Annotated in this window: 53 protein-coding genes and 1 riboswitch (2 of these 54 cut by a window edge); of the genes, 24 read left to right on the top strand and 29 right to left on the bottom strand. The window is 59.3% G+C overall.

All coding sequences use genetic code 11. The features are described from left to right. Positions 1 to 640: the 3' portion of an ADP-ribosylglycohydrolase family protein gene (locus AFK63_RS02215; RefSeq protein ID WP_038867943.1), read on the top strand. 497 nt of this gene lie to the left of the window's left edge; only the last 640 of its 1137 coding nucleotides appear in the window; its start codon lies beyond the left edge, outside the window; it ends in the stop codon at positions 638 to 640. 56 nt (positions 641 to 696) lie between these two features. Here the strand turns inward: AFK63_RS02215 and tkt are convergent, their stop codons facing one another. Beyond that, the gene (tkt, locus tag AFK63_RS02210; protein ID WP_038867941.1) at positions 697 to 2688 is read right to left on the bottom strand and encodes a transketolase; all 1992 of its coding nucleotides are present in this window, start codon (positions 2686 to 2688) and stop codon (positions 697 to 699) included. A gap of 277 nt (positions 2689 to 2965) precedes the next feature. On the opposite strand from tkt, the gene loiP reads away from it, so the two are divergent. Further along, complete coding sequence (loiP, locus tag AFK63_RS02205) at positions 2966 to 3724, top strand: metalloprotease LoiP (protein ID WP_038868366.1); 759 nt, start codon at positions 2966 to 2968, stop codon at positions 3722 to 3724. Positions 3725 to 3833: 109 nt separating this feature from the next. Here the strand turns inward: loiP and speB are convergent, their stop codons facing one another. The 4 genes from speB to AFK63_RS21820 form a co-directional block, all read right to left on the bottom strand. After that, positions 3834 to 4754 carry an agmatinase gene (gene speB, locus AFK63_RS02200; protein WP_038867938.1) on the bottom strand — a complete coding sequence of 307 codons (921 nt, stop codon included), beginning with the start codon at positions 4752 to 4754 and terminating at the stop codon, positions 3834 to 3836. Between the two features lie 225 nt (positions 4755 to 4979). Further along, a complete protein-coding gene (speA, locus tag AFK63_RS02195; RefSeq protein ID WP_038867936.1) occupies positions 4980 to 6956 on the bottom strand; it encodes a biosynthetic arginine decarboxylase in 1977 nt (658 codons plus the stop codon). A gap of 8 nt (positions 6957 to 6964) precedes the next feature. Continuing rightward, entirely contained in the window at positions 6965 to 7096 is a 132-nt protein-coding gene (yqgB, locus tag AFK63_RS21090) for an acid stress response protein YqgB (RefSeq protein WP_144420915.1), read from the bottom strand. Positions 7097 to 7183: 87 nt separating this feature from the next. Next, a complete protein-coding gene (locus tag AFK63_RS21820) occupies positions 7184 to 7330 on the bottom strand; it encodes a hypothetical protein (protein ID WP_438504257.1) in 147 nt (48 codons plus the stop codon). A gap of 421 nt (positions 7331 to 7751) precedes the next feature. Here AFK63_RS21820 and metK point away from each other — a divergent pair, with 421 nt between their 5' ends. Together metK and AFK63_RS02185 are read left to right on the top strand one after the other, a co-directional pair. Next, complete coding sequence (metK, locus tag AFK63_RS02190; RefSeq protein ID WP_038867935.1) at positions 7752 to 8906, top strand: methionine adenosyltransferase; 1155 nt, start codon at positions 7752 to 7754, stop codon at positions 8904 to 8906. Between the two features lie 415 nt (positions 8907 to 9321). Next, entirely contained in the window at positions 9322 to 10716 is a 1395-nt protein-coding gene (locus tag AFK63_RS02185) for a sugar porter family MFS transporter (protein WP_038867933.1), read from the top strand. Between the two features lie 60 nt (positions 10717 to 10776). Here the strand turns inward: AFK63_RS02185 and AFK63_RS02180 are convergent, their stop codons facing one another. Further along, a complete protein-coding gene (locus tag AFK63_RS02180) occupies positions 10777 to 11595 on the bottom strand; it encodes a nucleoside-specific channel-forming protein Tsx (RefSeq protein WP_321572189.1) in 819 nt (272 codons plus the stop codon). A gap of 369 nt (positions 11596 to 11964) precedes the next feature. Between AFK63_RS02180 and AFK63_RS02175 the strand changes: the two genes are divergently transcribed. The 6 genes from AFK63_RS02175 to ruvX all read left to right on the top strand — a co-directional run bounded on the left by AFK63_RS02175 (position 11965) and on the right by ruvX (position 16117). Beyond that, complete coding sequence (locus tag AFK63_RS02175) at positions 11965 to 12465, top strand: SprT family zinc-dependent metalloprotease (protein ID WP_038867929.1); 501 nt, start codon at positions 11965 to 11967, stop codon at positions 12463 to 12465. Positions 12466 to 12553: 88 nt separating this feature from the next. After that, a complete protein-coding gene (endA, locus tag AFK63_RS02170) occupies positions 12554 to 13261 on the top strand; it encodes a deoxyribonuclease I (protein ID WP_038867927.1) in 708 nt (235 codons plus the stop codon). A gap of 73 nt (positions 13262 to 13334) precedes the next feature. Beyond that, positions 13335 to 14066, top strand: coding sequence for a 16S rRNA (uracil(1498)-N(3))-methyltransferase (gene rsmE / locus AFK63_RS02165; RefSeq protein ID WP_038867925.1), 732 nt, complete (start codon positions 13335 to 13337; stop codon positions 14064 to 14066). Between the two features lie 12 nt (positions 14067 to 14078). Then, positions 14079 to 15026, top strand: coding sequence for a glutathione synthase (gshB, locus tag AFK63_RS02160; protein WP_038867923.1), 948 nt, complete (start codon positions 14079 to 14081; stop codon positions 15024 to 15026). Positions 15027 to 15137: 111 nt separating this feature from the next. Further along, positions 15138 to 15701: a YqgE/AlgH family protein gene (locus AFK63_RS02155; protein ID WP_038867921.1), complete on the top strand. Its 564-nt coding sequence runs from the start codon at positions 15138 to 15140 to the stop codon at positions 15699 to 15701. After that, positions 15701 to 16117: a Holliday junction resolvase RuvX gene (gene ruvX, locus AFK63_RS02150; RefSeq protein WP_038867918.1), complete on the top strand. Its 417-nt coding sequence runs from the start codon at positions 15701 to 15703 to the stop codon at positions 16115 to 16117. The genes AFK63_RS02155 and ruvX overlap by 1 nt, the downstream gene beginning before the upstream one ends. Positions 16118 to 16271: 154 nt before the next feature. Here ruvX and AFK63_RS02145 read toward each other — a convergent pair whose 3' ends face one another. Then, the gene (locus tag AFK63_RS02145) at positions 16272 to 16964 is read right to left on the bottom strand and encodes an IclR family transcriptional regulator domain-containing protein (RefSeq protein WP_038867917.1); all 693 of its coding nucleotides are present in this window, start codon (positions 16962 to 16964) and stop codon (positions 16272 to 16274) included. 62 nt (positions 16965 to 17026) lie between these two features. Between AFK63_RS02145 and AFK63_RS02140 the strand changes: the two genes are divergently transcribed. Then, the gene (locus AFK63_RS02140) at positions 17027 to 19285 is read left to right on the top strand and encodes an FAD-dependent oxidoreductase (protein ID WP_038867914.1); all 2259 of its coding nucleotides are present in this window, start codon (positions 17027 to 17029) and stop codon (positions 19283 to 19285) included. On the opposite strand, the gene AFK63_RS02135 is transcribed toward AFK63_RS02140, so the two are convergent. Continuing rightward, positions 19282 to 20298 (bottom strand): type IV pilus twitching motility protein PilT, encoded by a 1017-nt coding sequence (locus tag AFK63_RS02135; protein WP_038867912.1) that lies wholly within the window; start codon positions 20296 to 20298, stop codon positions 19282 to 19284. The two genes, AFK63_RS02140 and AFK63_RS02135, sit on opposite strands and share 4 nt — an antisense overlap. A 15-nt stretch (positions 20299 to 20313) precedes the next feature. On the opposite strand from AFK63_RS02135, the gene AFK63_RS02130 reads away from it, so the two are divergent. From AFK63_RS02130 to hemW, 5 genes are read left to right on the top strand one after another with little or no spacing between them, the layout of a single operon-like run. Next, positions 20314 to 21027: a YggS family pyridoxal phosphate-dependent enzyme gene (locus AFK63_RS02130; RefSeq protein ID WP_038867910.1), complete on the top strand. Its 714-nt coding sequence runs from the start codon at positions 20314 to 20316 to the stop codon at positions 21025 to 21027. A 15-nt stretch (positions 21028 to 21042) separates the two neighbouring features. Next, positions 21043 to 21597: a YggT family protein gene (locus tag AFK63_RS02125; RefSeq protein ID WP_038867909.1), complete on the top strand. Its 555-nt coding sequence runs from the start codon at positions 21043 to 21045 to the stop codon at positions 21595 to 21597. Continuing rightward, positions 21594 to 21896 carry a DUF167 family protein YggU gene (yggU, locus tag AFK63_RS02120; RefSeq protein WP_038867907.1) on the top strand — a complete coding sequence of 101 codons (303 nt, stop codon included), beginning with the start codon at positions 21594 to 21596 and terminating at the stop codon, positions 21894 to 21896. The genes AFK63_RS02125 and yggU overlap by 4 nt, the downstream gene beginning before the upstream one ends. Before the next feature lie 3 nt (positions 21897 to 21899). After that, positions 21900 to 22493 carry an XTP/dITP diphosphatase gene (locus AFK63_RS02115; RefSeq protein ID WP_038867905.1) on the top strand — a complete coding sequence of 198 codons (594 nt, stop codon included), beginning with the start codon at positions 21900 to 21902 and terminating at the stop codon, positions 22491 to 22493. Beyond that, positions 22486 to 23622, top strand: coding sequence for a radical SAM family heme chaperone HemW (hemW, locus tag AFK63_RS02110; protein WP_038867902.1), 1137 nt, complete (start codon positions 22486 to 22488; stop codon positions 23620 to 23622). Before AFK63_RS02115 ends, hemW begins: the two co-directional genes overlap by 8 nt. 172 nt (positions 23623 to 23794) lie before the next feature. On the opposite strand, the gene ftsP is transcribed toward hemW, so the two are convergent. From ftsP to parC, 3 genes are all read right to left on the bottom strand, one after another. Beyond that, positions 23795 to 25207, bottom strand: coding sequence for a cell division protein FtsP (gene ftsP, locus AFK63_RS02105; RefSeq protein WP_038867900.1), 1413 nt, complete (start codon positions 25205 to 25207; stop codon positions 23795 to 23797). A 49-nt stretch (positions 25208 to 25256) separates the two neighbouring features. Continuing rightward, a complete protein-coding gene (locus AFK63_RS02100) occupies positions 25257 to 25994 on the bottom strand; it encodes a 1-acylglycerol-3-phosphate O-acyltransferase (RefSeq protein ID WP_038867897.1) in 738 nt (245 codons plus the stop codon). A 248-nt stretch (positions 25995 to 26242) separates the two neighbouring features. Then, positions 26243 to 28513: a DNA topoisomerase IV subunit A gene (gene parC, locus AFK63_RS02095; protein ID WP_038867895.1), complete on the bottom strand. Its 2271-nt coding sequence runs from the start codon at positions 28511 to 28513 to the stop codon at positions 26243 to 26245. Positions 28514 to 28895: 382 nt separating this feature from the next. On the opposite strand from parC, the gene AFK63_RS02090 reads away from it, so the two are divergent. After that, positions 28896 to 29477, top strand: a complete 582-nt coding sequence (locus tag AFK63_RS02090) for an NAD(P)H-dependent oxidoreductase (protein WP_038867893.1) — start codon at positions 28896 to 28898, stop codon at positions 29475 to 29477. A 31-nt stretch (positions 29478 to 29508) separates the two neighbouring features. Further along, complete coding sequence (locus AFK63_RS02085; protein WP_038867890.1) at positions 29509 to 29823, top strand: putative quinol monooxygenase; 315 nt, start codon at positions 29509 to 29511, stop codon at positions 29821 to 29823. Positions 29824 to 29921: 98 nt separating this feature from the next. Here AFK63_RS02085 and katG read toward each other — a convergent pair whose 3' ends face one another. Further along, positions 29922 to 32102 carry a catalase/peroxidase HPI gene (gene katG, locus AFK63_RS02080; RefSeq protein WP_038867888.1) on the bottom strand — a complete coding sequence of 727 codons (2181 nt, stop codon included), beginning with the start codon at positions 32100 to 32102 and terminating at the stop codon, positions 29922 to 29924. A 182-nt stretch (positions 32103 to 32284) separates the two neighbouring features. On the opposite strand from katG, the gene AFK63_RS02075 reads away from it, so the two are divergent. Continuing rightward, positions 32285 to 33214 carry a LysR family transcriptional regulator gene (locus AFK63_RS02075; protein ID WP_038867886.1) on the top strand — a complete coding sequence of 310 codons (930 nt, stop codon included), beginning with the start codon at positions 32285 to 32287 and terminating at the stop codon, positions 33212 to 33214. Here AFK63_RS02075 and mdcH read toward each other — a convergent pair. From mdcH to nudF, 13 genes are all read right to left on the bottom strand, one after another. Further along, positions 33211 to 34113, bottom strand: coding sequence for a malonate decarboxylase subunit epsilon (mdcH, locus tag AFK63_RS02070; RefSeq protein ID WP_038867884.1), 903 nt, complete (start codon positions 34111 to 34113; stop codon positions 33211 to 33213). The two genes, AFK63_RS02075 and mdcH, sit on opposite strands and share 4 nt — an antisense overlap. After that, the gene (locus AFK63_RS02065; protein ID WP_038867882.1) at positions 34110 to 34727 is read right to left on the bottom strand and encodes a malonate decarboxylase holo-ACP synthase; all 618 of its coding nucleotides are present in this window, start codon (positions 34725 to 34727) and stop codon (positions 34110 to 34112) included. Before AFK63_RS02065 ends, mdcH begins: the two co-directional genes overlap by 4 nt. A 3-nt stretch (positions 34728 to 34730) precedes the next feature. Beyond that, positions 34731 to 35690, bottom strand: a complete 960-nt coding sequence (locus tag AFK63_RS02060) for an AEC family transporter (RefSeq protein WP_038867880.1) — start codon at positions 35688 to 35690, stop codon at positions 34731 to 34733. A 175-nt stretch (positions 35691 to 35865) separates the two neighbouring features. Next, positions 35866 to 36666 (bottom strand): biotin-independent malonate decarboxylase subunit gamma, encoded by an 801-nt coding sequence (mdcE, locus tag AFK63_RS02055; RefSeq protein WP_038867877.1) that lies wholly within the window; start codon positions 36664 to 36666, stop codon positions 35866 to 35868. Then, positions 36666 to 37499 (bottom strand): biotin-independent malonate decarboxylase subunit beta, encoded by an 834-nt coding sequence (locus tag AFK63_RS02050; RefSeq protein WP_038867875.1) that lies wholly within the window; start codon positions 37497 to 37499, stop codon positions 36666 to 36668. Before AFK63_RS02050 ends, mdcE begins: the two co-directional genes overlap by 1 nt. After that, complete coding sequence (gene mdcC, locus AFK63_RS02045; RefSeq protein WP_038867872.1) at positions 37492 to 37791, bottom strand: malonate decarboxylase acyl carrier protein; 300 nt, start codon at positions 37789 to 37791, stop codon at positions 37492 to 37494. Before mdcC ends, AFK63_RS02050 begins: the two co-directional genes overlap by 8 nt. Positions 37792 to 37800: 9 nt before the next feature. Further along, the gene (locus AFK63_RS02040) at positions 37801 to 38661 is read right to left on the bottom strand and encodes a triphosphoribosyl-dephospho-CoA synthase (RefSeq protein WP_038867869.1); all 861 of its coding nucleotides are present in this window, start codon (positions 38659 to 38661) and stop codon (positions 37801 to 37803) included. Continuing rightward, complete coding sequence (gene mdcA / locus AFK63_RS02035) at positions 38661 to 40316, bottom strand: malonate decarboxylase subunit alpha (protein WP_038867866.1); 1656 nt, start codon at positions 40314 to 40316, stop codon at positions 38661 to 38663. The genes AFK63_RS02040 and mdcA overlap by 1 nt, the downstream gene beginning before the upstream one ends. A 258-nt stretch (positions 40317 to 40574) precedes the next feature. Continuing rightward, a complete protein-coding gene (parE, locus tag AFK63_RS02030; protein WP_038867863.1) occupies positions 40575 to 42467 on the bottom strand; it encodes a DNA topoisomerase IV subunit B in 1893 nt (630 codons plus the stop codon). Between the two features lie 42 nt (positions 42468 to 42509). After that, on the bottom strand, positions 42510 to 43085 hold the full coding sequence (gene yqiA / locus AFK63_RS02025) for an esterase YqiA (protein ID WP_038867861.1): 576 nt from the start codon (positions 43083 to 43085) through the stop codon (positions 42510 to 42512). Continuing rightward, on the bottom strand, positions 43085 to 43912 hold the full coding sequence (gene cpdA / locus AFK63_RS02020) for a 3',5'-cyclic-AMP phosphodiesterase (RefSeq protein ID WP_038867859.1): 828 nt from the start codon (positions 43910 to 43912) through the stop codon (positions 43085 to 43087). The genes yqiA and cpdA overlap by 1 nt, the downstream gene beginning before the upstream one ends. 24 nt (positions 43913 to 43936) lie before the next feature. Continuing rightward, the gene (locus AFK63_RS02015; protein ID WP_004385612.1) at positions 43937 to 44359 is read right to left on the bottom strand and encodes a DUF1249 family protein; all 423 of its coding nucleotides are present in this window, start codon (positions 44357 to 44359) and stop codon (positions 43937 to 43939) included. 2 nt (positions 44360 to 44361) lie between these two features. Next, positions 44362 to 44994 carry an ADP-ribose diphosphatase gene (gene nudF, locus AFK63_RS02010; RefSeq protein WP_038867857.1) on the bottom strand — a complete coding sequence of 211 codons (633 nt, stop codon included), beginning with the start codon at positions 44992 to 44994 and terminating at the stop codon, positions 44362 to 44364. A 213-nt stretch (positions 44995 to 45207) separates the two neighbouring features. Between nudF and tolC the strand changes: the two genes are divergently transcribed. From tolC to AFK63_RS01995, 3 genes are all read left to right on the top strand, one after another. Then, positions 45208 to 46698 (top strand): outer membrane channel protein TolC, encoded by a 1491-nt coding sequence (gene tolC / locus AFK63_RS02005; protein ID WP_038867854.1) that lies wholly within the window; start codon positions 45208 to 45210, stop codon positions 46696 to 46698. Positions 46699 to 46850: 152 nt separating this feature from the next. Then, positions 46851 to 47504, top strand: coding sequence for a DUF1190 family protein (locus tag AFK63_RS02000; protein ID WP_038867852.1), 654 nt, complete (start codon positions 46851 to 46853; stop codon positions 47502 to 47504). 3 nt (positions 47505 to 47507) lie between these two features. Then, positions 47508 to 48668 (top strand): glutathionylspermidine synthase family protein, encoded by a 1161-nt coding sequence (locus AFK63_RS01995; RefSeq protein WP_038867850.1) that lies wholly within the window; start codon positions 47508 to 47510, stop codon positions 48666 to 48668. A gap of 27 nt (positions 48669 to 48695) precedes the next feature. Here AFK63_RS01995 and ygiD read toward each other — a convergent pair whose 3' ends face one another. Continuing rightward, entirely contained in the window at positions 48696 to 49484 is a 789-nt protein-coding gene (gene ygiD / locus AFK63_RS01990; protein ID WP_038868363.1) for a 4,5-DOPA-extradiol-dioxygenase, read from the bottom strand. Between the two features lie 195 nt (positions 49485 to 49679). Here ygiD and zupT point away from each other — a divergent pair, with 195 nt between their 5' ends. Further along, positions 49680 to 50462: a zinc transporter ZupT gene (zupT, locus tag AFK63_RS01985; RefSeq protein ID WP_038867848.1), complete on the top strand. Its 783-nt coding sequence runs from the start codon at positions 49680 to 49682 to the stop codon at positions 50460 to 50462. 67 nt (positions 50463 to 50529) lie between these two features. Here the strand turns inward: zupT and ribB are convergent, their stop codons facing one another. Continuing rightward, a complete protein-coding gene (gene ribB / locus AFK63_RS01980) occupies positions 50530 to 51183 on the bottom strand; it encodes a 3,4-dihydroxy-2-butanone-4-phosphate synthase (RefSeq protein WP_038867846.1) in 654 nt (217 codons plus the stop codon). Positions 51184 to 51290: 107 nt separating this feature from the next. Further along, positions 51291 to 51474: riboswitch (FMN riboswitch) on the bottom strand. A gap of 123 nt (positions 51475 to 51597) precedes the next feature. Between ribB and ubiK the strand changes: the two genes are divergently transcribed. After that, on the top strand, positions 51598 to 51963 hold the full coding sequence (gene ubiK / locus AFK63_RS01975) for a ubiquinone biosynthesis accessory factor UbiK (RefSeq protein ID WP_038867844.1): 366 nt from the start codon (positions 51598 to 51600) through the stop codon (positions 51961 to 51963). A 53-nt stretch (positions 51964 to 52016) separates the two neighbouring features. Here ubiK and hldE read toward each other — a convergent pair whose 3' ends face one another. Together hldE and glnE are read right to left on the bottom strand one after the other, a co-directional pair. Beyond that, positions 52017 to 53444, bottom strand: a complete 1428-nt coding sequence (gene hldE, locus AFK63_RS01970; protein ID WP_038867842.1) for a bifunctional D-glycero-beta-D-manno-heptose-7-phosphate kinase/D-glycero-beta-D-manno-heptose 1-phosphate adenylyltransferase HldE — start codon at positions 53442 to 53444, stop codon at positions 52017 to 52019. 67 nt (positions 53445 to 53511) lie between these two features. Next, positions 53512 to 56177: the 3' portion of a bifunctional [glutamate--ammonia ligase]-adenylyl-L-tyrosine phosphorylase/[glutamate--ammonia-ligase] adenylyltransferase gene (glnE, locus tag AFK63_RS01965; protein WP_038867840.1), read on the bottom strand. The gene runs 172 nt beyond the window's last position; 2666 of the gene's 2838 nt are visible here — the last part of the coding sequence; its start codon lies beyond the right edge, outside the window; it ends in the stop codon at positions 53512 to 53514.

Below are 56177 nucleotides of genomic sequence, written 5' to 3'. Positions count from 1 at the left end.
CTGCGGCGGCGTGATGCGTGTGGCGCCGGTGGGGCTTTTTTTCGTTCGTTACCCGACGGATGACGCGTTGCAGGCGGCGTTCGATACTGGCTGCCAGCTCGCGGCGCTCACGCACGGGCACCCGACCGGGTTTCTCACCGGCGGCGTGCTGGCGGCGCTGGTGTGGCTGCTCGTTCAGGGAGCGTCCGCAGACGCCGCGGTGACGCATGTTACCGGCCTGCTGCAAAGCGCCCCTGGGCACGACGAAACGCTGCAAGCGCTTGAGCATGCCCGCGCGCTGGCTCGCGCACCGATCGCCCCGCAGGAGGCAATATCATCGCTTGGCGAAGGCTGGATTGCCGAAGAGGCGCTCGCCATCGCCCTTTACTGCACGCTCAAAGCCGACTCGTTTGAACAGGGCGTACTGATGGCGGTCAATCACGGCGGCGATTCCGACTCCACCGGCGCGATCGCCGGGAATTTACTTGGCGCGAAATATGGCGTGACGGCGATACCGCCGCGCTGGCTGGCGGCTCTTGAGCTAAACACGGTGATTAAGGAGATGGCGGACGATTTACTGGATTACCGTGACTGGCGCATTTCAGATTATGACCATACGCCGTTCGCCTGCGCATTACGTGAAAAATATCCGGGGGATTAACCATAAAAAACGGGAGGCACGCTGGCCTCCCGTTCGCTCTTATCCGCGAATGACGATTACAGAATCGCTTTCGCCTGGTTTACCACGTTATCGACAGTGAAGCCGAACTCTTCAAACAACTGCTCCGCCGGTGCGGACTCGCCAAAGGTGGTCATGCCCACGACCGCGCCGTTCAGGCCCACGTATTTGTACCAGTAGTCGGCGATGCCGGCTTCGATAGCCACGCGCGCGCTAACCGCTTTCGGCAGTACCGCTTCGCGATACGCGGCGTCCTGCTTGTCGAACACGTCGGTAGACGGCATGGAAACCACGCGGGCTTTCACGCCTTCCGCAGCCAGTTTGTCGGCGGCGGCAACGGCCAGTTCAACTTCAGAACCGGTAGCAATGAAGATAAGTTGCGGCTGACCGTCGCAATCTTTCAGGATGTATGCGCCGCGGGCGATATCCGCCAGCTGCTGCTCGCTACGTTCCTGCTGCGCCAGGTTCTGACGGGAGAAGATCAGCGCCGTCGGGCCATCGTGGCGCTCAACGGCGTATTTCCACGCCACGGCAGATTCCACCTGATCGCACGGACGCCATGTGCTCATGTTCGGAGTCACGCGCAGCGCCGCCAGTTGTTCAACCGGCTGGTGAGTCGGGCCGTCTTCACCAAGACCGATAGAGTCGTGGGTGTAAACCATTACCTGACGCTGTTTCATCAGGGCCGCCATACGCACGGCGTTACGGGCATATTCCACGAACATCAGGAAGGTAGAGGTATACGGCAGGAAACCGCCGTGCAGCGCGATACCGTTCGCGATGGCGGTCATACCGAATTCACGTACGCCGTAGTGAATGTAGTTGCCAGCGGCATCTTCATTGATGGCTTTAGAACCAGACCAGAGCGTCAGGTTGCTCGGTGCGAGATCCGCAGAGCCGCCCAGGAATTCCGGCAGCAGTTTGCCGAACGCCTCAATCGCGTTCTGGGACGCTTTGCGGCTGGCGATTTTCGCCGGGTTCGCCTGCAGACCGGCAATAAACGCCTGCGCTTTTTCCGCAAAGTCTGCTGGCATCTCGCCTTTCATACGACGGGTAAATTCGGCCGCTTCCTGAGGGAACGCTTTGGCATAAGCCGCAAATTTCTCGTTCCAGGCGCTTTCTTTTACCTGGCCCATCTCTTTGGCATCCCACTGCGCGTAAATCTCTTGCGGGATCACAAACGGCTCGTGTTTCCAGCCCAGTTGCTCGCGGGTCGCGGCCACTTCTGCGTCGCCGAGCGGTGCACCGTGGGAGTCGTGGGTGCCTGCTTTGTTCGGCGAACCGAAGCCGATGATGGTTTTGCACACCAGCAGAGACGGTTTGTCGGTAACAGAACGCGCTTCTTCAATCGCGCGCTTGATAGCATCAGCGTCGTGACCGTCCACACCGCGTACCACATGCCAGCCGTAAGCTTCAAAGCGTTTCGCGGTGTCATCGGTGAACCAGCCTTCAATGTGGCCGTCAATGGAGATGCCGTTGTCATCGTAGAACGCGACCAGCTTGCCGAGGCCCAGCGTACCGGCCAGCGAGCAGACTTCGTGGGAGATGCCCTCCATCATGCAGCCGTCGCCCAGGAAGGCGTAGGTGTAGTGATCGACAATGTCATGCCCCGGGCGGTTGAACTGCGCCGCCAGCGTGCGCTCGGCAATCGCCATGCCCACGGCATTGGCAATGCCCTGCCCCAGCGGACCGGTGGTGGTTTCGACGCCCGGTGTGTAACCCACTTCCGGGTGGCCCGGCGTTCTGGAGTGCAGCTGACGGAAGTTTTTCAGCTCTTCAATCGGCAGGTCGTAGCCGGTGAGGTGCAGCAGGCTGTAAATCAGCATGGAGCCGTGACCATTGGACAACACAAAGCGGTCGCGGTCGGCCCAGGACGGGTTCTGCGGGTTATGGTTCAGGAAATCACGCCACAGGACTTCGGCAATGTCAGCCATGCCCATCGGGGCACCCGGATGGCCGGATTTGGCTTTTTGTACTGCGTCCATGCTGAGCGCACGAATAGCATTGGCAAGCTCTTTACGAGAGGACATTTTGACTCCAGATCGGATAGTTGAAGGCCACGCCTTGTTAACGGCTTGACTACTACGCGTTATGGGCTACGCCCGAAAAATTGTCCGACAATGTAACCCAAGCGGCTAAGCATGTACATGGAGCATCCTTTTGTCCGCTAAGAAATCTCTGGAAGCCGCTCGCAGTTTGCGCAACTCGCTCGCCGCGCGTGCGCAAACCTCTTTATACTTAGCCGCAGCCGCCGCCCGGTTCGCGGCGATGAATAATGAAACCTCAATGGAGCGTGGAAGCATAACGATGAAAATGCGCGCGATAGTACTGAGCATGACCGCAGCAGCGCTGCTGAGCGGTTGTCAAAATATGAATTCCAACGGCCTGCTGAGTTCAGGCGCTGAGGCGTTCCAGGCCTACACCTTAAGCGACGCGCAGGTGAAAGCGCTGAGCGACGAGGCGTGTAAATCGCAGGACAGCAAAGCGAAAATCGCACCGGCGAACAGCCAGTATACGCAGCGCCTGAATAAGATTGCTGCCGCGCTCGGCGATAACATCAACGGCCAGCCGGTGAACTATAAGGTTTACGAAGAAAAAGACGTTAACGCCTTCGCGATGGCCAACGGCTGTATCCGCGTTTACAGCGGGCTGATGGATATGATGAGCGATAACGAAGTGGAAGCGGTGATAGGCCATGAGATGGGCCACGTTGCGCTGGGTCACGTGAAGCGTGGAATGCAGGTGGCGCTCGGCACAAACGCTATCCGCGGCGCGGCGGCATCAGCGGGCGGCATCGTCGGCAGCCTGTCGCAATCGGATCTCGGCGAACTCGGCGAGAAGCTGGTGAACGCGCAGTTCTCGCAGCGTCAGGAGTCCGAAGCGGATGATTACTCCTACGATCTGCTGCGCAAACGCGGCATTAATCCGTCGGGGCTCGCTACCAGCTTTGAGAAACTGGCGAAGCTTGAGAAGGGCCGTCAAAGCTCTATGTTTGACGATCACCCGGCCTCCGAGGCGCGCGCGCAGCATATTCGCGATCGCATGAAGGCGGATGGCATTAAGTAATCGTCATCGGTCATGAATTCAAAAGAGCCGGACAGGGAAATAACATGTCCGGCTCTTTTATGACTGCCGTCAGGCCCGTTAAATATTACGCTACCGGGCCGCACACAGTTTACTCGCCTTTTTTCGCCGCCTGGATATAGAGCATCTCCAGTGCCAGCGTCGCAGCGGCAAGCGCCGTGATATCGGACTGATCGTAAGCCGGAGCGACTTCCACGATATCCATACCGACGATGTTCAGATCCTGAATGCCGCGCAGCAGTTTCAACGCGCGATCAGAAGTCAGCCCGCCTATCACCGGCGTGCCGGTGCCCGGTGCAAATGCCGGATCCAGACAGTCGATGTCGAAGGTCAGATAAACCGGCATATCGCCGACAATCTGCTTCACCTGCGCGACCACGTCGTCGACAGTGCGGTCATTCACCTGCGGCGCGTCCAGCACAGTAAAGCCGTTGTCTTTGTCAAACTCGGTACGAATACCGATCTGCACCGAACGGGTTGGATCGATCAGGCCTTCGTTCGGCGCGGTGTAGAACATGGTGCCGTGGTCAAATTCACAGCCGTTGGAGTAGGTGTCGGTGTGCGCGTCGAAATGCACCAGCGCCATTTTGCCAAAATGCTTCGCGTGCGCACGCAACAGCGGCAGGGTGACGAAGTGGTCGCCGCCGAAAGAGAGCATACGCTTACCGGCCGCCAGCAGTTTTTCCGCATGCGCCTGCAGCTTTTCACTCATTTCACGCGCGTCGCCAAAGGCGTAAACCAGATCGCCGCAGTCCACGACGTTCAGGCGCTGACGCATGTCGAAATTCCACGGGAAGCGGTTGCCTTCCCACGCCAGGTTCGTGGAGACCTGACGGATAGCCGCAGGCCCGAAACGGCTGCCGGAACGCCCGGATGTCGCCATATCGAACGGAATACCGGTAATCACCCACTCGGCGTCGCTCTCATACGGCATGAAGTTCAACGGCAGGCGTAAAAAACCAAAGGCGTTGGAAACCAGGGAGTTGTCGTACTGATGGCCTAAGGTATTCATGAATCTGACCTCTTGTTAAGGTTGAGACGTTAGATAAAAAAAATCCCCTCCGCGTCGTTAAACCCGACGAGGAAGGGATGGATTCTTGAGCAACACATTGTTGGCGCGGATTATCGCCAGATTTTCGTTCAGGTTCAATAGCGCGCGGCTCATGCTCGTCAGTATAGAACAGGAAATTCCATCGCGCGTTTTTTAACCTCCTGACCAGCAGGAGGCATAATCCGGTTACTCGTCTTCCAGATAGGTATAGCCGTACAGGCCGCTCTCGAACTCTTCCAGGAACTGCTTTTGCAGGTCGCTGTCGAGATCGGTTTGCTTCACCTGATCGCGGAAATGGGTCAGCAGCGTATCCGGGTCAAGCTGCACGTAGCGCAGCATGTCTGCCACCGTGTCGCCTTCATCAGACAGCTCCACTTCCACGCTGCCGTCCGGGAACACAAACACATCCACCGCTTCGGTATCGCCGAAGAGGTTATGCATGTTGCCGAGAATTTCCTGATACGCGCCCACCATAAAGAAGCCCAGCGGCGGCGGGTTTTCCGGATCGTATTCCGGCAGCGGCATGGTGGTCGCGATGCCGTCGCCATCAACGTAGTGGTCGATAGTGCCGTCGGAGTCGCAGGTGATGTCGAGCAGCACGCCACGGCGCGTCGGCGCGTGGTTCAGCCCTTCCAGCGGCAGCACCGGGAAGAGTTGATCGATACCCCAGGCATCCGGCATCGACTGGAACAGCGAGAAGTTGACGTAAATTTTATCCGCCATACGTTCCTGGAGTTCATCGATAATCGGGCGATGCGCGCGGTTTTGCGGATCAAGCTGCTTTTGCACTTCCTGGCACAGGCTCAGATAGAGCTGTTCAGCCCAGGCGCGCTCCTGCAACGTGTACGCGCCGGAGGAGTAGCCGATATGAATATCGTGCAGATCCATCTGGCTGTCGTGTAGCCACTCGCGCAGCGAACGGCGCGTGCCCGGCTCATCCATCTCCTGCCAGGTTTCCCACATGCTTTGCAGCGGGCGCGGCGCGTCCTCGGCAGGCGCGCTCGGCTCGGTGTATTCGTTACGTTCAACGCCGATGATATTGGAAACCAGCACGGTATGGTGCGCGGTCACGGCGCGGCCCGATTCGGTGATAACCGTCGGGTGCGGCAGGCCGTTCTCTTCGCAGGCGTCGCCGATGGCCCAGATAATGTTGTTGGCGTATTCGTTCAGGCCGTAGTTGACCGAGCAGTCGGACTGCGAACGCGTGCCTTCATAATCCACGCCCAGGCCGCCGCCCACGTCGAAGCACTGAATATTCACGCCAAGCTTATGCAGCTCAACATAGAAGCGGGCAGATTCACGCACGCCAGTGGCGATGTCGCGGATGTTGGCCATCTGCGAGCCGAGATGGAAGTGCAGGAGCTGGAGGCTTTCCAGACGGTCCGCCGCGCGCAGCATCTCGACCAGTTGCAGTACCTGAGTCGCCGCGAGGCCGAATTTCGATTTTTCGCCGCCGGACGACTGCCACTTGCCGGAGCCCTGGGAGGCGAGACGCGCGCGCACGCCGAGACGCGGGATCACGTTCAGGCGTTCAGCTTCTTCCAGCACGATTTTGATTTCCGACATCTTCTCGATGACCAGATAGACCTTGTGGCCCATCTTCTCGCCGATCAGCGCCAGACGAATGTATTCGCGGTCTTTATAGCCATTACAGACGATCACGCTGCGGGTCATGCCCGCGTGCGCCAGCACCGCCATCAGCTCCGCTTTGGAGCCCGCTTCCAGGCCCAGCGGCTCGCCGGAATGGATAAGCGATTCAATCACGCGGCGATGCTGGTTTACCTTAATCGGGTAGACCAGGAAGTAATCGCCGTGATAGCCGTAGGATTCACGGGCGCGCTTAAACGCCGCGTTAATGGAACGCAGGCGATGTTGCAGGATCTGCGGGAAGCAGAACAGCGCAGGCAGACGCTGGCCCTGGGCTTCGCGCTCCTTAACCAGCTTCGCGAGATCGACGCGCGCTTCAGGGACGTCCGGATCGGGGCATACGCTGATATGGCCCAGTTCGTTGACGTCATAGTAGTTATTGCCCCACCAGGCAATATTGTAAGTACGCAGCATCTTGCTGGCTTCCTGGGAGCTCATTGCAACCTCCTGCATGGAACGTAGTACACCCTGTTCGCCTGCTGACGAAGGCGAAGATGAATAGATGTCGTCAGACATAGCGAACCTCAAATTTTTGTCGAAAGTGTAAAACAGTTAACTACTATCGCAGCGTTACACTGTGATAACAACCCATAAACAGCAGAGTTATCCAGCACATAGTGCTGACCACCCTGCCGCGCGACCGGTTTCTTATTCATATCATTGTAAAACACGTAACCGAACTCCGTATGACGGGTCGGCGAAACCACGAGAAAACTCCTGACGTCAGGAGAGCCCTTGTTCAGTTATCGCAAGCCTTGACCGGCCCGGGAATCCTGAGAAGCGCCGAGATGGGTAGAACATCGGCAGGTTTGCAAAAAAGAGATGCAGGTTGCGGGGGAAAAACGCACGCCAGAACGGCATGGCAGATTAAGCGGATCACGACGGTTCATTATCTGGTATCACCTCCACGCCAGCCCTTGTGTGACCAGCGATAAGCCAAAGCTAAAATTCACTCTCAGCCCGGCTGGAAGTGGCGACACGGAGTCTGATTCCGTGCGCTTTTTTGCAGGAGCCGCGCGCGCCGTTTTATACCGGGAACAGGGGTAAAAAGCAAAATAAAAAAGCGGCTTGCGCGGTCCTTGTCAGGAAATATTGCCATCGCTGCGTTGACGGCTATGCGAACCGCCTCAAAAACTGCTGGAAATCGGCTTAAGATTTAACCTAGAATAGCCGTCCAGATGTTAATCCATCTATACTGATTAACACTTAGCCTTCCTGTGTGTTTACCTGCATGGCCGCAGAATTTTCTTCTTAGATGGCACCGACACACGGTATGCTGAGCTAATTGATTTATCCAGGGTGATACAAAACATGGCAAAACACCTTTTTACCTCTGAATCTGTCTCAGAGGGACATCCCGATAAAATTGCGGACCAGATCTCCGATGCAGTGCTGGACGCTATTCTTGAGCAGGATCCGAAAGCACGCGTGGCCTGCGAAACTTACGTGAAAACCGGCATGGTGCTGGTCGGCGGTGAAATCACCACCAGCGCGTGGGTGGATATCGAAGAGATTACCCGCAACACCGTTCGTGAGATTGGCTACATCCATTCTGATATGGGCTTTGACGCCAATTCCTGCGCCGTACTGAGCGCTATCGGTAAACAGTCTCCGGACATCAACCAGGGCGTTGACCGCACCGACCCGCTTGAGCAGGGCGCGGGCGACCAGGGCCTGATGTTTGGTTACGCGACCAACGAAACCGACGTGCTGATGCCTGCGCCGGTCACCTACGCGCACCGTCTGGTGCAGCGTCAGGCTGAAGTGCGTAAAAACGGCACCCTGCCGTGGCTGCGCCCGGATGCGAAAAGCCAGGTCACTTTCCAGTACGACGCCGGTAAAATTGTCGGCATCGACGCGGTCGTGCTCTCTACGCAGCATGCTGAAGATATCGAGCAGCACGCGCTGCACGAAGCGGTAATGGAAGAGATAATCAAGCCGGTTCTGCCTGCGGAATGGCTGAATGAATCGACTAAATACTTCATCAACCCGACAGGCCGTTTCGTTATCGGCGGCCCGATGGGCGACTGCGGCCTGACCGGTCGTAAGATCATTGTCGACACCTACGGCGGCATGGCCCGTCACGGCGGCGGCGCGTTCTCTGGTAAGGACCCGTCTAAAGTGGACCGTTCCGCAGCCTACGCGGCGCGTTATGTCGCGAAAAACATCGTGGCCGCAGGCCTCGCTGACCGCTGCGAAATTCAGGTGTCTTACGCGATTGGCGTAGCGGAACCGACCTCCATCATGGTAGAAACCTTCGGTACCGAGAAAATCGCGACCGAGCAGCTCACCCTGCTGGTGCGTGAATTCTTCGACCTGCGTCCGTACGGCCTGATCCAGATGCTGGATCTGCTGCACCCGATCTATAAAGAGACCGCCGCTTACGGTCACTTTGGTCGTGAACACTTCCCGTGGGAAAAAACCGACAAAGCGCAGCTGCTGCGCGATGCTGCCGGTCTGAAATAATCCCCTGCGCAGTGACGCTCAAAGGCCAGCCTCGTGCTGGCCTTTTGCTTTTCGGGCGCTGGATCCTCCCCGCTCCTTCTATTTAGCCGACAGCGACTATACTTCTTGCCAGTTGCGCAGGTCGGAACTCACTGAAACCGATTACATCAGCAGGAAAACCGGCGCTTTTTCAGAATTGTCTTTACGCGAACGTCCGTTCCGCATTCTGTTACATGCCGTTTCGGTTTAGTCTGAATTCCTCTCTGCCGCTTCGTTACTGGCTACACTAATTAACTGATAAAAAAAGGGATAAGCGCTTTACGCAAGTTGACACTAGTGTAACCGATTACACGCACGTGACTGATATCACATATTTTTACGTTACGCTAACTTACCCTTTACCACGATAAAACCAATAACCCAACTGGAGGGCAGTATGCCTGACAATAAAAAACAGGGGCGTTCAAACAAGGCCATGACGTTCTTCGTCTGTTTTCTCGCGGCCCTGGCGGGACTTCTTTTCGGCCTGGACATCGGCGTGATCGCGGGCGCGCTGCCCTTCATCACTGAAGATTTTAATATCACCCCGCACCAGCAGGAGTGGGTCGTCAGCTCCATGATGTTTGGTGCCGCCGTCGGCGCGGTCGGCAGCGGCTGGCTCTCCTCACGCCTCGGGCGTAAATACAGCCTGATGATAGGTTCCGTGCTGTTTGTTATCGGCTCGCTCTGCTCGGCCTTTGCGCCGAACGTGGAAGTGCTGATTATCTCCCGCGTGCTTCTGGGCCTGGCGGTAGGTATCGCCTCCTACACCGCGCCGCTGTACCTGTCTGAAATCGCGCCGGAGAAGATCCGCGGCAGTATGATTTCGATGTATCAGCTGATGATAACCATCGGTATCCTGGGCGCGTATCTCTCCGACACCGCCTTCAGCTACAGCGGCGCCTGGCGCTGGATGCTGGGTGTTATTACCATTCCGGCGATTCTGCTGCTGATTGGCGTCTTCTTCCTGCCGGACAGCCCGCGCTGGTTCGCTGCCAAACGTCGCTTCCACGATGCCGAACGCGTGCTGCTGCGCCTGCGTGACTCCAGCGCCGAAGCCAAGCGCGAGCTCGAAGAGATCCGCGAAAGCCTGAAGGTGAAGCAGAGCGGCTGGGCGCTGTTTAAAGACAACAGCAACTTCCGCCGCGCAGTGTTCCTCGGCATTCTGTTGCAGGTCATGCAGCAGTTCACCGGCATGAACGTCATCATGTACTATGCGCCGAAAATCTTCGAACTGGCCGGGTATTCCAATACCACCGAACAGATGTGGGGCACCGTAATTGTGGGCCTGACCAACGTGCTGGCGACATTTATCGCGATTGGTCTGGTCGACCGCTGGGGGCGTAAGCCGACGCTTATCCTCGGCTTTATCGTGATGGCCGCGGGCATGGGCATTCTCGGCACCATGCTGCACATGGGCATCGACAGCCCGGCAGGCCAGTACTTCGCGGTCGCCATGCTGCTGATGTTCATTATCGGTTTTGCGATGAGCGCCGGTCCGCTTATCTGGGTATTGTGCTCTGAAATCCAGCCGCTGAAAGGTCGCGATTTCGGTATCACGCTCTCTACCGCGACCAACTGGATTGCCAACATGATAGTCGGGGCGACCTTCCTGACCATGCTCAACACGCTGGGCAACGCGCCGACCTTCTGGGTCTATGCCGGTCTCAACCTGTTCTTCATCGTGCTGACTATCTGGCTGGTGCCGGAAACCAAGCACGTGTCGCTGGAACACATTGAGCGCAACCTGATGAAGGGCCGCAAACTGCGCGACATCGGCTCGAACGACTAAGCCTCGTTAATCAATGTCTTTTCAAAGGGATGCCTGGCATCCCTTTTTTATGCCCTGGTTTCAGAAGGAATAGCCGACCGTAAAATAGCCGGCCCAGCCGGTCGCCTTGACGTAAAAGTCGCCGTCGCCAAAGTTAAGCTTCGCATTATCCTTCCACTGGCCGCCATTATGGAAATAACGCGCCGTAACGGCGGTTTTCCAGTGCGCCCAGCTGAGCGAAAAAATATGCGAAGAGGCGATAGAGTCATTAGTGCGTGCGTTATCTCTGTCGCCCAGCTCCGAGCCAAAATCAAAATTCGTAAACCCGGAATAGGTAAACTGCGCGCCCCAGAGGCGGGTAATGGGAATGGCATATTTCACTTTTACACGATACCCGTCCCATTCATTTTCATTGGCCGCCGCATAGTACTGCCACTGGTATTTCGCGTAAACGTCAAACGCCAGCGTCACCGGCAATCCGGTGTCGATATCCGTCCCCAACCCCATATACCAGGTGCTTTGCCGCGACGCCCGATTATCGCCCATGTCATATACATAGTCGTTTGCGATATACCACTCTTTAAAAGGGCCGAATACCAGCGGCACACCGGTCAGCTTATCGAGTGAGAAGCGTGGTTCTATTTCCAGAAACAGCGGCGATCCATCATCCCACGCGCCGTGGTCCGGCGTATTACCGACGCCGAAAAATTTAGGAATATCGACATAGCCGTAAAAATCAAACCAGTCCTTTTTACCGAAAGCCGTATATTCCGGATAAAGATCGTTAGTTAATATCGGGCCGAAGCGCGTATGATAACGCCCAATGACATTCAGGCTCTGATGCCACCAGTCTGATAAATATTCCTCCTGCGCTAATGCCTGCTGTGAAATGCCCGCCATGCATAATCCTAATAACCATCCTTTATTCATTTAGATAATCTCTTTAACGTTATCGCGTTATGACGCTCGCTACCAGCCTCATAAAATGACTTAATAATTTCCCGCACTGCCAGTGACGTAAAGCGCGCCGTGGTTACAACAGATAAATTAACAACAGCTTATATAATGCCGGGAGAGGTTATATTTTGTGATTGTCAGCGCAATCTACTGAATTAATAAAAGAGGCGCGCGCCAAAACCGCGACGGTAAATAAACACGCATCAGTAATTCAGAAAAGGATTAGCAACGGTCATTTTATTACCGGATAAAACCTGTCGTTAATAACGGTAAGCATTGTCACTGATAAGATGAAACGTTATTCTTTTCGTCATGAAAACCCCACGCCTCCCCATTGCCATTCAACAGGCCGTCATGCGCAGCCTGCGCGACGCCCTTGCGCGCGCCAACCTGAAGCTCGGCTGCAGCTACCCTGAGCCGAAACTGGTCTATCAGCAGCGTGGCACGGCGGCGGGTACCGCCTGGCTCGAAAGCTATGAAATCCGTTTAAATCCGGTGCTGTTGATGGAAAACCAGCAGGCGTTTATCGACGAAGTGGTGCCGCATGAGCTGGCGCATCTGCTGGTCTGGAAACATTTCGGGCGTGTGCCGCCCCACGGCAAAGAGTGGAAATGGATGATGGAAAGCGTGCTTGGCGTACCGGCGCGTCGAACGCATCAGTTTGAACTCAATTCGGTGCGCGCCAACACCTTCCTCTACCGCTGCCGCTGTCAGCAGCATCAGCTGACCGTCCGCCGCCACAACCGCGTGGTGCGCGGCGAAACCCAGTACCGCTGCGTGCGCTGCGGCGATACGCTGGTGGCGGAAAACTGACGCCTTCCGGAAATTTCTGGCAATAACCGATTGCTTCCGGCGCCCTCCTTCGTTACGTTGCGAACACCTTCAGATAAGGAACTGGAAGATGTCTCGCAAAATTTTACTGGCGGCAGCGCTGAGCGTCGCCGTTGTCGCGCCTGCCGCGCTGGCGGCAGGGATCCACAGCTTCAGCCAGGCCAAAGCCGCTGGCGTAAAAATCAACGCCGACGCGCCGGGCGATTTCTACTGCGGCTGCCCCATCACCTGGCAGGGCAAAAAGGGTATTCCCGACCTCAACGCGTGTGGTTATCAGGTACGCAAAAACGAAAACCGCGCCTCGCGTATCGAATGGGAGCACGTGGTGCCTGCGTGGCAGTTCGGCCACCAGCGCCAGTGCTGGCAGGAAGGCGGGCGTAAAAACTGCGATAAAGACCCGATCTATCGCGAAATGGAAACCGATCTTCATAACCTGCAACCCGCCGTTGGCGAGGTGAACGGCGATCGTGGGAATTTCCTCTACAGCCAGTGGCGCGGCGGCGAGGGCCAGTATGGCCAGTGTGAAATGAAGGTCGACTTTAAAAATAAACAGGCCGAGCCGCCTGCCCGCGCCCGTGGCGCTATCGCGCGCACCTATTTCTATATGCGCGATAAATATCAGCTCAATCTGTCGCGCGCGCAGACGCAGCTTTTCGAGGCCTGGAACAAGCTCTACCCGGTCACCGCGTGGGAATGCACCCGCGACGCGCGCATCGCGAAGGTGCAGGGCAACCATAACCCCTACGTACAGCAGGCTTGCCAGGGGCAAAACCGCTAACCTACACTACCGGGCAATTGTTAACGCAGGGCTTGCCGCGCGATGCCGCAAGCCCGTTTACCGGAAAAAGCCCATGCGAATTCCCCGCATCTATCATCCCGAGCCGTTAATCGTCGGGCGCGAAATCGCCCTTGATGAAGACGCCGCCAACCATGTGGGCCGGGTGCTGCGCATGAGCGCAGGCCAGGCGCTGCAACTTTTCGACGGCAGCAACCACGTTTTCGCCGCAGAAATCACCCAGGCGAGCAAAAAAAGCGTGCTGGTGAATGTGCTTAGCAGCGAGCCCGCGAACCGCGAATCGCCGCTTTTTTTACATCTGGGCCAGGTGATGTCGCGCGGCGAAAAAATGGAGTTCACCATCCAGAAATCGATCGAGCTTGGCGTCAGCGTTATCACGCCGCTGTTCTCCGAGCGCTGCGGCGTTAAGCTTGATGAAGAGCGCCTGAATAAAAAACTTCAGCAGTGGCAGAAAATCGCCATCGCCGCCTGCGAGCAATGTGGGCGCAACGTGGTGCCGGAAATCCGCCCGGCGATGGATCTGGAGGCCTGGTGCGCAGAGCCAGACAGCGGCCTTAAGCTGAATCTGCACCCGCGCGCCGCGCACAGCATCAACACGCTGCCGCAGCCCGTCGGGCGCGTGCGCCTGCTGATCGGCCCGGAAGGCGGCCTTACCGCCGATGAAATTGCCATGACCGCACGTTACCAGTTTACTGATATCCTGTTAGGACCACGCGTTTTGCGCACAGAGACCACTGCGCTCACCGCCATCACCGCACTGCAGGTGCGCTTTGGCGATCTGGGCTAAAGGAGAAAAATAATGATCAAGCTCGGCATCGTGATGGACCCCATCGCAAGCATTAACATCAAAAAAGATTCCAGCTTCGCCATGCTGCTGGAAGCCCAGCGCCGCGGCTACGAACTCCACTATATGGAAATGGCGGACCTCTACCTGAACAACGGCGACGCCCGCGCCCGCACGCGTCTTGTGAGCGTTGAGCAGAACTACGACAAATGGTACGAGTTCGGTACCGAGCAGGATATCGCGCTGGCCGATCTCGACGTGGTGCTGATGCGTAAAGATCCGCCGTTCGATACCGAATTCATTTACGCCACCTATATCCTTGAGCGCGCTGAAGAAAAAGGCACGCTTATCGTCAACAAGCCTCAGAGCCTGCGCGACTGCAATGAGAAACTGTTCACCGCGTGGTTTGCCGACCTTACCCCGCACACGCTGGTGACGCGCAACAAAGCGCAGCTGAAAGCTTTCTGGGAAAAACATGGCGACATCATTTTAAAACCGCTGGACGGTATGGGCGGCGCGTCAATTTTCCGCGTAAAAGAAGGCGACCCGAACCTGTCCGTCATTGCGGAGACGCTGACCGAGCTTGGCAGCCGCTACTGCATGGCGCAAAACTACCTGCCGGCGATTAAAGACGGCGACAAGCGCGTGCTGGTGGTGGACGGCGAGCCGGTGCCTTACTGCCTGGCACGTATTCCGCAGGGCGGCGAAACCCGCGGCAACCTGGCGGCGGGTGGTCGCGGCGAGCCGCGTCCGCTTTCTGACAGCGACTGGGAAATCGCCCGCCGCGTGGGGCCAACGCTGAAAGCGAAAGGGCTGATTTTTGTCGGCCTGGATATTATCGGTGACAAGCTGACCGAAATTAACGTCACCAGCCCGACCTGCATCCGGGAAATCGAGGCCCAGTTCCCGATTTCCATCACCGGCATGCTGATGGACGCCATTGAAAAACGCCTCGCTAAGTAAACCTGACGGGCGGGGATCCCCGCCCGTTACCCCACCGGGGGTGACAGCTCGCGACTTTCCCCGCATACTGAATCTGCCGATTTTCCAACCAGGACTACAGAACTTTTGACGATGAATTTACAGCATCATTTTCTCATTGCCATGCCGGCCCTTCAGGACCCGCTGTTCCGCCGTTCCGTGGTGTATATCTGCGAATACAATGATGAAGGGGCCATGGGTCTTATCATTAATAAGCCTCTGGAAAATCTGCAGGTGGAAGGTGTGCTTCAGAAACTGAAAATCACGCCGGAGCCGCGCGACCCGGCTATTCGTCTCGATAAACCGGTATTCCTCGGCGGCCCGCTGGCGGAAGATCGCGGTTTTATCCTCCATACGCCGCCCGATATGTTCTCTTCCAGCATTCGTATTTCTGACAACACGGTTATCACCACTTCACGCGACGTACTGGAAACGCTCGGCACCGCAGAGCAGCCCGCCGATGTGCTGGTGGCGCTCGGCTATTCTTCGTGGGAGAAAGGCCAGCTTGAAGAAGAAATCCTGGAAAACGCCTGGCTTACGGCCCCGGCGGATCTGAACATCCTGTTCCGCACGCCGATCGCCGACCGCTGGCGTGAGGCCGCGAAGCTTATCGGAATAGACATTCACACCATGCCTGGCGAAGCGGGGCACGCGTAATGAGCGGTACCCTGCTGGCCTTCGATTTTGGCACCAAAAGTATCGGCGTGGCGATTGGACAGCGCGTGACCGCCACCGCTCGTCCGCTGAACGCGATCAAAGCGCAGAACGGCAACCCGGACTGGTCGCTCATTGAGCGCCTGCTGAAAGAGTGGCAGCCGGATGACATCATCGTCGGCCTGCCGTTGAATATGGACGGAACGGAACAGCCGCTCACGGCGCGCGCCCGCACCTTCGCCAACCGGCTGCATGGCCGCTTCGGCGTTAAAGTGACGCTGCATGACGAGCGTCTCAGCACCGTGGAAGCCCGGGCCGGGCTCTTCGAGCGCGGTGGGTTTCGCGCGCTAAACAAAGGCAGCGTCGACTCCGCCTCTGCGGTCGTTATTCTGGAAAGTTACTTCGAGCAACACGGTTAAGGTTTCACGCGCAGCGTCGCCTGGCGCTGCGCCCTTTTCTCCCGTCTTAAACGGATTATTTCCGCTAATGAATCCGCCACGGATCACAGATCTGTCGTAACGCCTTTGCTAGCGCCGCTAATCGTTTCTATAAAAGAAACATAAAGAATGACCGTCAAACCGGTTTTACCAGCCGCATGGTCAGTTCATTCAATTGCTCAAGGCGGGTGTGGATTTCCGGCGCGCTGATATTCCACATACCGGCTAACGCCAGCGCGGCGCTGTGAATGCCAAGCGGTTTCGCCATTGAGACTTCGCCGTCATCGTGGCGCCAGATAACCTGGCCGCGCTCGCGCTGCTGCGCCACGTGGGGTGCCAGTTGAGCCCACTGCTCGGGTGTGAAGCGCCCTTCCAGCGCCTCATCGCTTTCAGCCGCGAGCAGCGCCATGCCGATAACCGACTGCCAGGCGGGCAGCATACGAAACCCGGCCAGGGCCTGGCTCATCTGGCTGCCGGGCGTCGAGTGGTAGATATAGATGATTTGATCTTCCCAGAGCACGCCGAGCGCCACGACGACATCTTTCGGCGCGTGTTGTTCAAGCTGCGGCAACGCATGGGAGAAGAGCGCGGAGCCGCGGATCGCCTGCGCCGCCAGGGCGTGGATGCCGGGACCGGGCAGATAACGGCGCTGCTCGTCCTGCATGGTGAGGCCGATGGAGGCCATCGTCATCAGCAGACGGTTAACGCGCGTGGTGTTGATGCCCATCAGGCGGGCCAGTTCGCGACAACCGATGGCTCGATCGCTCGAAACCAGATACTGCAGACAGCGGATCCCATCGATCAGACTCTGGTTGGGTTGTGAGGACATAGCGAAGTTCCGTTGCATGACAATGTGATGAGTGTAATGCCAGTTAAGAAGGATACAAGCTTATGAACATCTTTCCCCGCAGCGCCGACCGCACGTTTCCTGAGGAGCATCTTCATGCCGATCTGCTGGTGGCGGGCGGCGGGCTGGCCGGTTTGTGCGCGGCGCTGGCTGCGGCCCGCGATGGGTTGCACGTGATCCTGGTACAGGACAGACCGGTACTCGGCGGCAATGCCTCCAGCGAAGTACGGCTGTGGGCCAACGGCGCAACCTCACACATGGGCAACAATAACCGCTGGGCACGCGAAGGCGGTATTATGGGCGAGATCCTGGAAGAGAACCTCTGGCGCAATAAAGAGGGCAATCCGGTGATGTTCGATCTGGTGTTGCTGGATCTGGCGCGCTCCCAGCCCGGCCTGACGCTGCTGCTCAACACGGCGATTTTTGAGGTGGAAAGCAACGACCGGCGTATTCAACGCGTGCGTGGCTTTAACGCCATCAACGAGACGTTTTATACTCTTACCGCCAGCCAGTTTTGCGACGCCACCGGCGATGGCGTACTCGGCTACCTCTCCGGCGCCGAGTTTCGCGTCGGCGCGGAAGAGGCTGACGAGCTCGGCGAAAAAATGGCGCCGGGCGACAGCTTCGGGCATAAACTCGGCCACTCAATTTACTTCTACACCAAACAGACCAGCGGGCCAGTGCGCTTCGTCCCGCCGTCGTTCGCGCTGAAAGACATCACCGACATCCCGCGCTACCAGCGTCTGACTTCCACGCTAAACGGCTGCGATCTCTGGTGGCTCGAATGGGGCGGTCGCCTCGACACCGTGCATCAGAGCGAAGAGATCAAATGGGAGCTGTGGAAAATCGTCTGGGGCGTCTGGGATCATATTAAAAACTCCGGACAGTTTCCCGATGCCGATAATCTGACTATCGAGTGGGTCGGCACCATCCCCGGCAAGCGCGAAAGCCGCCGGTTTATGGGAGATTACCTGCTCTGCCAGCAGGATATTATCGAGCAGCGCGACCATTACGACGCCGTGGCTTACGGCGGCTGGTCTATCGATCTGCATCCGGCAGATGGCGTCTACAGCACCCACGACGGCTGCCGCCAGTTTCACAGCAAAGGGACCTACACCATTCCCTGGCGCAGCCTGTACAGCCGCTCGCTTGATAATCTCTTTCTGACCGGGCGGCTCATCTCCGCCTCGCATGTCGCCTTCGGCAGCGCCCGCGTGATGTGTACCTGCGGACTGCTGGGCGAAATCGTGGGACGCGCGGCGGCGATCTGCCATCAACAGACGCTCACGCCGCGCCAGCTGGCAGCACGCGAGCACATTGGCGCGCTGCAACAGCATGTGCAGGCGACGGGCTGTTATATTCCGCGCCAGCGGCTGAACGACCCGGCGCGCGGCGCAGAGCTTCGCGTCAGCAGCGAATATCAACTGGCTGAGCTGACGCCGAACGGCGAATGGGCGCCGCTGTCGGCCCGCATCGCGCTGCTGCTGCCGCTGCGGGCCGGGCAATCGCTGCCCACCCTGCATTTTACGTTGCGGGCTGACGCACCTCAGCGCCTGCGCGTTCAGTTGCTTACCAGTCACAAGCCGGGCAACTATACGCCGGAGCGCTGGCTTGACGAATGCGAACTGGAGATTCGCGATGCCGCCTCGTACCGGGTGGCGCTGCGCCATACCGCCGAAGCGGACTGCTACGTGTTTGTCGTTTTCGATCGCTGCGACGGGGTCGAGCTGGCGCTCAGCGCGCAGCACCTGCCGGGCATTATGATGGTGTTTAACAGCGTGAACGCCCGCGTCGCCAAACGCTCGCGCCAGGTCGTGGACGGCGACTACGGCGTGGACGAGTTCGATTTCTGGCTGCCGCGCCGCCGTCCGCACCAGATTATGCCCGCGCTGCGCCTCGATGCCCCGCTGCGCTGCTACCCGGCGGAAAATCTGCTCAATGGCCGCCTGCGCCCGGAACAGCAAACCAACGCCTGGGTGCCCGCGATGGACGATCCACTTCCTGCCGTCGAATGGCGCTGGCCGCAACCCCAGGCGTTCCAGGCACTGACGCTGATCTTGGATAACGATTTTGATAACGCGATGGAGACGGTACAGATGGGCCATGACCGCGCCGTGACGCCCCACTGCGTCACCCATTACCGCCTCTGGGCTGATGACGCGCTGCTGGCGGAGGTGGCCGATAACCATCGCTCGGTCTGCGAGCACCGCCTCAACGCCTCCAGCGCGGCGCGCGTTATCCGGCTTGAGATTGTCAGTACTGCAGGCGGCCTGCCCGCGCTCTACGCGCTCCACGTGCATTAGCACCAGTGCGCGGCGCTGGCCTCTTTTTGCAGCGCCAGCCTGCCTTCGTTGAGACGCATCGCGACACTTTGCGCGAACGTCTGCATCCCGTGCTGCTGGCCGGTTTCCATCAGGCCTGGCAACTGGTGCGTTTTCGCCTCACGGATGAGGTTCGCCACCGCTGGCGTGTTAATCAGCAGTTCATGAAGCGCCGTCCTTCCGCCCTGCGCGTCCGCCACCAGCTTTTGCGCCAGCACCGCCTTGAGGCTACCCGCAAGCTGGCTGCGTACTTTGTTCTGTTCATCCGCCGGAAAGACATCCACCAGGCGCTCGACGGCCTGTGCCGCGCCGCGCGTATGCAGCGTCGCCATTACCAGGTGGCCGGTTTCCGCCGCCGTCAGCGCCAGCCGGATGGTTTCGCTGTCCCGCAATTCGCCCAGCAAAATGACATCCGGATCTTCACGTAGCGCGCCGCGCAGCCCGTCGCTGAAGCTCTGACAGTGGGTGCCGATTTCACGCTGCTGAATGAGACAGCGCGCGGGTTGATGACAAAACTCAACCGGATCTTCAAGCGTCAGGATATGGCCGTCGAGCGTCTCGTTCAGGTAGCCGACCATCGCCGCAAGCGTGGTGGATTTACCGCTGCCGGTCGCGCCGGTGACCAGCAGCAGGCCGTCCGGCATATTGAGCAGCCCCGGCACCGCCGCCGGTACGCCCAGCGCCTCGAGCCGCGGACAGCCACGCGGCAGCAGGCGCAAGACCAGCGACACGCCCTGCATCTGGCGAAACGCGTTCCCGCGAAGGCGCACGCCGCCTGCCAGACTCACCGCGAAATCCGTCTGCCCGCGCTCGGAAAGCTCGCGCTGATGGGCGTCGTCGAGCCAGCGCGCCAGCAAGTTTTCCGGCTTCGGCACCGGGTGCGTAAGCGGCTCCAGCCGCCCTTGCCTGCGCCAGCGCGCAGGCAGCTCGCTACACAGGTGTAGATCCGAAACATTATGCTTTACACTAAGCGCCACTAATTCATCCATTTCCATATAGCTTCCCTAACCATGAGTGAGACAGAACGCAACTTAGCGCAGGTTCGGCAAAAGATCTCAGCGGCTGCACAACGCTGCGGCCGGGCTCCAGAAGAAGTTACGCTGCTTGCAGTGAGTAAAACAAAACCTGCGAGCGCGATAGCAGAAGCTATCGACGCCGGGCAGCGTGAATTCGGTGAAAACTATGTGCAGGAGGGAGTGGACAAGATCCAGCATTTTCGCGAGACGGGCGTCGACGGGCTGACGTGGCACTTTATCGGTCCGTTGCAGTCCAACAAAAGCCGTCTGGTCGCGGAGCATTTCGACTGGTGTCATACCGTCGACCGGCTGCGCATCGCCACCCGGCTGAACGAGCAGCGCCCTGACGAGATGGCGCCGCTTAACGTGCTGATTCAGGTTAATATCAGCGATGAACAGAGCAAATCCGGCATCGCCCTGGACGAGCTGGACGCGCTGGCGGCGGCGGTGGCCGCCCTGCCGCGCCTGCGGCTGCGCGGGTTGATGGCCATTCCGGCACCGGAAAAAGCGTACGAGCGCCAGTTTGCCGTCGCCAGCGAGATGGCGGCGGCGTTCACCGCGCTTAAGGCCCGCTACCCGACGGTAGACACGCTTTCGCTCGGCATGAGCGATGATATGGAAGCCGCCATCGCCGCAGGCAGCACGATGGTGCGCATTGGTACCGCGATTTTCGGCGCGCGCGATTATGCCCGCGCCGCTCAACATTAACTTCTGAGGAACGCCATGCTGACGTTGACTTTCCTGGTCAAAACCGTGATCGAGCTGTATGTGATGGTGCTGCTGCTGCGCATCTGGATGCAGTGGTCGCGCTGCGATTTTTATAACCCGCTCGCCCAGACGGTCGTGAAATTTACCCAGCCGATTATCGGCCCGCTGCGCCGCATTATTCCGTCAATGGGGCCTGTCGACACGGCCTCGCTGCTGGTGGCGTTTATTCTCTCGACGCTGAAATTCCCGCTGCTGCTGTTAATTCAGTCGGGCGGCTTATCGCTCGATCCGTTTAACCTGGTGGTGGGCTTGTTGTCGCTGCTGAAATCCGCCGGGCTGCTGGTCTTCTGGGTGATTATCATTCGCTCGCTGATGAGCTGGGTAAGCCAGGGCCGCAGCCCGATTGAATTTGTGCTGATCCAGCTTACCGAGCCGCTGATGGCTCCAGTTCGCCGCATTCTTCCGGCGATGGGCGGCATCGATTTTTCCGCCATGGGCGTGATTATCCTGCTTTATCTGCTGAACTACCTCGGCATGGATCTCTTCCCGGGGCTGTGGAATCTGCTGTGAGTGCCGTCAGTAAAACCGTCGACGGGCTGGTGTTGCGGTTGTATATCCAGCCGAAAGCCAGCCGCGACAGCATTATCGGGTTACATGGCGACGAATTGAAAGTCGCCATTACCGCCCCGCCGGTTGACGGTCAGGCCAACGCCCACCTGGTTAAATACCTCGCAAAACAGTTTCGCGTGGCCAAAAGCCAGGTAGTGATTGAAAAAGGCGAACTGGGCCGTCATAAGCAAGTCAAAATTATCGACCCCCAACAGATCCCAACGGAAGTTGCGGCTGTCACCGAATCATTACAGGATTGAGCTATGCAGAAAGTTGTCCTCGCGACCGGCAACGCCGGTAAAGTGCGCGAACTCGCCTCATTACTGCGGGAGTTTGGGCTGGATATCGTGGCGCAGACCGAACTCGGCGTCGACTCCGCCGAAGAAACCGGTCTGACGTTTATCGAAAACGCGATTCTGAAAGCGCGCCACGCCGCGCAGATCACGGGGCTGCCAGCGATTGCCGATGACTCCGGTCTGGCCGTGGATTTTCTGGGCGGCGCGCCGGGGATTTACTCCGCCCGCTATTCCGGGGTGGACGCCACCGACCAGCAGAATCTTGAAAAGCTGCTTGTGGCCCTGAAAGATGTCCCGGACGAACAGCGTACTGCGCAGTTCCACTGCGTACTGGTCTATATGCGTCACGCGGAAGATCCCACACCGATTGTCTGTCACGGCAGCTGGCCGGGCGTGATCACCCGTGAAGCGGCAGGCAACGGCGGCTTTGGCTACGACCCGATTTTCTTTGTCCCCTCCGAGGGCAAAACCGCCGCCGAGCTGACGCGTGAAGAGAAAAGCGCTATCTCCCACCGCGGGCAGGCGCTGAAATTATTACTGGAAGCAATACGTAATGGCTGATTTGCCACCCTTAAGTCTTTATATCCACATTCCCTGGTGCGTACAGAAGTGCCCCTATTGCGACTTCAACTCCCACGCGCTGAAGGGCGAAGTGCCGCACGACGATTATGTCCAGCATCTGTTACGCGATCTGGATAACGATGCGCCCTGGGCGCAGGGCCGCGAAGTGAAGACGATTTTCATCGGCGGCGGGACGCCGAGCCTCCTCTCCGGCCCGGCGATGCAAACCTTGCTGGACGGTGTGCGTGCGCGTCTGAACCTGGCAGCGGATGCTGAAATTACAATGGAAGCCAACCCCGGCACCGTTGAAGCCGACCGCTTTGTCGAGTATCAGCGCGCAGGCGTGAACCGAATTTCCATCGGCGTGCAGAGCTTTAGCGAGCCGAAGCTTACGCGTCTTGGCCGTATTCACGGGCCGGAAGAAGCAAAGCGCGCGGCACGGCTGGCGAGCGGTCTTGGGCTGCGCAGCTTTAACCTTGATTTGATGCACGGTCTGCCGGATCAGTCGCTCGCCGAGGCGCTGGACGATCTGCGTCAGGCTATCGCGCTTAATCCGCCGCATCTGTCCTGGTATCAACTGACTATTGAGCCGAACACGCTGTTTGGCTCGCGCCCGCCTGTGCTGCCTGATGACGACGCGCTATGGGATATCTTCGAGCAGGGTCATCAGTTACTAACCGCCGCCGGGTATGAGCAGTATGAGACGTCGGCCTACGCGAAACCGGGCTACCAGTGCCAGCACAATCTGAATTACTGGCGCTTCGGGGATTATCTCGGCATCGGATGCGGCGCGCACGGCAAAGTGACGCTCGCGGACGGGCGTATTCTGCGTACCGCCAAAACCCGCCATCCACGCGGCTATATGACCGGCACTTATCTCGATAAGCAGCATGAGGTTGAGACGCAGGACAAACCGTTTGAGTTTTTCATGAACCGTTTCCGCCTGCTGGAGCCCGCGCCGCGCGCCGAGTTTCACCGTTATACGGGGCTTGATGAAGCCGCCATCCGCCCGCAGATTGACGAGGCGATTGCGCGCAATTATCTGGTGGAGACACCGGAGAACTGGCAGATCACCGGGCACGGTAAGCTGTTTCTGAACTCGCTGCTGGAGCTGTTCCTGACGGAATAACGGCTTTTGACAACGCGGGTGTGCCGGGTTACGGCCTCAATGGCAGTGACGCCGCGCTTACCCGCTCTGCTTATGGATATAGCCTTGATCGGCTGGATAAGCAAAGCGTATCCACCTTGAGGCTCAGGTACAAAAAAGCCGCTTCGCAGCGGCTTTTTTCACTCTCAACGCCTTACGGCGCCGGATTTACCACCATCTGCCCAACCGAACCGCGATCGGCCATCTCCAGCGTCTGGCTGGAATAGAGGAACGGGAAATGCTCCCAGGACGGCTGGCTAAAGTACACCAGCAATTCCACCTGACCATCCACCCAGACCGTATCTTTCCAGCCACGATCTTCCGGGAACGGCGCGGCGCCATTGACGCTGCGGATAAGAAAACTCACGCCTTCCATATGGAACGACTGCGGCATATCCGAGCGCACCGTCCAGCGCTCCCACGCGCCCTGCTGGGTCTGCACGTCGGTTCGTTTCATATCCCACAGTTGCCCGTTAATGCCAGGATCGTCGCTGAGCGTAATATCACGGCTGCGCACCGGCGCGCCGTTGATAATCTCATCCGGCAGCAGGCGCATCGGCAGGGTATCCGTCACCAGCGGCAGCAGGCCGGTGGGCCGCAGCGTTAGCACCAGCGTAGAGATAAGAATGCTGGAAGGCTCAAAGATGCCGCGAATGCGGTCCATAATGGACGCCGCTTCACCACAGGTGATGGAGACTTCATCGCCGTTGGTCATGTCGATAAGCACCTCGCGGCGCTCGCCCGGTGCCAGCGCGAGCTGTTTGACCGCGACCGGCGCAGGCAGAAAGCCCTGATCGCCTGCAATCACATGCAGCGGACGCCCGTCGCTCACCTGAAGCTGATAACGGCGCGCGTTAGAGGCGTTCAGCAAGCGCAGGCGCACCCAGCCGCGCGAGACTTCCACATAGGGGCTCTGCGCGCCGTTAACCAGCAGCGTATCGCCGACAAAACCGCCGCTGCCCGGCTCGCTGTATTCCGGCGTGCCGAAATTGTCGAGGCGCTTGTCCTGAATAATGATCGGGAAATCGTCCACACCGTAGTGATTCGGCACCGGCAGCGCTTTGCTGATGGCATCTTCCACCAGCCACATGCCTGCCAGACCGTTATAGACCTGCTGGCCGGTACGGTTGGGGGTATTGGCGTGATACCAGAGCGTGGCGGCGGCCTGGCGTACCGGCAATACCGGCGCCCAGTCGGCACCGGGCGACATCATGCGCGCCGCGCCGCCCATCAGCGGCCCCGGCACCTGCAACCCGCTCACCGTCATGGCGACGTTTTCCTGCAGACGGTTGCTGTAAATCAGCTTCACGTCGTCGCCGCTCCAGACGCGGATGGTCGGCCCCATATAGCGGCCGTTGAATCCCCAGACCTGCGCGCGCGTACCCGGCGCGAAAGACCAGTGGGCGCGGGAGAGCGTCAGAAACAGCGGCTGGCCGCGGCGCGACTCCAGAAGCGGCGGCACCGGCAGCGCCGGCTGCTGGCCTGCGGCGTGTGCCCTCAGCGGCACCGCGCCCGCGCAGAGCGCAACGCCCGATGCCTGAATAAACTGACGCCGACTGAGTGACATAATGGCTCCATGAAAACGGGTAATGAATGACGGTCGAAGGCCGTCAGTCTCAGACCTTGCCGGCGGCTTCGCGCTCGGCCACTTCTTTATCCAGCTCGGCGATCTTCGCTTCCATCAACTGGCGGCAGTGGGCGGCAAGCTCCCGCACCTGTTCTTTCCCCCACCCTTGGGTGTCGACAGGCGGTAACATTTCTACGATGGCCAGACCGTTGTTCCAACGGTTCAGCTTAATTTTACCATGCGTGTTGGAGACGCAGACCGGAATAATCGGCACGCCAGCGGCGATAGCGGCGTGAAACGCGCCGGTTTTAAACGGCATCAGGCCGCGACCACGGCTACGGGTGCCTTCCGGGAACATCCAGATGGAGATATCGCGCTTGCGAAACTGATTAACGACTTCGGCTATCGTGCCATGCGCTTTACTGCGGTTGTTGCGGTCGATAAGCAGGTTGCCGGTCAGCCAGTAGAGCTGGCCGAAGAACGGGATCCAGACCAGGCTTTTTTTGCCGACGGTCACGGTAGGCGGCTGAACGATATTCGATGCCGTCACCATGTCGAAGTTGTTCTGGTGATTGGCGATGTAAATCGCGTTGCCGTAGTTTTCCGCGCCCTGCGGTTTACGCAGCTCAACCTTCAGGCCGAAGACGGTGGAAAGACGCCCAAACATATGGCCAAACGTTGCGACGTGGCGAGGGTTACGCGGGCTGAACAGACACCAGATGCATCCCAGGATACAAACCACAATGCTGTAGAGAACAACAATAATCATTCGAACGATCGATAACATAAACTACCTCTGAAGCCGCGGCCGCGGACCAGTATAACGGCTTTAACGGAAAACACACCGCTCACGGTCAGGCATCCCTGGCGGCTCATCATGTTGAGCAGACTCAAACACTTATTTTTATGCGTCACGCGCAAACAAACAATGGCGTGGGCGGGAAAATTACGCAAGCGAGGCCGCCGCGCTTCCTGTTAAGGGTCACAGAAAGCGCGGCGGCGGTCAGGCGTTGCGATGTTGCGTTAGTCGGGAGATTACGCCTCGCCGTCGTCGGCTTTCGGGCGCGACGGCGCGTCCACTTCAACCCTGTCGATGCGTTGCAGACCGCGCATCAGCGTACCGCGACGACCGCGCTCGCCATGCACTTTTTGCAGCTCTTCCGGGCGCAGTTTGATTTTGCGTTTGCCGACATGTAGCGTCACCGTGCTCTGCGGCGGCAGGATGGTGAGATAAGCGAGCTTATCGTCGCCTTTCGCCGCGTCAGCGGAAGGAATGGAGATGATTTTGTTGCCTTTGCCTTTAGAGAGCTGCGGCAGATCCGCCACCGGGAACATCAGCATACGCCCTGCCGCCGTAATGGCGAGCAGCATGTCGTCGTCATGCTCAATTTCCAGCGGCGGCAGTACATGCGCATTTTCCGGCAGCGTAATCAGCGCCTTACCAGCACGGTTGCGCGCCACCAGATCGTTAAAGGTGCAGACGAAGCCGTAGCCCGCGTCGGACGCCATCAGCAGCTTTTGCTCCTCGCCGGTCATCAGCATATGTTCCACCACCGCGCCAGGCGGCAGCGTCAGCTTGCCGGTAAGCGGTTCGCCCTGGCCGCGCGCTGATGGCAGCGAAACCGGGTCAAGCGCGTAGCTGCGCCCGGTGGAGTCGATAAACACCACCGGTTGATTGCTCTTGCCCTTCGCAGAAGAGAGCCAGCTGTCGCCCGCTTTGTAGCTTAGCGCTTTAGCGTCGATATCATGGCCTTTGGCGCTGCGCACCCAGCCCATCTGGGAGAGCACGATAGTGACCGGCTCGGACGGCAGCATGTCATGCTCGCTCATCGCCTTCGCCTCTTCACGCTCATGCAGCGGCGAACGGCGATCGTCGCCGTAGGCGTCGGCATCCGCCTGGATCTCTTTTTTCAGCAGGGTATTCATTTTGCGCTCGGAGGCGAGAATGCCCTGGATTTGATCGCGCTCTTTTTCCAGATCGCTCTGCTCGCCGCGGATTTTCATCTCCTCAAGCTTCGCCAGGTGGCGCAGTTTGAGTTCGAGGATCGCTTCCGCCTGCGTTTCGCTGATGCCAAAACGGCTCATCAGTACTGGCTTCGGCTCATCTTCGCTGCGGATGATATCGATCACTTCATCGATATTGAGAAACGCCACCAGCAAACCTTCAAGGATATGCAGGCGCTTGAGCACTTTCTCCAGACGATAGTTAAGACGACGGCGCACCGTATCGCGGCGGAACGCCAGCCATTCGGTGAGGATCTCCAGCAGGTTTTTCACCGCCGGGCGGCCATCAAGCCCGATCATGTTGAGGTTGATACGGTAGCTTTTTTCCAGATCGGTGGTGGCGAACAGGTGGTTCATCACCTGATCCATATCCACGCGGTTGGAGCGCGGCACGATAACCAGACGCGTCGGGTTTTCATGATCCGATTCATCGCGCAGGTCATCGACCATCGGCAGCTTTTTGGCGCGCATCTGGCTTGCAATCTGCTCCAGCACGCGGGCGCCGGAGACCTGATGCGGTAGCGCCGAGATGACCACGGCGCCATCTTCTTTTTTCCAGACGGCGCGCATACGCACCGAGCCGCGGCCGCTCTGGTAGATTTTGCGAATTTCAGCGCGCGAGGTGATGATTTCCGCTTCAGTCGGGTAATCCGGGCCCTGCACGATATCCAGCAACTCGTCGAGGCTGGTTTTCGGGCTGTCGATCAGACTGACGGCCGCTTTGGCGACTTCGCGCAAGTTATGTGGCGGAATGTCGGTCGCCATGCCCACCGCGATGCCCGTGGTGCCGTTCAACAGAATATTCGGCAGACGCGCCGGCAGCATTTTCGGCTCATTCAGCGTGCCGTCGAAGTTCGGGACATAATCGACGGTGCCCTGGCCGAGTTCGCCCAGCAACACTTCGGCGTATTTCGACAGACGCGATTCGGTATAACGCATCGCCGCGAAGGATTTCGGATCGTCCGGCGCCCCCCAGTTCCCCTGACCATCTACCAGCGGGTAGCGGTAAGAGAATGGCTGCGCCATCAGCACCATCGCTTCATAGCAGGCGCTGTCGCCGTGCGGGTGATATTTACCCAGCACGTCGCCCACGGTACGGGCGGATTTTTTGAATTTGGCGCTGGCGTTCAGTCCCAGTTCCGACATGGCATAGACGATGCGGCGCTGAACAGGCTTAAGCCCGTCGCCGATAAACGGCAGCGCGCGGTCCATGATGACGTACATGGAATAGTTCAGATAGGCGTTTTCAGTGAATTCATGCAGCGCAAGACGCTCTGCACCATCATGAGTTATATCACTCATTAATACATTTCCTCAGACCGTGGCGTTGTCTTTACACGCATCAATCCCTGCCGGACGCGGCAGATGTTTGCCGCGATAGTACCTTATCCGGCCCCTTTCTGTCACAGCGTTGTATAAACGATCAGGCTTTTTTCGCGCGCGTTACAATGCCTGTAAACCTGGCGCCGCAAGCATGGCGTGTTTAACCCATCATTAAACGGATAAACGGGTCACCCACACCTCAATCCGGTGACATCTCTGTGCGATGAATGATAGTCGCGATGAATGTCATGCACGCCCGATTATTGCTCATATTGCAAAAGTCTTTGCGCGTTTTGCCAATATTACCGTGTCGCCAGATGCGGTAATATTAATGACAAACGCGATAATTAGAGGACAAATAATGAGCAACGTACTTATCATTAACGGTGCGAAACAGTTCGCCCACTCCAATGGCCAGCTCAACGACACCCTGACTGAGGTCGCGGAAAGCTTCCTGCGCGACGTCGGGCATGATGTTAAAGTCACCCGCGCCGACAGCGACTATGACGCTAAAGAAGAAGTGCAGAAATATCTCTGGGCCGACGTGATTATTTATCAGATGCCGGGCTGGTGGATGGGCGCGCCCTGGACTGTGAAAAAGTATATCGACGACGTTTTCACCGAGGGGCACGGCTCACTGTATGCCAGCGATGGCCGCACCCGCTCCGACGCGTCCAAAAAATATGGCTCCGGCGGCCTGATTCAGGGCAAAAAATATATGCTGTCGCTCACCTGGAACGCGCCGATGGAAGCGTTCACTGAGAAAGATCAGTTCTTCCACGGCGTGGGCGTGGATGGCGTTTACCTGCCGTTCCACAAAGCCAATGAGTTTCTGGGCCTGACGGCGCTGCCGACTTATATCGCCAACGACGTCATTAAAATGCCGGACGTGCCGCGCTACGTTGCAGAATATCGCGAGCATCTGGCGAAAATTTTTGCTTAACTGTCAGACGGTTTTACAAAAGGAGTTAACCATGCTGACAGTAATAGCAGAAATTCGTACCCGTCCTGGCGCGCATCATCGCCAGGCGGTGCTGGAAGAGTTCAAGAAGATCATTCCAGCGGTGCTGGCGGAAGCCGGCTGCCACGGGTACGCGCCGATGGTCGACAGCGCCACGGGCCTCGGTTTCCAGACCAGCGCGCCGGATTCCATCGTGATGGTAGAACAGTGGGCCAGCGCAGAGCACCTGAAAGCGCACCTGGAAACGCCGCATATGCTGGGTTTTCGTGACGCGGTAAAAGGCGACGTGCTGGATACGACCATCCGCATTCTGGAAAGCGGCGTCTGACGCGCTGCCGGAAAGCATAAAAAAGGCGATGATAACTCATCGCCTTTTTTGTTATGCCTGCCTGGTTCACTCGCCGCGCGATAACGCGGGCCTTGTGATTAACGCAGATCGAAACGGTCGAGGTTCATCACTTTGGTCCACGCCGCCACGAAATCCTTCACGAATTTCTCACGGGCGTCATGGCTTGCATAGACTTCCGCCACTGAACGCAGAATCGCATTGGAGCCAAACACCAGATCCGCGCGGGTCGCTGTGAACTTCACCTCGCCGCTCACGCGGTCGCGGCCTTCAAACCGCTCAGACGTCGCGTCGCTCGCTTTCCACTCGTTACGCATATCCAGCAGATTCACGAAGAAATCGGTGCTGAGCACGCCCACGCGGTCCGTGAAGACGCCATGCGCGCTGGCATCAAAGTTCGCGCCCAGTACGCGCAGCCCGCCCACCAGCACGGTAAGTTCCGGCGCGGTCAGCGTTAACTGCTGCGCTTTGTCGATCAGCAGCGCTTCCGTGGAGGTGCTGTTACGCGCGCCGCGGTAGTTACGGAAACCATCCGCCGCCGGTTTCAGCAGCTCAAACAGCGCAACGTCGGTCTGATCCTGACGCGCATCGACGCGGCCCGGCGCAAACGGCACGGTGATATCCACGCCCGCGGCTTTCGCCGCCTGTTCGATACCGACAACGCCCGCCAGCACGATAAGGTCAGCCAGCGAGGCTTTATTGGCCGCGCGCTGTATAGCTTCAAGCTTCGCCAGCGCACGAGCGGCGGAGGCGTTGACCTCCCAGTCGCGCTGCGGCGCAAGCGCCAGACGCGCGCCGTTAGCGCCGCCGCGTTTGTCGCCGCCGCGGAAGGTGGAGGCCGAGGCCCAGGCAACGGAAACCAGCTCGCTGACAGACAGCCCGGCGCTGGCGATCTCCGCTTTCAGCGCGTCGATATCCGCCTGCGTCGGCTGATAAATCGCTGCTGGCAGCGGATCCTGCCAGATCAGATCTTCTTTCGGTACTTCCGGCCCGATGTAGCGCGCTTTCGGCCCCATATCGCGGTGCGTCAGCTTATACCAGGCGCGGGCGAACGCTTCGTTGAACGCCTGCGGATCGTTAAGAAAACGACGCGAAATTTTCTCGAATTCCGGATCGAAACGCAGCGTCAAATCGGTCACCAGCATGGTCGGCTTACGTTTTTTCGACGGGTCGAACGGGTCCGGAATGATCTCAGGCGCGTCTACCGCTTCAAACTGAATAGCGCCAGCCGGGCTGCGCGTCTGCACCCATTCATATTTGAACAGGTTCTCAAAGAAGTAGTTGCTCCACTGGGTCGGCGTCTGGGTCCAGGTGACTTCCAGACCGGACGTAATCGCATCCGCGCCCGCGCCGCTACCGAAGCTGCTGGTCCAGCCGAGGCCCTGCGCTTCGATGGGCGCCGCTTCCGGGTCAACGCCGACATGGCTCGCCGCGCCTGCGCCGTGCGTTTTGCCGAGCGTATGGCCGCCTGCGATCAGCGCCACGGTCTCTTCATCATTCATCCCCATATTGCCAAAGGTAGCGCGAATAGCGGGCGCGGCAGAGGCCGGGTCGCCGCTATGGTTCGGCCCTTCCGGGTTAACATAGATAAGGCCCATTTCGGTCGCGCCGAGCGGCGCCTGCGCCAGGGATTCCGGGTGACGATGCTCAAGCCAGTTTTTCTCATCGCCCCAGTTTACGTCCATATCCGGCTCCCAGACGTCTTCACGCCCGGCGCCGAAACCAAAGGTGCGGAAGCCGGAATTTTCCAGCGCCACGTTGCCCGCAAGAATAAACAGGTCGGCCCAGGAGATTTTCTGGCCATACTTTTGTTTGACAGGCCACAGCAGACGGCGCGCTTTATCGAGGCTGACGTTATCCGGCCAGGCGTTGAGCGGCGCGAAGCGCTGCTGCCCACGACCCGCGCCGCCGCGTCCGTCGGCGGAGCGGTAGGTGCCGGCGCTGTGCCACGCCATACGAATGAAAAGCCCGGTGTAGCTGCCCCAGTCGGCAGGCCACCACGGCTGCGAATCGGTTAACAGCGCTTTCAGATCGCCTTTCAGGGCGGCGTAATCGAGCTCGCTGAAGGCTTTGCGGTAGTTAAAATCTTCACCCAGCGGGTTGGTGCGATTTGAGTGCTGGCTCAACAGCTCCACGCGTAGCTGATTCGGCCACCAGTCGCGGCTGGCGGTACCGCCGCCGGCGCTTTGATTGTTGTTGCCCTGATGGAAGGGGCATTTCCCCGCAGATAACGTATTGTGTTGTTCAGATGGCGTGCTCATGTTTCGCTCCGTGTTCCGTTTTCCCGCTACGATAGCCCCGTCGTTTGATAAGTCATACCTGTAATAGTCTACGGATTCGATAGCCTGAGCCTTGCTTAAAAATAGCCTGCGTCCAGTGAGGGTTTACCCCGCCGTCCCCAGCCGTTAAGCTCCCTGCTCCCGTTCTTTAAGACCAGGCCCGCATGAAATTAGCCATTGACGACGACATCACGTTTCGCAAGCTTTCCATCTTCATGGCGTTTATGGAGAAGGGAAATATCGCCCGCACGGCTGAAGCGCTGGGCTTAAGTACCGTCAGCGTGCACCGCGCGTTGCACAGCCTCGAAGAAGGCGTGCGCTGCCCGCTGTTCGTGCATAAAGGACGCAGCCTGGTGGCGCTGCCCGCCGCCGAAACGCTGCTGGAATATTGTCAGGAAGCCATCGGTCTGATGGTGCGCGGCATTGAAGAGACGCGACGCACCGCGGGCGTCGGCCAGGGGCGGTTGCGCGTCGGCACGCTCTATTCGCTCACGCTCGAAACCGTGCCGCGCCTGTTGATGGGGATGAAGCTGCGCCGCCCGGATCTGGAGCTCGATCTGACGATGGGCTCCAACCAGGTGCTGCTGAATATGCTGGAGGACAACGGGCTGGATGCGATCCTGATTTCCGTTTCGGAAGCGCAGATCGATCGCAAAATGCTGGAAGTGACGCCGCTCTTTAACGATGACATTTATCTCGCCGCCCCGGCGTCAGAGGCGCTTGATACCCGCCGCGAAGCGGATCTGCGCGATTATAAAAACCGTAAATTCGTCTCGCTGGCGGAAGGGTTTGCCACCTACGCCGGATTTCAGGAGGCGTTTCATGTGGCTGGCTTCGAGCCGGATATCGTCACCCGCGTCAATGATATTTTCTCAATGCTAAGTCTGGTGCAGGCAGGCGTCGGCTTCTCGCTGGTGCCGGGGCGGATGAAAAAGCTGTATGAAAACGATCTGCAACTGCTGAAGCTTGCAGAGCCCTACCAGATGCGCCAGCAGATAGCGCTGGTGTTTGCCCGCAGCCGCGAGCGCGACCCGACTCTGCTGGCGCTGGCGGCGGAGTGCCGCATGTACGCGCTGAGCCTCAGTAAAAGTTAATCGCGGGGCAGCCGCGCGGCCAGGTGCGTCGCCACGGCCATGCCGCTGCGCTCCAGCGAAATACTCTCGCCTTCCCACCCGGCCTGTCGGGTCAGACAGGTCAGCACGCCGCCGGGCGGCATCTCTATGGCGAGCCTGGCGTCGCGCTCGCGGGCGGCAATCATCGCCTCCTGCCAGCGCACGGTGCGCGCCATGTTGAACGCCAGATCGTCAGCGATACGCGCTGGCTGCCACAGCACGCGGGCGCTGCTGCCGCTGAGATAAGCGCGCTGCGGTCGGCGTAGCGTCACGTTTGAAAACGCCTGCGCCAGCTTGCGCGCCGGTTCATCCAGCAACGCGCAGTGCGACGGCACGCTCACCGCCAGCCGGTTCACTTTAGTGGCCCCCAGCGCCAGCGCCGCTTCCCCCACCGCCGCCATCTGGTCATCGCGCCCGGCAATCACAATCTGCGTTTCGGCGTTAAGGTTAGCGATAAACGCGCCGTGCGCCGCGGTCAGTTTTTCTACCTGATCGAGGCGCAGACCGATAATTGCCGTCAGACCGTAGCCTTCCGGGTACGCCTGCTCCATCAGGTCGCCGCGCAGCGCCACCAGCGTTAAAGCGTCGCGAAAATCAAGCGCCCCCGCCATCACCGCTGCCGGATACGCGCCAATGGAAAGTCCGCTGACCATATCCGGCATGACGCCCTGCGCCATCAGCGCGCGGGCGCTGGCGACCCCCGCAATCAGCAGCGCCAGCTGCACCGCACGGGTGTGGCGCAGCGCCTGCGGCGTGTCGAGCGTCGCGAGCTCATCGCCTAAAACGTCACGCGCCTCGCGCAGCGTCTCCTCATCCGGCAGCTGTTGCAGCATGCCGGGGCGCTGGGCGCCCTGTCCGGGAAAGGTGAAAATAATCTTCATGCGTCCTCCCTGCGCCAGGGGTCGCTCACAAGCTGCGGCCCCCGGTTGGTTTTTAACAGTGCGCGCCCGTCGCGCAGCCACTCGGTGAGCGAAAACGCACCGAGCGGCGTCTCGACCTGCGTATCGGCGCGACACGGCAGTTGGGTAACCATGCGCTGCCAGCCGGCGAATGCGGCAGGCGCAATGGGCGCAGGCGCGCGGACGGTCAGGTCGAGATCGCTTGCCGCATGCAACACTGGCACTTCGGTCGCCAGCGCGTAACCGGTGGAGCCGGTAATGCCCCATGCCCACGGCCACTGCCGCTGGGCCAGCTGGATTGCCGCCTGCACCGGCTGCTGGGAGACAAACGGCGATCGCAGCAGGCGGTGGAGGTCAGCGAGCGATTCCGGCGTCGCCACGCGGACGATATCCCGCGCGTCCACCCAACCGGCGGCGCGCTGCTCGCGCTTCATGCCGCGCACGCCGACCGGGATCCGCCCGCAGTCGCTGACGTCACGCCGCACCACCACAGGAAGCTCGCTGCGCCACTGGTCGCTGACCCACGGAGCGTCAACGCCCTGGAGCGCATCGCGACGAGAAAGCCAGAGTAAATCGTGGGGGCGTGGCGTGGTCATGGTTCAGAGTCCCTGGGTTAAGGTGATGAAAAGCGGCAGTGAAAGAATGCTCAGTACCGAGCTTAACAGCAGCACGGCTTCTGCGTCCGGCGACTGTACGCCGAAACGGTTACCGAACACCACGCCGAAGAAGCCCGCCGCCAGCGCAATCATCAGAATAGCGGTGATAGCGACCGGGCCGCTCAGGCCGAGCGCGAGCACGATACCCCAGGCGATAAACGGCTGGATCAGCAGTTTGGTGAGGGTCGCCACGCTCACCATCGCGTTGATGTTGAGCTTACGGGCGGAGAGGATCACGCCGGTCAGGAACAGGGCGGCAGCGGTAGCGGCAAGACCGAGCGGTTTAATGGCGGCCAGCACCAGTTCCGGCATTTTAATACCGATGGCGGAGAGCACCACACCCAGCAGCGGCCCCCAGACGATCGGTTTTTTTACCGAGCGCCACATCAGCACCGGCAGCATCGCGAGCGTCGAACCGCTGTTTTCGCCGCTGGCGCGCGCTTTTTCACGCTCCAGGATAAGCAGACAGAACGGGGTCATCAGCACGGAGCCACAGGCGATAGAAACGGCGACAGAGAGCGACGTGGACGGCCCTTCGCCCAGCACGCTGCCGAGAATAGGCAGGCCGAGCGCGGCGTAGTTCGGCAGCGCCACGGTCAGCGTCAGCACGGCGGCGTCCTGTGGCGACTTTTTAAACGGCCCGACGGCCAGAAAATAGATAGCGGCATAGGTCACCCACATCGCCAGCACCAGCACCGCAATCAGCGGCATTTGCGCGACGATACCCGCCCACGGCGTCTGAACGGTCGCGCTGAAGAGCGCGGCCGGGAGCGCGAAATCCATCACAAAGATATTGAGTAAAGCAACGTTTTGGTTATCGACCATTTTTGTTTTGCCCGCCATAAAGCCGAGCAGCATGATCACAAAAATCGGTGCAAGAGCATGAATAATCACGTAAGTCATAAGTCACCTGTAATGAAAGTAAAATCAACACTGGTGCGATGGTGGCCCTTACACCCTCAGGCGCGCATCGCGGCCTGAAGCGTGGTGAGCTTTATTTTTTACGGATGCGTTGGGCCAGAGGGCGTATCGCTACGCCCTTGTAAATCGCTATCCGGCAGGTTTTTTTGGGGTTTTGTTACCAGCTGGCGCGCAGGCGTTCGCGAACCAGCTGTGAGCTACGGCGATTGTCGGCGCCGAGGCGGGTTTTCAGGCTCGGATCGCGACGCGCGTCATCGATAGCGCGTTGCAGCGTGGCGTTGACCTGGGCGAGATCCTGCGCCGTCGGCGCATCCGGGTTACTGATATCCAGCAGATCGGAGAGCAGCCCCAGCGTCGCGTAGTTCGCCACGTCATAAGCCATCGGCGGGATGGTCGCCGCCAGTTTCTCCAGCGCGTCAACGGTACGCAGCGTAATGCGCGCGGCGGATTCTTTGCCCATCGCATGCACCAGCACGCCTTTGTCGTTAAAGGCGATTAACCGGTTGGCCTGGTAGCCGTGGGCGAGAAATGCCCCGGACATCGCCTTGCCGACGATAAGCCCAATTACCGGATGCCCGGCGAGGCGTGCGTTGGCGTAAGCCCCTGCCGCTCCCGCCAGCGCCTGATGAATGCCAAACGCCTCTTCGCGGCGGCCATAGGCCTGGCTTGGGACGTCAATCACCGCGATAATCGGGCGCTTCACGCGCTTATCAGCGTCTTCTTTGATGGTTTCGCTGACCACTTTCGCCAGCGTCCAGCCCTCCAGCAGCCCTACTTCGCCTTTCGCAGCGCGCGGATAGTGGTTACTGGCGTCCGGCACCACGGCGATAAATCGCGCGGGTTCGCCGTTAAAGTCGGCATCGGCTACCTGTACGGACGGGCAGAGCCCCTCCTGACGTTTCGCGTTGGGCGCGAGTTTTTCCAGCCATAAGGCGCCCCGGCTTACTGCGTTAGTCATCATTTATCCTCCCGGGCAAAAACCTGTTTGATCTGCTCTGCATCCGCCTGTTTCGTGGTGTCGAAGCGGCTGAGGCGGTCGAGATACCAGGCGTAGTTGTCGCTGCGGTGCTGTGCCGGTACGCCTTTCGCGATAGCCTCGTTCATGGCGGTTTTCACGGCGTTGACGCCATCTCCCACCAGCGCGTCGACAAAGCCGCTTTCATAGCGCACCTGGCCGCCGGTCATGCTCCAGATAAACGGACGGTCGCGGGAGTCGTACTCTTCGACGCCTGCTTCCTGTTCTATAACCTGCGGGCCATTGAGGCCAAGGCGCGCCTCGCGGGTGACGATGAGATAGCTGCACAGCGCGGCGGCAATAGACATCCCGCCGAAGCAGCCGACGGTGCCGGCAATGATCCCAACGACAGGCGTGTAGCGGCGCAGATCGACAATCGCTGCATGGATATCGGCAATCGCCGCGAGGCCGAGATTAGCTTCCTGTAAACGCACGCCGCCGGTCTCTAAGCAAAGCACCGCCTGGGTTGGAATGCCGTTGCGGTTATCTTCCGCCGCCAGCTCCAGCGCGGCGGCCATTTTCGCGCCGGAAACTTCGCCCATGCTGCCGCCCTGGAAAGTGCCTTCGATGGCGATAACCACGGCGGGCTGACCGTTAATGGTGCCTTTCGCCACCACCATGCCGTCATCAGCCTGCGGCACGATGCCCTGCTTGCCGAGCCACGGTGACATCACCTGTTCAAACGGATCGAGCAGTTCGCGGTAACTGCCCTCATCCAGCAGCGCTTTTGCACGGTCACGCGCACGGAGTTCGATAAAGCTGCGGTCGTTACGCATGGTTCGCCTCCTCAAAAACCTGTTCGATGCGAATGCGCGCCACGCCGGGCGTCGCGCCGAAATCATGGATAATCAGCGTGCCGGACGGCAGGCCGTTTTGCATGTTGAGGCGGTCGAACAACGCGTTCCAGCGCGCGGTGCTGTTGTCCACAGATGTGGTGATGGTGACGTTGAGCGCCTGTTGCTGATCGGCGGTGAACAGGACTTCCATATCACCGGACCCGACCACCCCCGCCAGCGCTCTGCCGCTCAGCGTGCGGCTCGCGGGGAATGACAATGTAATCTGTTCCATAACACCCTCTTAATCAGTTATTCGGGATGACGCGCCCACGCGGTCGAGATAGAGCGTGGCGGCCAGCAGATCGGCAGCCCCGCCCGGCGAGGCGTTGAGCGCCAGCATCTCGCTGTCAAGCTTTGCCAGTTCGCGACGCCCCTCGACGGTCGCTGTGCCGCCCGCTGCCAGTACGGCGCGCGCGCCGCGCTGCATGGTGTATTGACCGGTCAGACCCGCGCGGTTGAGCACGCAGGTATCGCTGAGCGAGGTCATGATCGCCATCAGCGCGTCCAGACGGGCTTCAGTCTCCTTCGCGCCGCGGCGGCGGCTCCCGTGCAGTTGCGGAAGCGCGAGTTTCATTACGTGCGGAAACCCCTGTTGCGCCTCTTCGCGCGCGCCTGGCACCCGATAGCGGCGGGTAGCGCGCAGACCTTTGCTGAAGCCCTTCGGCGCGGCGGCGTCAGGCAGACTGGCGAGCCGCGCCGCGGTCGCGGCGATGGCGTCGCGGTCAGCCTCAGCGCCGCACATGGCGGTGGCGCTCACCAGCAGCCCCAGCGCCCAGATAGCGCCGCGGTGGGTATTTACCCCGCCGGTGGCCGCCATCATCTGCGCCTCGCCCTCACGGCCCAGACGCCCGATGGTTTCACGCAGCGCAATCTCTGCGGGGCGCCGCCAGCTCTGCTGCGCCAGCGCGTGAAACGTCGGCGTCAGGCTGCGAGCCGAGCGCTCCATCAGCGCGAGCGTTAAATCGTGGTGCGCGCCGCTCCCCCGACAGTCCACCAGACCCGGCTTCGGGGTGAGTCTCGCTTCATCTATCAGGCAGGCGGTGGCGATGCGCGCCAGCGCGGCTGCGGTACCGTCGGCGTGAGTCTGTGGCTGTCGGTTCATTACCAGCTCCGGAATTTGGCAGGTGGGTTGTAGAGACCGCCGGACCATTCCACCAGATCCGCGACGCTGCTTGCGGCAAGCAGTGAGCGGGTGGCGTCGGCGCGACGAATGCCGATATCTTCCGGGTAAACCACTTTGCCGCTCTTACGCAATTCGGCCACGCGTGCGGCATCGACGCCAAGACCGATGTCGGTGATGCCCGCGACAGCGGCAACCATCGCCCGGCGCTCTTCAAGACTTGAAGCGCGGTAGAGGTACGCGATGCCCTCTTCGGTAAGCACGTGAGTGACGTCATCGCCGTAAATCATGACCGGCGCCAGCGGCATCCCGGAGGCTTTCGCAACGTCAACGGCATCGAGTTTTTCCACAAAGGTCGGTTTCACGCCCGCCTGGAAGGTTTCGACCATCTGCACCACCAGCTTTTTACCGCGCTGCATCGGGTCAGGCTCGGTGATCATGTTGAGCCAGGCCGGGGTGGCGTGACGACGACCATGTGGGTCATGCCCCATATTCGGCGCGCCGCCGAAGCCGGAGAGACGGCCGCGGGTGACGGTTGAGGAGTTGGCGTAGCCGTCCACCTGTAAGGTGGAGCCGATGAACATATCGACCGCGTACTGCCCTGCCAGTTGGCAGAAAGCGCGGTTGGAGCGCATCGAGCCGTCCGCCCCGGTGAAGAAGATGTCAGGACGCGCGCGGATGTACTCTTCCATCCCCAGTTCGCCACCGAAGCAGTGCACGCTTTCGACCCAGCCGCTTTCAATCGCCGGGATCAGCGTCGGATGCGGGTTGAGCGTCCAGTGTTTACAGATTTTGCCCTTCAGGCCGAGCTGTTCGCCGTATGTGGGCAGCAGCAGTTCGATGGCGGCAGTGTTAAAGCCGATACCGTGGTTGAGCGACTGCACCTGGTGTTCAGCGTAGATGCCTTTGATCGCCATCATCGCCATCAGGATATGCTCCTGTTTGATAAGGCGCGGGTCGCGGGTAAAGAGGGGTTCGATAAAGAACGGTTTATCCGCCACCACGACGTAGTCAATCCAGGAGCCAGGGATATCGACGCGCGGCAGATCGCACTCGTCATCCACCAGTTCGTTGACCTGAGCGATAACGATGCCGTCATGGAACGCGGCGGCTTCCACCAGCGCCGGGGTATCTTCCGTACTCGGGCCAGTGTAAAGGTTGCCCTTGCGGTCGGCTTTATAACCGGCGATCAGCGCCACGTTCGGGGCCAGATCGACATAGAGACGGGAGTAGAGTTCGATGTAAGTATGGATAGCGCCGATTTCCAGCTGACCATCTTCCAGCAGCTGCGAAATACGCAGGCTCTGGGGGCCGGAGAACGAGAAGTCGAGCTTGCGGGCGATGCCTTTTTCAAAAATATCGAGATGCTCGCTGCGCCCGACGCTCGGCATGATCATATGCAGATCGTGGACTTTTTCGGGGTTCACTTCAGCCAGCATGCGGGAGAGAAAATCCGCCTGTTTCTGGTTATTACCTTCCAGCACCACCCGGTCGCCCGGGGCTATCAGTTTTTCGAGCATGGCCGTGAGATCGGCGGTGGGGAGCACTTTGCCCTGCACGGGAACTGAGGCGAGACGCCGCTGTTTCTCCGTGCGGCGCGTGTTCCAGACACGCCCCGGCGTTTGATTAGCCGTCATTATTAACCTCCTGATTCAGCGAATCTTTTGATTTGCTTAACGCTAAAACAAGTCTGCGCCCAGGAGAAAAAAGCATCAATTAAGTTAACGGATGAATCATTACTCCCAGAGTAATGATTAAAGCGGCAGAATTTGATCTCAGTCGCAAAGAAAACCAGACATTGTGCTACGTGGTAGAAAACTGCAGGAAGAGGTGGCGAAAAAAGCAGCGGCGCCAGAGAGGCGCCGCTGAAAGGAAGGGTTGCATGTAAGCCGCGATCAGACTTCGATATCCGCCATGTCGCCTTTCTCCTGGAGCCAGTTACGGCGGTCTTCGGAGCGTTTTTTGGCGAGCAGCATATCCATGACCGCCAGCGTGCGCGCGTCGTCGTCATCGCTGATGGTGAGCTGCACCAGACGGCGAGTATTCGGATCGAGCGTCGTTTCACGCAGCTGCATCGGGTTCATCTCGCCGAGGCCTTTAAAGCGTTGCACGTTCGGCTTGCCCTTTTTACGCTTGAGCTGCTCCAGCACGCCCGCTTTTTCTTCTTCATCCAGCGCGTAGTAGACCTCTTTGCCGAGGTCGATACGGTAGAGCGGCGGCATGGCGACATAGACGTGGCCGCCTTTAACCAGCGAGCGGAAGTGCTTCACAAACAGCGCGCACAACAGCGTGGCGATATGCAGGCCGTCGGAGTCCGCATCCGCGAGGATACAGATCTTGCCGTAGCGCAACTGGCTGAGATCTTCACTGTCCGGATCGATGCCGATCGCAACCGAAATGTCGTGCACCTCCTGCGAGGCCAGCACTTCATCGGATGAGACCTCCCAGGTGTTCAGGATCTTGCCTTTAAGCGGCATGATCGCCTGATATTCGCGATCGCGCGCCTGTTTAGCGGAGCCGCCTGCCGAATCCCCTTCCACCAGGAAGAGCTCTGTGCGGTTAAGATCCTGCGCGGTGCAGTCCGCCAGCTTGCCGGGCAGCGCCGGGCCGCTGGTGAGCTTTTTACGCACCACTTTTTTGGCGGCGCGCAGACGACGCTGGGCGCTGGCGATCGCCAGTTCCGCGAGCTGCTCCGCCGCCTGGACGTTCTGGTTCAGCCACAGGCTGAAGGCGTCTTTCACCACGGCCGAGACAAACGCCGCGCACTGGCGCGACGACAGGCGCTCTTTGGTCTGCCCTGCGAACTGCGGATCCTGCATTTTCACCGACAGCACGTAGGCGCAGCGCTCCCAGATATCTTCCGCCGAGAGCTTCACGCCGCGCGGCAGGATATTGCGGTATTCGCAGAATTCGCGCATGGCGTCCAGCAGCCCCTGGCGCAGGCCGTTGACATGGGTGCCGCCCTGCATCGTCGGGATCAGGTTGACGTAGCTTTCGGTCAGCAGCTCGCCGCCTTCCGGCAGCCACAGCAGCGCCCAGTCCACGGCTTCCGTCTCGCCGGAGAAATTACCGATAAACGGTTTTTCCGGTAGCGTAATCAGCCCGTTCACCGCTTCAGACAGGTAGTCGTTGAGACCATCCTGATAGCACCAGCGCTGCTCGGTGTTGTTAACCTGGTCTTTAAAGTTGATTTCCACGCCCGGGCACAGCACCGCTTTCGCTTTTAACAGGTGCGTCAGGCGGGAGACCGAAAAGCGCGGGCTGTCGAAGAATTTTTCATCCGGCCAGAAATGTACGCTGGTGCCGGTCTGGCGTTTCGGACAGGTGCCGACCACGCTCAGCTCTTTGACTTTTTCGCCATTTTCGAAGGCGATGTTGTACACCTGCCCGTCGCGCTTCACGTTCACTTCGACGCGTTTTGACAGGGCGTTGACCACCGAGATCCCCACACCGTGCAGGCCGCCGGAGAACTGGTAGTTTTTATTCGAGAATTTACCGCCCGCGTGCAGACGGCAGAGGATCAGTTCCACGGCGGGAACGCCCTCTTCCGGGTGGATATCCACCGGCATGCCGCGCCCGTCGTCGATGACTTCCAGCGACTGGTCGGCGTGCAGGATCACGTCGACGCGTCTGGCATGGCCCGCCAGCGCTTCATCGACGCTGTTATCAATAACTTCCTGGCCCAGATGGTTGGGACGGGACGTATCGGTGTACATCCCCGGACGGCGGCGCACCGGCTCAAGCCCGGTGAGCACCTCAATGGCATCGGCATTATAGGATTGGGTCATGATTTTATCGTCAGGTCACAAAACGGGATCGTTGCCTTAGCATTAATGCAGGCTAAGGAAATCGACAATCTGCGTGAAATAATCTTCAAAGCCTGCAAAAGCGTGGTTGCCGCCGGTTTCCACCGTCTGACGGCACGGCGCGTAGTACGCCACTGCCTGGCGGTAATCCAGCACCTCGTCGCCGGTCTGCTGCAACAGCCAGAGGAGATCGGGGGCTTCGAGCGGCTCGATTTGCATCACTTTCAGATCGTAAATATGGCGTGACTCTAGCACATATTGCTGCCCGGTGTAGGGGTTCTCGTTAGCGCCGAGGAAATCGGTCAGCAGCTCAAAGGGACGCACCGCCGGGTTAACCACCACCGCAGGCAGCATAAAACATTGCGAAAGCCAGGTGGCGTAATAGCCGCCGAGCGATGAGCCCACGATGCCGAGCGGCTCGCCGCCGTGCTCAAGCACCAGCGATTCCAGCAGCTCCGCGGCATCGGACGGATACGGCGGCAGTTGAGGAACGACCATGTTGATGTCAGGGTGCTGTTGCGCCAGCCAGCGCTGCAGGCTGGTGGCCTTCGCGGAGCGAGGTGAACTGTTAAAACCGTGGAGATAAAGAAGCGTAGACATCAGTATCCTTCTGATGCGGTGTCGGGGCGGAACTGCGCGCCTTCCAGGCGGCACACTTCCGTGGTGAGTGAGCCGTCAGGGTGCAGATTCAGCCAGCGCCAGCCGGGGGCGACCGTGTCGAGCGTAAAGCCGGCGCAGTGGGGTTTGAACTGAACGCAGGTGGACGGCGTGGCCAGCAGGCGGCGCCCGTTCCAGTCGAGATCCAGCTCCTGATGAATATGACCGCAGAGAAGATGCTTCACTTGCGGATAGCGGCTCAGCACGTCATCCAGCGACTGCGCGTTGCGCAGGCTGTGTTGGTCGAGCCAGCCGCAGCCGGACGGCAGCGGGTGATGGTGCAGCAGCAGCAAAGTATGGCGCTCCGGCGCCTGCTGAAGCATGCGCTCCAGCCACTCCAGCTGGTAGTCGCTCAGCTCGCCGTGCGGCACGCCGAAGACCTGGCTGTCGAGCAGCAGCACCTGCCAGTGGTCGCCCGCGAACACGCGCTTGGCGGGCGAAATGCCGGCGTCCTGCAGCGTGCTGTACATGGCGGGCTGGAAATCGTGGTTTCCCGGCAGCCAGACGCAGGGCGCAGGTAACGTTGCGACGCCCGCTGCGAAATGCGCATAGGCCTCAGGCGTATGATCCTGCGCGAGATCGCCTGTCGCGACAATCAGATCGCACTCACGCTGCCCGGCGTGGAGGGCCGCCAGCACAGCCTGGTAGCTCTCCCAGGTGTTAACCCCGAGCAGCGTATCGTTCTTTCCGGCAAACAGGTGAGTATCGGTAATTTGTAAGATCCTGACGCTGGCCCCACCAGCAACAGGAAGGTTTAACAGGCTTTCCAAATGGTGTCCTTAGGTTTCACGACGCTAACAAACCGGAACCGCCATTGCTCCATGCGCTAAACAGTAGCGTAGCCAGTCAGCAAGAAACTGGTTAATTTGATGTTTTTCGTCGCGCTGATGCAACTTTTTATTTGGGTAATCATAACGCGCTTTGAAGCGAAAGATCTGCTGGCTTGAACACACTTCCGCGACCATAGCGTCATGGTAAAGCCTTACGCTCATCGACGGCAAACTCCAGTAGCTCACTTTCGGCGCGGTTTGCTCTATCTGCACAAGCGTAGTGTACCGGGTTGATTCCAGGATAGTTAAACGGTATTGCGCGCCCGCCACCTGATAACTTACGGCTTCGCCTGGCGCGTCGTTGCGCGGCAACAGGCGGCGCAACTGCGCGAAGTTGGTTTCGCACAGGCGCATCATTTCTGGAAAATCAGGTGTATAACGCTTCATATTCAGGTGTTCCACTCGTTTCTCAATGCTTGATAATGTAACTGCAGCCATTGCAGTGCGATGACCGAGGCCGCGTTGTCGATTCTCCCCTCTTCTACCCAAAGGTATGCCTGTTCCCGGCTTACCACATGAACACGAATATCTTCGTTTTCATCAGCCAGACCGTGTATGCCTTGCGCGGTCGTGGCGTCCACTTCGCCAACCATTAATGAAAGGCGCTCGCTGGTGCCTCCGGGGCTTGCCAGATAGCTCATGAATTTTTTTATGCGCCCGACGGCGAGCCCGGCTTCTTCCATCGCCTCGCGGCGGGCGACCTCTTCCACCGTTTCGCCAGGCTCAATCATACCGGCGACCAGTTCCAGCAACCACGGGGTGTCGCTGGTGTCGAAAGCGGCGATGCGGATCTGCTCAATGAGCACCACCTCATCGCGCACAGGGTCAAAGGGTAGCAGGACTGCGGCATGACCGCGCTCAAAAATTTCGCGCCGCACTTCACCGCTCATTTCGCCATTAAAAAGGCGGTGGCGGAAGCGGTAGAGATCGAGTGAAAAAAAGCCGCGATATAGCTTTTTCCGTGCAATAATTTCTACATCGTTTTTGGTGAAAGTAACGGGGCTTTTGGTTGATTTGCTCATGAGAGTTTCCGGTTCAAGATGGTGCCGAATCTGGGCATTTCAAGCCAGTTTACCTGCCGTTTCATTGCCCATGTGATAGATTGTGGAAATTTAGCGGCAGAAGGCACGTTACGCCAAGCCTGACGGCGGGTTGACTCTGGTAGAATCGGCGATCAATTTTTCGGCTTCTGACAGCGCTAATAAATTCTTTATGCTTCACAACAAGGAATGCAAATGAAGAAACTGCTCCCCATCCTTATCGGCCTGAGCCTGACGGGCTTCAGCGCCATGAGCCAGGCAGAAAACCTGTTGCAGGTTTACCAGCAGGCACGTTTAAGCAACCCGGACCTGCGCAGCTCCGCTGCTGACCGCGACGCCGCATTCGAAAAAATTAACGAAGCCCGCAGTCCTTTACTTCCGCAGCTCGGCCTGGGTGCAGATTACACCTATAACAGCGGTTTTCGCGATAACGACGGCGTCGACACCACGTCCAAGAGCGCCTCGTTACAGTTAACCCAGACCATTTTTGATATGTCTAAATGGCGCGCCCTGACGCTGCAGGAAAAAACCGCAGGCATCCAGGACGTGACTTATCAGACCGATCAGCAGACGCTGATGCTCAATACCGCGACGGCCTATTTCCAGGTGCTGAGCGCGATTGACGCGCTTTCCTATACCGAAGCGCAAAAACAGGCGATTTACCGCCAGCTCGATCAAACCACCCAGCGCTTTAACGTGGGCCTGGTCGCTATTACCGACGTGCAGAACGCCCGCGCTCAGTATGACAATGTGCTGGCGAACGAAGTCACCGCGCGCAACAACCTCGACAACGCGCTGGAGCAGCTGCGTCAGGTGACGGGCAACTACTACCCGCAACTCGCCTCGCTGAACGTCGACAGCTTTAAAACCAACAAGCCGGCCGCCGTTAACGCGCTGCTGAAAGAAGCAGAACAGCGCAACCTGACGCTGCTGCAGGCGCGTCTGAGCCAGGACCTGGCGCGCGAACAGATTCGCTATGCGGAAACCGGCCATATGCCGACGCTCGGCTTAACGGCCTCCAGCAGCGTTTCTGACACCGACTACAGCGGCAGCAAAACCAGCAGCGCGGCGGCAGCCAGCCGTTACGCCGACAGCAAAGTGGGTCAGAACTCCGTCGGCCTGAGCTTCAGCATGCCGCTCTATAGTGGCGGCTCGGTTACCTCGCAGGTGAAGCAGGCGCAGTACAGCTTCGTTGGCGCCAGCGAGAAACTGGAAAGCGCGCATCGTAACGTGGTGCAGACCGTGCGTTCTTCGTACAACAACGTGAACGCGTCCATCAGCAGCATCAAAGCGTATGAGCAGGCCGTGGTCTCCGCGCAGAGTTCGCTGGACGCGATGGAAGCCGGCTATTCTGTCGGCACCCGTACTATCGTTGACGTGCTGGATGCGACCACCACGCTGTACAACGCCAAGCAGCAGCTCTCAAGCGCCCGTTATAACTACCTGATCAACCAGCTCAATATTAAATCTGCGCTGGGTACGCTCAACGAGCAGGATCTGGTCGCGTTGAACAACTCGCTGGGCAAACCGGTCTCTACCGCCCCGGAAAGCGTCGCCCCGGAAAACCCGGAGCAGGACGCCGCCGTGAATAACATGGCGAATGGCGGCGGCGCAGCCCCGGCCGTTCAGCCCGCCGCGGCGACCCGCAGCAGCAACGGCAACAGCAGCAATCCGTTCCGTCAGTAACTCCTCCGGCGGGAGGCGCCAGCGCGCTTCCCGCCTGAACGTAAGTCAACGTAAAGATCCCCGCGCCATCCGGCTCTCCGCTTTAATTTCGACCACTCATCCACTATCCTGAGCACCATAACTGTGCAATACCACTGGGTCAGGATGCAGGCATGAAACGGACAAAACACATTAACCGCGCGATGTTTCGCAAAAGCTGGAACGCGCGTCATTTAACGCCGGTCGCGTTCGCGGTCACGGCAGCTTTTATGCTGGCGGGCTGTGAGAAGAGCGACGAAACCGTCCAGCTCTATCAGAACGCCGACGACTGTGCGGCCGCTAACCCCGGCAAAAGCGCTGAATGCACCACCTCCTACAATAACGCCCTGAAAGAGGCGGAGCGCACCGCGCCAAAATATGCGACGCGCGAAGACTGCGTGGCGGAATTCGGCGAAGATCAGTGTCAGCAGGTGAGCAATACGAACACCAGCCAGGCCACACAGCAGACCGGCAGCATGTGGATGCCGCTGATGGCCGGCTACATGATGGGCCGTCTGATGGGCGGCGGCATGGGATTCGCGCAGCAGCCGCTGTTCAGCTCGCGCAACCCGGCGAGCCCGGCCTACGGTAAATATACCGATGCCAGTGGCCGCAACTACGGTGCCGCGCAGCCGGGTCGCACCATGACCGTACCGAAATCCGCGATGGCGCCGAAACCGGCGACCACCTCGACCATCACCCGCGGCGGCTTCGGCGATTCGGTCGCGAAACAGGCCACCATGCAGCGCAGCGCTGCCGGCTCTTCTTCTCGTTCAATGGGCGGTTAACACATGGAAAGAATCGCGATTAGCGAGCGCCCGGACTGGCGCGAAAAAGCCGCCGAGTACGGCTTTAATTTTCACACCATGTATGGCGAGCCCTACTGGTGTGAAGACGCCTTTTACCGCCTGACGCTCGCGCAGGTGGAAAAGCTGGAAGAAGTCACCGCCGAGCTGCACCAGATGTGTCTGCAGGTGGTGGAGAAAGTGGTCGCCAGCGATGCGCTGATGGCCAAATTCCGCATTCCGAAGCATACATGGGAGTTTGTTCGCCAGTCGTGGCGCAGCGGTCAGCCGTCACTCTATTCGCGTCTCGATCTCGCCTGGGACGGACGCGGCGAGCCGAAACTGCTCGAAAACAACGCCGACACGCCAACCTCGCTGTATGAAGCGGCATTCTTTCAGTGGATCTGGCTGGAAGATCAGTTGCGCGCCGGCAATCTCCCGCAGGGCAGCGATCAGTTCAACAGCCTGCAGGAAAAGATCATTGAGCGCTTCGCCGAACTCAAAGCGCAGTATGGCTTTAACCGCCTGCATCTCGCCTGCTGTCGCGATACCGTGGAAGATCGCGGCACGGTGCAATATCTGCAGGATTGCGCCAGCGAAGCCGGGATCGAGAACGATTTTCTGTTTATCGAAGATATCGGGCTTGGCGAAAAGGGCCAGTTTACCGATCTGCAGGATCAGGTGATCAGCAATCTGTTTAAGCTCTATCCGTGGGAATACATGCTGCGCGAGACGTTTTCCACCAAGCTGGAAGACGCGGGCGTGCGCTGGCTGGAGCCCGCCTGGAAGAGCATTATCTCTAACAAAGCGCTACTGCCGATGCTCTGGGAGCTCTACCCGAATCACCCTAACCTGCTGCCGGCGTACTTTAGCGAAGACAATCCACCGCCGATGGAAAAATATGTGGTGAAACCCTTTTTCTCCCGCGAAGGCGCGAACGTTTCCATCATTGAAAACGGCCAGACCGTCGCGCAGGTGGACGGCCCTTACGGCGAGGAAGGCACCATCGTCCAGCAGTTCCACCCGTTGCCGAAATTCGGCGACAGCTATACGCTGATTGGCAGCTGGCTTATCAACGACCAGCCTGCCGGGATCGGCATTCGCGAAGACAAGGCACTGATAACTCAGGATCTGTCGCGCTTTTATCCGCATCTGTTTGTGGAATAACACCGATGGCGCGCTTGCGCGCCATGCTTACCCCACCTGCACCGACAGCATACTTAACGACGCCATTTCCAGGCCATCGACCGGTATCGTTACCGGCTCGTCGCCGTTCCATGCGCCGAGCGCGTACAGCAGCGGCAGGAAATGCTCCGGCGTGGGGTTTGCCAGGCTACCGCCGGGGTGAGCCAGATAGTTGACCAGCGGGTGTGCAGCATCATCGCCGCGCCACATCAGGTTATCTTTTACAAAGTTATTGAAAGATTCTGCCCACGGATACGGCTCGCCTTCGCCATGCCAGCGGGCAGTACGCAGGTTATGCACCACGTTGCCGCTCGCCACCAGCATGACGCCTTCATCGCGCAGCGACGCCAGACGACGCCCCATCTGGTAGTGCCAGAGCGGCGGTTTAGTGCTATCTATACTCAGTTGCACCAGTGGAATATCGGCCTGCGGATACATTTTTATCAGGACGCCCCAGGCGCCGTGGTCAAAACCCCAGGCTTCACTATCGAGCGTGACCGGCAGCGGCGCCAGAAGATCAACCACGCGCTGCGCCAGCGCCGGTGAGCCGGGCGCAGGATAGCGGGTATCATAGAGCGCCTGCGGGAAGCCGCCAAAATCGTGGATAGTTTGCGGCTTTTCCATCGCGGTGACGCCGGTGCCGCGCGTAAACCAGTGGGCCGAGACCATGACAATGGCGTTCGGGCGCGGCAGCGTTTCGCCAAGCGCGCGCCAGGCGCGGGTATAACGGTTATCTTCCAGCACGTTCATCGGGCTGCCGTGGCCCAGAAAAAGTGCAGGCATACGAGGGAGATGCATCATTATTTTTACCCTGAATCGGTATCATCAATGCCATTACCTTACGCCGATTGCCTGCTTAAAGAACGGAGATAAGGGTGATGAAGATCATCAGAAAAATTGAATGTAAGTGTTCTGTAAAAGCCACGGACGGGCCTCGACTTTTCCGTTCCGCTCGTTAACATTAATGATAATCATTATCAAAAGGAGTGTTCGATGTCTGTGCCTCTGATCCTGACCCTGCTGGCGGGCGGCGCCACGTTTATCGGTGCGGTACTGGGCGTGCTGGGGCAGAAGCCCTCTAATCGCCTGCTGGCCTTTTCGCTGGGGTTTGCCGCGGGCATTATGCTGTTGATTTCCCTGATGGAAATGCTGCCTGCCGCGCTTAATGAAGAAGGTATGTCGCCGGTGCTTGGCTACGGCATGTTTATTGTCGGCCTGCTGGGGTATTTTGCGCTTGATCGTCTGTTGCCGCATGCGCATCCACAGGATCTCGTCGATCCACGTGCCGCGCATCGCCACTCGCCGCGCAGCCTGCGACGCACCGCGCTGCTGCTGACGCTCGGCATCAGCCTGCATAACTTTCCGGAAGGCGTCGCGACGTACGTGACCGCCAGCAATAATCTGGAGCTGGGGTTCGGTATCGCGCTGGCGGTAGCGCTGCACAATATTCCTGAAGGGCTGGCGGTGGCGGGCCCGGTCTACGCTGCCACGGGATCGCGCCGTAAAGCGGTTATCTGGGCTGGCGTCTCCGGGATGGCGGAGATCCTTGGCGGCGTTCTGGCCTGGCTTATTCTGGGTACGATGGTCTCGCCGGTAGTGATGGCGGCAATTATGGCGGCGGTCGCCGGGATCATGGTGGCGTTGTCGGTAGATGAGCTGATGCCGCTCGCCAAAGAGATCGATCCGCATAACAACCCGAGCTACGGCGTGCTGTGCGGCATGTCTGTGATGGGGTTCAGCCTGACGCTGCTGCAAACCAGCGGGCTGAGCGGCTAATAAAAAAGCCCGGTCAAACCGGGCTTTGCAGATATGGATTCAGGCCCGGCGCTCGCCGGGCTTTTTGTCAGCTCGCTTTGCGCTCCTGCGCCTGGCGATAGCTCACTAAATCTTCGATAGTCACTACCGGCATATTGTGTTCGCGGGCAAACGCGATGCACTCCGGCGCGCGCGCCATCGTGCCGTCGTCATTGGTCAGCTCGCACAGAACGCCTGCCGGTTTGAAACCCGCCAGCGCGACTAAATCGATGGTCGCTTCGGTGTGGCCGCCGCGGGTCAGCACGCCGCCCGGCTGCGCGCGCAGCGGAAAGACGTGGCCCGGACGATGCAGATCGGACGGCTTCGCGTCGTCGGCAATCGCCGCGCGAATAGTCGTAATGCGATCGGCTGCGGAAACGCCGGTGGTCACACCGTGCGCCGCTTCGATGGTGACAGTAAAGCCGGTGCCGAACGCGCTGGTGTTGTTTTCCACCATCATCGGCAGGTCGAGCTGTTTACGGCGTTCTTCGGTCAGGCACAGGCAGACGATACCGCTGCCGTGACGGATGGTCAGCGCCATCTGCTCAACGGTCATGGTTTCGGCGGCGAAAATCATGTCCCCTTCGTTTTCGCGGTTCTCGTCATCAAGCACCATCACCCCGCGCCCTTCGCGCAGTGCGGCGATCGCGTTTTCCACGCGTTCAAAAGCGGTGCCAAAAGCAGAAAGAAGCGTCTGATTCATGGTAAAGAAACCTCATTAATTATATGGATTACCAGAATCAGGGCGGTCTTAGGAGTGCCGGCAAGCGGCAAGCAAAATAACGTGAGTGGGCGTAAGCCCAGGCAGATCGTTACTCTCTCCCATCCGGACTTTAACCGTCGGCCCCGGAATTACACCGGATCTGCTGACCTTCAGAGAAACTCTGAAGCGCTCGCGGGCTTTCAGTTTACCTTTCGCCTCTCGCTTTCGCGCAAAAGCATGTAAGCCTGATTTACCGCCGGTGGGGAATTTCGCCCCGCCCTGAGAATAAGCGAGATAACTATAACGCCATTGATAATCGTCGGCAATGCATGAGATTCAAACATTTCCGGTTTATACCCTTCCGATCAGCGATTACAATTACTCTTCAGACCATACCAGATCAGGGAAACCGCTATGATTGACCCGAAGAAAATTGAACAGATCGCCCGTCAGGTCCATGAATCGATGCCAAAAGGGATCCGTGAGATCGGGGAAGATGTTGAGAAGAAAATCCGCCAAGTATTGCAGGCCCAGCTGTCTCGCCTGGATCTGGTGAGCCGCGAGGAATTTGACGTACAGACGCAGGTTATGCTGCGCACGCGTGAAAAACTCACGGCGCTGGAGCAACGTCTGGCTGCGCTGGAATCCCGCGGTACGGCGGCCTCCACTCAGGCAGAAAACCCTGCGGCGTCAACGGCAGGCAGCGCCAGCGCGCCGGTTACCGCCGTCACCCCGCCGCCCGCTATCCCGCCGGTCGATAGCCTCGACAAACAGGACTAACCGCGGTGACAACGCCCCCTGCCTGGCAAGGGGCGTTCGCCAGCCAAACCGCCTTAGCTGTTTTTCTGGATCTTTTTGATGATATTGGTGGTGGAACAGCCATCTTCGAAGTTCAGCACCATCACCTCACCGCCGTTGGCCCACACCTCTTTGCTGCCCGCAATATCTTCAGGCTTATAGTCGCCGCCTTTCACCAGCAGATCGGGCAGGATTTCGCTAATCAGGCGCTGCGGCGTGTCCTCTTCAAACGGCACCACCCAGTCTACCGCTTCCAGCGCGGCCAGCACCGTCATACGCTGCTCCTGCGGGTTCACCGGACGGGTATCGCCTTTCAGGCGCTTCGTTGAGGCGTCGCTGTTGACCGCCACAATCAGACGGTCGCCAAGCTTGCGGGCATTCGCCAGGTAGGACACATGACCCGCGTGCAGGATGTCGAACACGCCGTTGGTCATCACCACCTTTTCGCCGCGCTTGCGGGCCGCCAGCACAGCGTCTTTCAGCGCCGCTTCACTCATCACGCCAAAGCCGGTTTCTGAACGACCACGCACCGCGTTTTCCAGTTCTACCGGCGACACGGTCGAGGTGCCGAGCTTGCCAACCACCACGCCCGCCGCCGCATTCGCGAAGAAGCAGGCTTCTTCGAGCGAATTGCCGGACGCCAGCGTCGCCGCCAGCACGCCGATCACGGTATCGCCCGCGCCGGTGACATCATAAACTTCCTGCGCCTGCGTCGGCAGGTGGAACGGCGCTTTACCCGGCTGCAACAGCGTCATGCCCTGTTCGGAGCGGGTCACCAGCAGCGCGCTAAGCTCGAAATCAGCGATGATTTTCATGCCGCGCTCGACAATGTCCTGCTCGTTTTTGCATTTACCCGCCACCGCTTCAAATTCTGAGAGGTTTGGGGTCAGCAGCGTCGCGCCGCGATAGCGTTCGAAATCGGTGCCTTTGGGGTCGATCAGCACCGGAACGCCCGCTTTACGTGCCAACTGGATCATCTGTTGAACGCTTGCGAGCGCGCCTTTGGCGTAGTCAGAGAGCACCAGCGCGCCGATCTGCCCCAGCGCCTGATTGATACGCTCGTGCAGCGGCTCCGGATCAACGCCTTCGAAACCTTCTTCAAAATCGAGACGGATCAACTGCTGGTTGCGCGACAGCACGCGCAGCTTGGTGATGGTCGGGTGCGTCGGCACCGACACGAAATCGCATTTCACGTTTACCTGGGAAAGCGACTGGCTGAGCGCGCGCGCCGCGTCGTCAATGCCGGTCAGACCGACCAGACGCGAGCTGGCGCCGAGAGACGCGATATTCATCGCCACGTTCGCCGCGCCGCCCGGGCGCTCTTCGATAGTTTCCACTTTCACGACCGGCACCGGGGCTTCCGGTGAGATGCGGCTCGTCGGGCCATACCAGTAGCGGTCCAGCATCACATCACCGACTACCATGACGCCTGCGCGTTCAAAATCGGGCAGCGTTACTTTCATTCCTGACTCTCCTGAGAGACACCAAAATTTGCGCGCGATGATAGCACAGTTACGCGCAATCGCACTTTTACGCCGGGGCCAGCCAGCGCCGCCAGCTGTCACGCACCTGTTCGCGCTCCTGTTCAAAGGCGATCTGCGCCACGTGTCCTGGTTGCTCCTGCAATGCCAGCCGGTGCAGCTCATCACGCAGCGTGACATAGGCGTGGGTCAGCGCTTTCGCCTCGTCCTCACGCATAATGTCGTGCTGCGCCAGCAGTTCCAGAATACGCACGTTATCCGACCAGCGCGTCAGCTTCGGTTGTTCAGGCGCGTAGCGCAGCACCATAAACTGCGTAATAAATTCGATATCGGTAATACCGCCTTCATCGGCTTTGATATCAAAACGATCCCGGTGTTTGTTGCCGAGATGGGCGCGCATTTTTTCGCGCATTTCACGCACGTCGGTTCGCAGCGCGTCGCTGTCGCGCGGCGTGGCAAGCACGTCGCGGCGGATGGCGTCAAACTGCGCCTGTAGCGGTTTATCGCCATACACAACGCGGGCGCGTACCAGCGCCTGATGCTCCCACGTCCAGGCGTCGTTTTTCTGATAATCGGCGAAAGCTTCCGCTGTTGTCACCAGCATCCCCGCCGCCCCGGACGGACGCAGCCGGGCGTCCACTTCATAGAGAATGCCCGACGACGTGCGGGTGCTGAACAGATGCATGATGCGCTGCGCGAGACGCAGATAGAACTGACGCCCGTCGATTTCTCGCTCGCCGTCTGTCATCACCTCCGCCGGGCAGTCGTGCAGAAAGACTAAATCGAGATCAGAGCTGTAGCCCAGCTCCCAGCCGCCCAGTTTGCCGTAGCCGACCACCGCGAAGCCGCGGCCGTCGCGATCGCGCAGATGCTTCGGCTGACCGTAACGCGCCACCATTTGCCCCCACGCCTGCTGAACCACCGCGTCGATAATCGCTTCGGCAAGCCAGGTTAAGTGATCGCTCACTTTCATCACCGGCAGCGTACCGGCAATATCCGCCGCCGCCACGCGCAGCAGTTGGGCCTGTTTAAACTGGCGCAGCGCCTCAAGCTGTTGCTCTTCGTCATCGTCCGGCACGCGTAGCAGATACTGGCGCAGCTCGTCGCGATAAGCGTCCATCGCCGTCGGCTGATACAGCGTGTTCGGGTCAAGGAGTTCATCAAGCAGCAGCGGATAGCGCGCCAGCTGGCTCGCCACCATCGGCGAGGCGGCGCACAGGCGAATCAAATGCTTGAGCGCGCCGGGGTATTCGCTTAACAGCTCCAGATAGGTAGTGCGGGTAACGATGCCGGTCAGCAGCGGCGTGACGCGGGAGAGCGCCAGCGCCGCCTCATCAGGGCTGGCGCAGACGGCGCTCAGCAGATGCGGCATCAGATTATCGAGCACCTGACGCCCGCGCGGCCCGATGGTTCGCTTCTCTGTTTCTTTGCGAAAATCAGCCAGCGTCGCCAGCAGCCGCATCCGGCTCTCCGCGCCTAACGCGCTCAACACCGGCGTATCGTCGTCGGCGTCCAGCGCGTCATGCCACAGTTCGCGCCAGCCTTCGGTCAGCGACTCCTCACCGCCGGTCGGCTCTTCATCGCCGATAAGCTCGTTAAAGACCCGCCGCACGCCCGCCATATGGCGCTCAAGCAGTGCCGTGAGAGTCGCCCAGTCTGCCTCGCCCATCGCCCACGCCAGTCGCGCACGGTTCAGCGCGTCGCCCGGCAGCGTCTGGGTTTGCTCATCGTTGATGCTTTGCAGCAGGTTTTCGAGCCGCCGCAAAAAGAGATAAGCCTCGCGCAGGCAGGCGGCATCGTCCGGCGAGAGCAGATGCAATTGCTCAATCGCCTCAAGCGTCGGCAGCAGCGAGCGCTGCTGTAGCGACGGTTCGCGCCCGCCGCGGATCAGTTGAAACACCTGCACGATAAATTCGGTTTCGCGAATGCCGCCCGCGCCGAGCTTGATATTATCGGTCAACCCCCGGCGGCGCACTTCGCGGGCAATCATGCCCTTCATGTTGCGCAGCGACTGGATAACGCTGAAATCGATATAGCGGCGGAAGATAAAGGGCCGCAGCATCGCGCGCAGCTCCTGGCTCCAGGCGTCGTTGTTATCGCCCATGATGCGCGCTTTGACCATCGCGTAGCGCTCCCAGTCGCGCCCCTGCTCCTGATAGTAATCTTCAAGGGCGGCGAAGCTTAGCACCAGGGGGCCGCTGTCGCCGAAGGGGCGCAGACGCATGTCGACGCGGTACACAAAGCCGTCCTGGGTAGGCTGGTCGAGCGCTTTGATAAGCCGCTGGCCGAGGCGCGTAAAAAACTGGGCGTTATCCAGCTCGCGCCGTCCGCCCTGGGTCGAACCGCTTTCCGGCCAGGCGAAAATCAGATCGATATCGGAAGAGAAGTTAAGCTCGCCGCCGCCCAGTTTCCCCATACCGAGGATCATCAGCGGCTGCGGCACGCCCTGGGCGTTACATGGCGTGCCCCATTCGCGACAGCATGCGCTGTAAAGCCAGTCGCGCGCTGCGACAATCAGCGTTTCCGCAAGCTCACTGAGCTGCGTCAGGGTTTGGCCCGTGGTGACGCGCGCAAGCGTCTGGCTCCAGGCGATGCGCGTCATGACGCGGCGGCGGAACTGGCGCAGCGCACGCATCAGCGCCGCCTCGTCGTGAACGTCCGCCAGCGCCGTCTGCAGCCAGGCGCCATAATGGCGCCACTCATCCGCCTCAGGCG

Origin of the sequence: Cronobacter muytjensii ATCC 51329, from assembly GCF_001277195.1 — a bacterium.
In the GTDB taxonomy this organism is placed as follows: domain Bacteria; phylum Pseudomonadota; class Gammaproteobacteria; order Enterobacterales; family Enterobacteriaceae; genus Cronobacter; species Cronobacter muytjensii.
Note: the sequence above shows the minus strand (reverse complement) of the source record. Positions and strands in the feature narration are given on the sequence as shown.

Bases quoted from the DNA above. Each gene is read 5' to 3' on its own strand.
- yqgB (WP_144420915.1), bottom strand. From the start codon at position 7,096: ATGAATAAGAAACCGGTCGCGCGGCAGGGTGGTCAGCACTATGTGCTG.
- parE (WP_038867863.1), bottom strand. From the start codon at position 42,467: ATGACCCAATCCTATAATGCCGATGCCATTGAGGTGCTCACCGGGCTT.
- AFK63_RS02175 (WP_038867929.1), top strand. From the start codon at position 11,965: ATGAAAACCCCACGCCTCCCCATTGCCATTCAACAGGCCGTCATGCGC.
- mdcH (WP_038867884.1), bottom strand. From the start codon at position 34,113: ATGAAGATTATTTTCACCTTTCCCGGACAGGGCGCCCAGCGCCCCGGC.
- ruvX (WP_038867918.1), top strand. From the start codon at position 15,701: ATGAGCGGTACCCTGCTGGCCTTCGATTTTGGCACCAAAAGTATCGGC.
- AFK63_RS02135 (WP_038867912.1), bottom strand. From the start codon at position 20,298: ATGGAAATGGATGAATTAGTGGCGCTTAGTGTAAAGCATAATGTTTCG.
- AFK63_RS02100 (WP_038867897.1), bottom strand. From the start codon at position 25,994: ATGTTATCGATCGTTCGAATGATTATTGTTGTTCTCTACAGCATTGTG.
- AFK63_RS01995 (WP_038867850.1), top strand. From the start codon at position 47,508: ATGGAAAGAATCGCGATTAGCGAGCGCCCGGACTGGCGCGAAAAAGCC.
- zupT (WP_038867848.1), top strand. From the start codon at position 49,680: ATGTCTGTGCCTCTGATCCTGACCCTGCTGGCGGGCGGCGCCACGTTT.
- ubiK (WP_038867844.1), top strand. From the start codon at position 51,598: ATGATTGACCCGAAGAAAATTGAACAGATCGCCCGTCAGGTCCATGAA.
- AFK63_RS02155 (WP_038867921.1), top strand. From the start codon at position 15,138: ATGAATTTACAGCATCATTTTCTCATTGCCATGCCGGCCCTTCAGGAC.
- loiP (WP_038868366.1), top strand. From the start codon at position 2,966: ATGAAAATGCGCGCGATAGTACTGAGCATGACCGCAGCAGCGCTGCTG.
- AFK63_RS02180 (WP_321572189.1), bottom strand. From the start codon at position 11,595: ATGGCGGGCATTTCACAGCAGGCATTAGCGCAGGAGGAATATTTATCA.
- AFK63_RS02065 (WP_038867882.1), bottom strand. From the start codon at position 34,727: ATGACCACGCCACGCCCCCACGATTTACTCTGGCTTTCTCGTCGCGAT.
- speB (WP_038867938.1), bottom strand. From the start codon at position 4,754: ATGAATACCTTAGGCCATCAGTACGACAACTCCCTGGTTTCCAACGCC.
- gshB (WP_038867923.1), top strand. From the start codon at position 14,079: ATGATCAAGCTCGGCATCGTGATGGACCCCATCGCAAGCATTAACATC.
- AFK63_RS02185 (WP_038867933.1), top strand. From the start codon at position 9,322: ATGCCTGACAATAAAAAACAGGGGCGTTCAAACAAGGCCATGACGTTC.
- AFK63_RS02140 (WP_038867914.1), top strand. From the start codon at position 17,027: ATGAACATCTTTCCCCGCAGCGCCGACCGCACGTTTCCTGAGGAGCAT.
- mdcC (WP_038867872.1), bottom strand. From the start codon at position 37,791: ATGGAACAGATTACATTGTCATTCCCCGCGAGCCGCACGCTGAGCGGC.
- AFK63_RS02125 (WP_038867909.1), top strand. From the start codon at position 21,043: ATGCTGACGTTGACTTTCCTGGTCAAAACCGTGATCGAGCTGTATGTG.
- AFK63_RS21820 (WP_438504257.1), bottom strand. From the start codon at position 7,330: ATGAACCGTCGTGATCCGCTTAATCTGCCATGCCGTTCTGGCGTGCGT.
- AFK63_RS02145 (WP_038867917.1), bottom strand. From the start codon at position 16,964: ATGTCCTCACAACCCAACCAGAGTCTGATCGATGGGATCCGCTGTCTG.
- rsmE (WP_038867925.1), top strand. From the start codon at position 13,335: ATGCGAATTCCCCGCATCTATCATCCCGAGCCGTTAATCGTCGGGCGC.
- endA (WP_038867927.1), top strand. From the start codon at position 12,554: ATGTCTCGCAAAATTTTACTGGCGGCAGCGCTGAGCGTCGCCGTTGTC.
- mdcE (WP_038867877.1), bottom strand. From the start codon at position 36,666: ATGACTAACGCAGTAAGCCGGGGCGCCTTATGGCTGGAAAAACTCGCG.
- AFK63_RS02090 (WP_038867893.1), top strand. From the start codon at position 28,896: ATGAGCAACGTACTTATCATTAACGGTGCGAAACAGTTCGCCCACTCC.
- AFK63_RS02060 (WP_038867880.1), bottom strand. From the start codon at position 35,690: ATGACTTACGTGATTATTCATGCTCTTGCACCGATTTTTGTGATCATG.
- AFK63_RS02075 (WP_038867886.1), top strand. From the start codon at position 32,285: ATGAAATTAGCCATTGACGACGACATCACGTTTCGCAAGCTTTCCATC.
- tolC (WP_038867854.1), top strand. From the start codon at position 45,208: ATGAAGAAACTGCTCCCCATCCTTATCGGCCTGAGCCTGACGGGCTTC.
- AFK63_RS02040 (WP_038867869.1), bottom strand. From the start codon at position 38,661: ATGAACCGACAGCCACAGACTCACGCCGACGGTACCGCAGCCGCGCTG.
- AFK63_RS02050 (WP_038867875.1), bottom strand. From the start codon at position 37,499: ATGCGTAACGACCGCAGCTTTATCGAACTCCGTGCGCGTGACCGTGCA.
- nudF (WP_038867857.1), bottom strand. From the start codon at position 44,994: ATGAGCAAATCAACCAAAAGCCCCGTTACTTTCACCAAAAACGATGTA.
- yqiA (WP_038867861.1), bottom strand. From the start codon at position 43,085: ATGTCTACGCTTCTTTATCTCCACGGTTTTAACAGTTCACCTCGCTCC.
- metK (WP_038867935.1), top strand. From the start codon at position 7,752: ATGGCAAAACACCTTTTTACCTCTGAATCTGTCTCAGAGGGACATCCC.
- AFK63_RS02130 (WP_038867910.1), top strand. From the start codon at position 20,314: ATGAGTGAGACAGAACGCAACTTAGCGCAGGTTCGGCAAAAGATCTCA.
- AFK63_RS02015 (WP_004385612.1), bottom strand. From the start codon at position 44,359: ATGAAGCGTTATACACCTGATTTTCCAGAAATGATGCGCCTGTGCGAA.
- AFK63_RS02000 (WP_038867852.1), top strand. From the start codon at position 46,851: ATGAAACGGACAAAACACATTAACCGCGCGATGTTTCGCAAAAGCTGG.
- ftsP (WP_038867900.1), bottom strand. From the start codon at position 25,207: ATGTCACTCAGTCGGCGTCAGTTTATTCAGGCATCGGGCGTTGCGCTC.
- tkt (WP_038867941.1), bottom strand. From the start codon at position 2,688: ATGTCCTCTCGTAAAGAGCTTGCCAATGCTATTCGTGCGCTCAGCATG.
- parC (WP_038867895.1), bottom strand. From the start codon at position 28,513: ATGAGTGATATAACTCATGATGGTGCAGAGCGTCTTGCGCTGCATGAA.
- mdcA (WP_038867866.1), bottom strand. From the start codon at position 40,316: ATGACGGCTAATCAAACGCCGGGGCGTGTCTGGAACACGCGCCGCACG.
- hemW (WP_038867902.1), top strand. From the start codon at position 22,486: ATGGCTGATTTGCCACCCTTAAGTCTTTATATCCACATTCCCTGGTGC.
- ribB (WP_038867846.1), bottom strand. From the start codon at position 51,183: ATGAATCAGACGCTTCTTTCTGCTTTTGGCACCGCTTTTGAACGCGTG.
- AFK63_RS02115 (WP_038867905.1), top strand. From the start codon at position 21,900: ATGCAGAAAGTTGTCCTCGCGACCGGCAACGCCGGTAAAGTGCGCGAA.
- speA (WP_038867936.1), bottom strand. From the start codon at position 6,956: ATGTCTGACGACATCTATTCATCTTCGCCTTCGTCAGCAGGCGAACAG.
- hldE (WP_038867842.1), bottom strand. From the start codon at position 53,444: ATGAAAGTAACGCTGCCCGATTTTGAACGCGCAGGCGTCATGGTAGTC.
- AFK63_RS02085 (WP_038867890.1), top strand. From the start codon at position 29,509: ATGCTGACAGTAATAGCAGAAATTCGTACCCGTCCTGGCGCGCATCAT.
- katG (WP_038867888.1), bottom strand. From the start codon at position 32,102: ATGAGCACGCCATCTGAACAACACAATACGTTATCTGCGGGGAAATGC.
- ygiD (WP_038868363.1), bottom strand. From the start codon at position 49,484: ATGCATCTCCCTCGTATGCCTGCACTTTTTCTGGGCCACGGCAGCCCG.